This is a genomic window from Synechococcus sp. BIOS-E4-1 (assembly GCF_014279995.1).
In the GTDB taxonomy this organism is placed as follows: Bacteria; Cyanobacteriota; Cyanobacteriia; order PCC-6307; family Cyanobiaceae; genus Synechococcus_C.
This window is the reverse complement of sequence record NZ_CP047935.1, coordinates 2,027,407-2,084,456: the sequence shown is the minus strand read 5'-3', so window position 1 is coordinate 2,084,456 and position 57,050 is coordinate 2,027,407. Positions and strand designations below refer to the sequence as shown.

Sequence of the window (57,050 nt, the reverse complement as noted above, 5' to 3'; positions counted from 1 at the left end):
CAAGGAACGGATGGTGGCGGCGAATCTGCGCCTGGTGGTGAGTGTGGCCAAGAAGTACACCAAGCGGAATATGGAACTGCTGGATCTGATCCAGGAGGGAACGATCGGCCTGGTGCGAGGTGTGGAGAAGTTCGACCCGACCCGTGGCTACAAGTTCAGCACCTATGCGTACTGGTGGATCCGTCAGGGGATCACGCGTGCGATTGCGGAGAAGAGCCGGACGATCCGTTTGCCGATCCACATCACGGAGATGCTGAACAAGCTGAAGAAAGGTCAGCGTGAATTGAGTCAGGAGCTTGGCCGGACGCCATCGGTGACGGAACTGGCTGGATTTGTGGAGCTGCCTGAGGAGGAGGTGAAGGATTTGATGTGCCGTGCGCGTCAGCCTGTGAGCCTGGAGATGAAGGTGGGCGATGGCGATGACACCGAACTGCTGGACTTGTTGGCGGGTGATGGCGAACTGCCGAGTGAGCAGGTGGAAGGCGAGTGCCTGAAGGGAGATCTGGGCGATCTGCTGGGCCAGCTGCCGGAACTGCAGGAGCGTGTGTTGCGGATGCGCTACGGGATGGACGGCGAGGATCCGATGAGCCTCACGGCCATTGCTAAATCGCTGAAAATGAGCCGTGATCGCACCCGCAAGCTCGAACGCGAAGGCCTGGAAATGCTGCGTCGGGGTGATGTGCAGTTAGAGGCCTACGTTTTGGCTTGACAGCAGCAAACTGAACGACAGCAATCAGAAGAATTCGTCGAAGTTGTCGAAATCAACCGCCTTGAAGTTTCCAGCCTCCACCTGCGTCATCAATCGCTCAAGCTGAGCCCAGAGTGCGCCACCTGTGAGGATTGAGAGCACAAAGGCACTCAGATAGGCCGCACCTGAAGCAAAGCCGAAAACCTGAAGTGATCCTCCTATAAACAAGGTGACGCCAATCAGTATTCCCGTGTAACTCATCACGGTTTCAGCGTTGCCGAGAGGAAGCAATGGCAACCTGTCTTTCTTCCAGCCATCAAGACGATTCTGAACAAGCCTTGAGAAGGTGAGTCCGCAGGCCAAGCTGATTGCTAAGCCAAGCCCAGCCATGGCATATGGCGGCTGCTGAAGGTTGGCGTAGTCCAGCAGGATGTCATCCATGCTGAGGCCGCCGAATGCTTCAGTCAGCAGGTCGATCTGAGCCTGATCGAGCTCGATTGGAGCAGTGTCGGGCGCGATCGACATAAGTCAGTGAGTGAGTCTTTGAATGGCCATTATCGCTGTGCCACTGCAGGGGTGATGGGCCCGTTCGGCCTGAATCAGGCCGCCAGTGGATTCAGGCGTTGCATCACACCCTCCGCAATCTGTCGAGGTCCAAAGGTCTTTCTCATCAATGCGGTGAGCTCTTTCAGATCTGAGATGTTCAGGCGGTCATCCTTGACCAGGGTCAGCAAGAGGCGCTGACGCAGGTTTCCCCCATCTCGACTCAGCAACAGGCGAAGGCCGGCCCCTGCCACCGGCAGCAGCTCCCCACTACTCTGACCACCCGAGTAGTTGCCAACGACGTCGAGAAGACCTTCAAGTCGCTCAACGCGCAGACTTCCCTGCTCATCAAAGATCACGTCCATCAGTTTCTCTCGCATTTCTCTGGTGTCGCCAGCGAGCAGTCGCTTGGCCACATAGGGGTAGGCCACCGCGATAATGCGGAAATCGGGGTCAAGTCTTAGAGCAAGGCCTTCCTGGCTAACCACTGCACGAATGATCAGGGCGAAGCGTGCAGGGACTCGGAAGGGGTAGTCGTACATCAATTCCGAGAATCGGTCGGTGATTGCCTTGAAGTTGAAGGAACCAACAGAATCGCCAAGACTGCCTCCCAGCGCATCTTCCAGGGCGGGAATGATCGGCGCCAGATCAGCATCGGGTGAAAGAAATCCGAGCTCCTGAAAATCCCTGGCAACCGCTTCGAAATCACGATTGATCAGGTGGACAACAGCTCCAGTGAGCGTCAGTCGATCCTGATCACTAATGGAATCCATCATGCCGAAATCCACGTAGGCCACGTGACCGAGATCGCCACTGCGTCCTGGAAGAGCGAAGAGGTTGCCGGGGTGGGGGTCGGCATGGAAATAACCGAATTCCAGAAGTTGCTGGAGACCGCTGATCACGCCTGTGCGGATCAGAGCCGCAGGATCAAGGCGCTGTGACTTGAGTTCCTGAGGATCGCGAAGCTTGGTGCCCTGGATCCAGCTGGTGGTGAGAACGCGACGGCTTGAAAGCTCTTCGTCAACGTCAGGAATGGTGACCGCGTCATTGTCAGCGAACAACCTTGAGAAGTGCCGGGCGTTGTCCGCTTCGCAGCAGTAATCGATTTCTTCAAACAGGCTTCGCCCGAACTCATCAATGATTTCTCCGAGTCCAAAGCCCAGATTCAGTGGCAGAAAAGGGGCAGCCAGAATTCCCAGACTGCGAATCAAAACCATGTCCCGCCGCAGGATGAAGGTCAGATTCGGTCTCTGAACTTTGACCGCGACCCATCGCTGTGAACCGACGCGGGCCTTGTAGACCTGTCCAAGACTTGCGGCCGCAGTCGGAGTATCCGGGAATTCATCAAAAAGCTGATCTGCCGGAGCACCCAGTTCCGTTTCGATCGTGTTCAGCGCGATTGCATGGTCGAAGGAAGGCAGATCGTCTTGAAGTCGTGTCAGTTCATCCAGCCAGTCACGACGGATCAGATCCGGCCGAGTCGAAAGGGCTTGCCCAACCTTGATGAAGCAGGGACCGAGGTTGGTCAGGGTGCGCAACAGTGTGCGAGCCAGATTGCGCTGAACACGTGGATCTTTGCTACTGCCCCTCAGCAGCAAGCTCAAGACCAGTCCAAGCAGAGCCCAGGAGATCTGGATCAAGCGCGGTATGCCGATCCATGGGCGCATCAAGAGCCATCGGACATCTCGGCCCGGGTTGTAGCGAAGCGAATCCACGCCCAGCAGCGCTAGGGATTTTTGATCTTAGAGAGTTCTCAAGGCTTCACGATGCCTCCGTGTTGCGGAGAGCTGACCGATCAGAACCGCCAGCAGCGGCAGGGATTGCCATGCTGGATCAGGGAAGTCCATCTGAAATGACAGGGCCGGTTATGCCGCTCTCTGTCGTCTGTTGCTTGCGCTCATGCCGTCGCTTCTAGAGCTTCTGCGACCTGATCGACGGCTGGCTTTGCATCTGCCGGTGCATGGACGTGGTGCAGCCCTGCCACCGCGTCTGCAGCGGTTGCTGCGTCAGTCACCGGGTAGCTGGGACCTGCCCGAGTTGCCGGAGATCGGTGGTCCGCTCGAAGCGCAGGGCGCTGTGGCGAGCAGTCAGGCGCGGCTGGCTGAAGTGATGGGTGTTGATCACTGCTGGTTTGGCGTGAACGGTGCCACGGGGCTGCTCCAGGCCGGCCTGCTGGCGATGGCGCAACCCGGAGAGGCTGTGCTGCTGCCTCGCAATGCCCATCGCTCTCTGATCGCTGCCTGTGAGCTGGGCGGCGTGATGCCGGTGTTTCTTCCAGTGCCGTTTTTCTCCGATCGCGGCCACGCCGGTGCAATGACCGTTGAAGGTCTGCGGCAGAGCCTGGACCCCTGGCCTGATCCAGGTCGTCGTATTTCCGGTGCTGTTCTTGTTCATCCCACCTATCACGGCTATTGCGCTGAGATCCGCGAGCTGATCGAGCTGCTCCATGCCAAGGGGTTGCCGGTGATGGTGGATGAAGCCCATGGCACGCATCTGGCTTTTGCCTCAGGTGAGGGTTGTTCTGTGTCCGCTCTTGCCGCAGGAGCCGATCTGGTTGTGCATTCCCTGCATAAATCAGCGCCTGGACTGGCACAGACAGCGGTGCTGTGGCACCGATCCGAACGGGTGGAGCACGAACGGCTGCAACGTTCTCTGACCAGACTGCAGACCACGAGCCCCAGTGCTCTGCTGCTGGCCTCATGTGAGACAACCCTTGATTGGTTGCAGTCCAGCAGTTGGACTTCGTGGTTTGAGGCTCGACGGGACGAAGCCATCAACCTGATCGATGGTCTTCGCGAGCGGGGAGTGATGCTCCACCCCGGTGATGACCCGCTGCGACTGATTCTTGCAACGGCAGAGATCGGTGTCAGCGGTCTGGATGCGGATGACTTTTGTATGCGTCGGGGTGTGATCGCTGAGTTGCCTGAGCCGCTTTGTCTCACCGTCTGTCTGGGCTTCGCCAAGCATCGGGGATTGGCGAAGCGCCTGGCGATGATCTGGCAGGCCTTAGCCCGTGAAGGTGATGGAATGCCGCTGCCTGTCATTCCGGAGCCGCCATTTCAAGGCCCCTCGATTCCCGAACTCACTCCTGATCAAGCACAACGTCATCCCCATTGCAGGCGTCGATTGGCTGAGTGTGCTGATCAGATTGCAGCTGAGTTGATCTGCCCTTATCCACCGGGTGTTCCTCTGCTCGTACCGGGAGAGAGAATCTCTGCAGATCGCTGCCATTGGCTCCAGTCTCAGCATCAGCGATGGCCCGATCAAGTGCCCGGTATGGTGAAGGTTCTGGCCTGAAGGGCCCTGGGATCTGACAGGTGATTTCAGACGCCACAACCGGGAAGGCCCAAAGCACGCGGCGAGCTGCCGATCACAAACGCCTGGTCAGCGGGTTGCTGGTGGGGCTGTTCGGGTTAGTGGTAGTGGGTCTGGGAGGTTGGTGGTTCACGATTGCCCTGGGTGTGATTGTGCATCTGGGTTTGCTGGAGTTCTTCCGCATGGCCCAGTTCAAAGGCATGCGTCCAGCCACCAAAACCACACTCGTGGCTTGCCAGCTCCTGCTGATCAGTACCCAGTGGTCTGTTCACGGAGGCATCGCCTCCTCTCTCGCCGATGCGGTTTTGCCTCTTTCCGGTGCTGCAATCTGCGGCTGGTTGCTGTTGCAGCCGATCACCGGTTCGATTGCGGACATTGCCGCCTCGATCTTCGGTCTCTTTTATCTGGGGTTTCTACCCAGTCATTGGCTGCGCCTTCGCAACCTCCAGGCTGTGGACATCGCGCCCCTGGTCGACCACATTCCATGGGACTGGGTCAGCTCCGGCCTGCTGATCACCCTGATGGCCTGCCTGTTGGTGGTGGCGAGTGACATCGGCTCTTACGTCATCGGTCGCCGCTTCGGTCGGCACCCTCTTTCTCCGATCTCCCCTGCCAAAACCATTGAAGGTGCTTACGGCGGACTGGCTTCGGCGCTGCTGCTTGGTGCACTTGGAGGTGCACTGCTGGAGTGGCCCTATGGACCTTTTACCGGTGGTTGTCTTGGTGCGCTTGTAGCTCTCTTCGCTCTGGTGGGTGATCTCACTGAATCGATGATGAAGCGAGATGCAGGCGTCAAGGATTCCGGTGATGCCCTGCCTGGCCATGGCGGAATCCTGGATCGGATCGACAGCTATCTGTTCACACCAGCCGTGGTCTTTTATGTCGTGACCCTGGTGATGCCAGTGATGGCTAGGGGTTGACCCTTGAGGGGTGCCCCTGCAGGGATGAACCGTTTGGTTATGAACCGTTCAGGGATTAACCGTTTAGGGATGAACCGTGGCATTGCCCTTGATCACCAGCTGGCCGCCCTGCAAACGGGCATCATCGATCGTGATGGACTCATCCATCGGCAGAAAAAATTGTCCTTCAGCATCGCAATGGTTGAGCCTGATGGTTCCCCGATCCGCACTGAGTGAAAAGCTGCGCTGCACAGGGTCTTTGCCGGTGATCACATCCGCTGTCAGCACCAGGCGATCGTTGTCGATCGCCAGCGACCTCAGTGGCGTAAGGCCCATCAGCTGTTCAGCCAGTAGATCCGCCAACCATCGCCAGCGATCGGTCGCCAGAGCCTTGTTCAGATCAGTGCCGCCCAGCACCACCTCTCCTTCGATGCTGAAGGGATCTTTGAGCTGCACCGGCTGGTTGGGTTGACCAGGACGAAAGACGGTCTTCAGTGCTCCGGATTGCAACTCGACGCGCATCAGCGGCAGCTGATCGAAACTCACCCTGCGAGCCTCGAGCGAGACACCTTTCAAACGTCCTCTCAGCAGCTCGATGGCGGACCCTTGAAGGGCCAGGTTCAACTCGTCAACCGAGTCGCACTGGCTGCGGATCCAGCGTTGAAGACCACTGGCCAGGATCTGCAGAACGGGGCCGGAGCTGGTCTGGGGCATGGAAGCTGAGCACCACGATGGCGGATCAGGGCCCCATCATCCGATGAGGTCTGATGGACGACTGTTGGAAAGGGTGGATTGGAACCAGTTGAGACAGCGTTCGGCAACCCGATCGGGCTGATCGATGTGGGGAAGATGTCCGCAATCCTCGAACTGTTCAATCCTGTCGTTGAGAATCAGAGCTGCTGCTTTTTTCTGTGGAGCTCTGAGGATCCTGTCATTGTCTCCCCAGATCACGTGCAGAGGCTGATTGGGAAGCGGTGTGCCGCAACCTGCAAAACCTCCACTACGGGCAAAAGCTGCGAGGGCTTCGGCCCATCCCGGGCACTGCAGATGCAGTGAGGCAATCTGCTCTTCCGCGGCACCGACGTTGGCGTCGGGATCGGCAAAGGCCTGTCGACAAAGGCCTCGACGCACTCCCGGGCGACTGAGGAACCAGGCGCCAAAGCGATCCAACACAGGGGGGACAGGCATCGGTCTCCCAGTGAGTCCTGCCGGAGCGAGCAGCATCAATGCCTCGATCCGATGGGGCTGACGTCGTGCCATTTCGACGGCTACGGACCCTCCCATGGACGCTCCGATCAAGCCGCACTGGGATCCTTTCGGGAGGTGTTCAAGCACCGCATCCAGATGACTCAGTACCTTTTCGGGCCCATAGATCGCATCAACGGGTCTCGGTGAGAAGCCAAAGCCGAACAGATCGGGAATAAACAGTTGGAAGTGTTGGCTCAACAACGGGGCCAGACGGCGATATTCCAGGAAACTGCTGTCGAAGCCATGAAGCAGCAAAAGAGGAGGCCCTTGCCCGACAACAGCAACAGGAAACGAGGCGTCAATGCTGAGTTCGGGCAGATCCCACCACTCGAGATGCTCAGCCAGAGTGCGGGCTTTTGGATCCAGCAGTTCGCCTTTGATGGAATTCAACAGTGCTTTCAAGGCACCACTGGGCTCGTTTCAGCAGCTCCCACAAGAGCTTCCATCAAGGCAACTGGAGTGACTTCGAAGGGGAGATGATGCAGATCAGATCCCTCTCTGCAGGCGAACTGGCAGACCTGCTGCAGTTGATTGAGGCTGGCATGACCTAGCCCCAGGTCATCCAGGCAGACCGGCAGACCCAGTTCGCGTAAGAGATGCAACAGCTGGACATGGGCCTGCGCAGCCAAACGGTTGCCGCCGAGGCGCTCTTCCAGTCGCAGCTGCACAAGGATGCCAAACCCCACTTTCTCGCCATGCAGAACGGAATGACACGCTTCCAGTTGAGTCAGGCCGTTATGAACTGCGTGAGCGGCGACCGTTCGACAGCGAGCTCCACCGAGACCACCAATAACTCCCGCAGTGAGTCCACAGGCGTCGACAACCCGCCTCCAGGCTTCCCCTCCAGGTTCCTGGAGGGCCTCGATGCTGTCGATCAGCAGCTGGTCTCGCAGCACTCTGGCCATTTGCACGGCCTGCTGAATGACCCCGTCATGGCTGGACCCGCTACTGACGGAGGCTTCGTACCACTTGGCAAGCGCGTCGGCGATCCCGCTGGCCAGGGTGCGTGAAGGCGCCTTCAGCAGTAAGTCATGATCAAAAACCAACAGATCTGGGCAGCGCTTGAGGCCTTGATCACATTCAAAGGCACCATCAGGGCTGTACAGATTCGAGAGGGCGGTCCAGCCGGCGCAGGTTGCGGCACTCAGTGGAACCGTGACACAGGGGACATCAAGCCTGTCCGCCAGAAGCTTGCCACTGTCGAGGACCTTGCCGCCCCCTGCCGCAATCACTCCATCGCAGGACTGCCTGATGAAATCGTTTTGAATCCGCTGAAGATCCAGCTCACAGCAATCATGTTCGAGATTCTGCTGAAATACCCGTAGACCGCTTTGGTTGAGTTCACGACAGAGACGGGATCGAATCGACTGCGTGGACTCACTTCTGCCGAGCAGCAGAGGGTTGCTGAAGAGCTTTGAAATTGGCTTCTGAGCCTCATCCCAGGCTCCAGACCCACGTATGACCTGGGCAGGAGCGATGGAATGAACTGAGATTGGGGTTTTGCTGGAGGCTGATTGGATCATCCAGGTCAGAGACCGGCACCAGCGAGAGCAGGTGTTTCGCTGGGTACAGCGGTGAGATGCTTCACCACCACCTTGCCATCTTCCACGTCCACTTCAGCGGAATCACCATCTTTGATGCGACCGGAAAGGACTTCTTCAGCAAGGCTGTCTTCAAGCAGACGCATCACCGCTCGACGCAAGGGACGGGCTCCGTAGGCGGGGTTGTATCCCTCCTCGACAAGACGTTCCTTGAAAGCATCGGAAACAGACAGAGTGATTCCTTTTTCACCGATGCGATTGAAGACCTCGCGCAACATGATTTCTGCGATCTCCTTGACTTCCTCGCGATTCAGTTGCCTGAACACAATGATTTCATCAAGACGATTGAGGAATTCAGGACGGAAGTACTGTTTGAGCTCTTCATTGACGAGCGATTTGATGCGGTTGTACTGATTCTCCTCGGCGTTTTCATCACCAGAGAATTCGAAACCAAGTCCACCACCACCTTTCTCAATCACTTTCGAACCAATGTTCGAAGTCATGATGATCAGAGTGTTTTTGAAATCAACAGTGCGACCTTTGGAATCGGTGAGACGTCCGTCTTCAAGTAGTTGCAGGAGGAGATTGAACACATCGGGATGCGCTTTTTCAATCTCGTCGAATAGAACAACGGTGTAAGGGCGTCTTCGTACAGCCTCAGTAAGCTGGCCACCCTCATTGAAGCCCACATAACCAGGAGGTGAACCGATCAGTTTACTGACCGTATGTCTCTCCATGAATTCCGACATGTCTAGACGGATCATGGCGTCTTCACTTCCGAAGAAGTACGCAGCCAGGGCTTTTGTCAGTTCTGTTTTGCCTACACCTGTTGGTCCGGAGAAGATGAAGCTGGCAATCGGACGATTCGGATTCTTGAGACCAACGCGTGCTCGGCGAATCGCTTTGGAAACTGCTTTCACAGCTTCGTCCTGTCCGATCAGACGCTTGTGAAGCGTCTCTTCCATATTCAGCAACTTGACGGACTCACTTTCGGTGAGCTTCTGCACGGGAACACCGGTCCAGGACGCCACGATCTGGGCAATGTCCTCTTCGCTGACCACCGGGGTGGTTGATTCGGCAACAGCACCCTGGAAGGACGTCTGATCGGAGCCAAACGCTGATGACTCAGCCGAGGATTCGGAGGTTTCGCTGGATTCGGCAGATTCGCTGGACGTATCCTGGCGGCTGTTCTGAAGCAGTGTGCGAATTTTTTCACGCAGTTCTACTTCCTTGTCTCGCAGTTCACCGGCACGGGCAAAGTCCTGCTCCCGGACGGCATCTTCTTTCTCTTTCTGAACTGTGCGCAGCTCTTTGTCGACTTCCTTGGCTTCAGGGGGGAGCTTTGAATTCAGCAGCCGCACGCGGCTGCCGGCCTCATCGATCAGATCGATTGCCTTGTCAGGCAGAAAGCGATCGGAGATGTAGCGATCGCCGAGGGTGGCCGCGGCTTCCAGGGCTTCATCGGTGATGCGCAGGCGGTGATGCTGTTCGTAGCGCTCACGCAGTCCACGCAGAATTTCGATGGTGTCCTCGATGGAAGGTTCACCGACGTTGACCGGCTGGAAGCGTCGTTCCAGAGCCGCATCTCTCTCAATGTGCTTCCGGTACTCATCCAGTGTGGTGGCGCCGATGCATTGCAGCTCGCCTCTGGCAAGGGCTGGTTTGAGGATATTGGCAGCATCAATGGCACCCTCTGCGGCACCCGCGCCAATCAATGTGTGCACCTCGTCGATCACAAGAATCACATTGCCGGCGCCCTTGATTTCCTCCATAATTTTTTTGAGGCGCTCCTCGAATTCACCTCGGTATTTGGTCCCGGCAACCAGAAGACCGATATCGAGAGTGAGAACACGCTTGTCTTCGAGGATGTCGGGAATATCACCCTGTTGGATGCGCTGAGCCAGACCTTCAGCAATGGCCGTTTTGCCAACACCCGGCTCACCGATCAGCACAGGATTGTTCTTGGTGCGGCGGCCAAGGATCTGAATGACACGATCAATTTCGTTGTGACGTCCCACCACCGGATCAAGCTTGGCCTCACTGGCCAACTGTGTGAGATTGCTGCCGAATTCATCGAGCGTGGGTGTTTTGGTGGATCCTTTGGAACCAGAGCCACCACCGCCTCCAGCTCCAACTTCAGCGGTTTCGCCGAGCATCCGGATCACCTGAGTGCGGACCTTGGCCAGATCCACCCCGAGATTTTCAAGAACGCGCGCTGCAACACCCTCTCCTTCACGGATCAGGCCAAGAAGCAAATGCTCCGTGCCGATGTAGTTGTGACCCAGTTGACGGGCCTCCTCAAGAGAAAGCTCGAGAACACGCTTGGCACGCGGTGTGAATGGAATTTCTACGGCGACGAAACCAGATCCGCGGCCAATGATTTTTTCAACCTCAACGCGGGCATCCTTGAGGTTCACACCCATGGACTTCAGCACTTTTGCTGCAACACCAGTTCCTTCACCGATCAGCCCGAGCAGGATTTGCTCAGTTCCCACGAAATTGTGACCGAGTCGTCTTGCCTCTTCTTGGGCAAGCATGATCACCTTGATGGCCTTCTCGGTAAACCTCTCGAACATTGTTCAGGCCGACAGCTGTTCGACCCAACCTATCAGGGCTGAACGGGTGGTTGTGGATCAATGATCCAAAGGCACATCCCAGTGTTGTTGCGGGTTGGATGCCTCAGATAGTATTAATCAATGCCGAAATGTGTTCCTTTATTCAGTTTGATCAGTGCGGAAATCCCTACCACTTCCGATTGATCTCGACTGAAGCAGGGCATCGTCGCCGTTTGCGTAGTAACCGGTTCTGCGACCTGTGATGCAGAAACCGCTGTGGGCGTAGAAGGCCCGGCCCGCGGCATTCGTTGCTGCCACTTCAAGGGTGGCTGACACTGCTCCTAGAGATGAAGCCCGATCGATGATCGACTGCAGCACCCTCGCTCCGAAACCGCGGCGTTGATGCATCGGATCCACCGCCACAGCCATGATCTGAAGTTCATCAAGAACCAGCCATCCAGAGGCCAGGGCGATCAGGCTTCGATCCTCGGTGTCGATGCCCATCACCAGCCGGTTGTTCTCTGAAAGCTCGCTCTCCCACTGCTGTTTCGTCCAGAGCCCCTTCAAGGCAAGGCGATCAAGCCGCAGGCAGGCACTGAGGTCGTCGGGACCCAGTCGTCGTGCGTTGACGGCCACTTCACCAACCAAAACCGCACTGCCTGGGCGACGCGCCTCCTTACATTGCCTGTCCGACCGACCCGACGCTCCATGCCACAGCCCTACGAATCAGGGTGTGACCTGAACAGTCCGAATCGCAATCTTGCGCCGATCACAGCAGAACTTGACGATCAGGGCCGTCTCGCGGTCGGGGGCTGTGCTTTGAGCGAGCTGGCCAAGCGCTATGGCACGCCTCTTTATGTTCTGGACGAAGCCAGCATTCGTCAGGCCTGCCAGGCTTACCGCAACGCACTGAAGCGTCACTACCCAGGGCCATCACTGGCGATCTATGCCTCGAAGGCCAACAGCTCATTAGCTCTGACGGCCCTGGTGGCGTCGGAGGGTTTGGGGCTTGATGCCGTCTCGGCGGGTGAATTAATGACCGCCCTGGATGGCGGCATGCCTGCCGAGAGGGTGGTGCTTCACGGCAATAACAAATCGGTCGAAGAGCTGGCGTTGGCTTACGGCCATGACGTGATGGTGGTGGCGGACAACCAGCACGACCTGGATTGTCTTGAAAAGATTGTTCCTGAAGGCGGGCAGCCTGTACGGCTGATGCTTCGCTTCACGCCCGGTATTGAGTGTCATACCCACGAGTACATCCGCACGGGGCATCTCGACAGCAAGTTTGGCTTTGACCCTGATCAGCTCGAGCCTGTGCTCCGCAGGCTCCAGGGCTGTTCCTGGGCGAGGGTTGAAGGCCTTCATGCCCATATCGGCTCACAGATTTTTGAGCTTGAGCCCCATCGCGACCTGGCCGCTGTCATGGCCGATGCGCTGGGTCTGGCCCTTGAACTCGGCCATCCCGTCCGGGATCTGAATGTTGGAGGAGGACTGGGAATCCGCTACGTGGAAAGCGACGATCCACCGACAATCGATGCCTGGGTGAAAGTCGTGGCTGAAGCCGTCGTGGCGGCCTGCAGAGAGCGAGGTCTTGAGTTGCCGCGTTTGCTCTGCGAGCCAGGCCGGTCGCTGGTGGCGCCCTCAGGTGTGACGGTCTATACCGTCGGTTCCCGCAAGGTGGTGCCGGGGATCCGAACCTATCTGTCTGTTGATGGAGGCATGAGTGACAACCCCAGGCCGATCACGTATCAATCTCTCTACACCACATGTTTGGCGGACCGTCCACTGGCAGGTGCTGAAGAAACAGTGACTCTGGCGGGTAAGCACTGTGAGTCGGGAGATGTGCTGCTCAAGGATCTTGCTTTCCCTGCCTGCAGCAGTGGCGAGATTCTGGCGGTCTTCGCCACCGGTGCTTACAACGCTTCGATGAGTTCCAATTACAACCGCATTCCAAGACCAGCCGCTGTACTTGTGCATGCAGGAGATGCTGAGCTGGTTCAGCGTCGAGAGCAGCCTGAAGATCTGCTGCGTTACGACCTGATGCCTGAGCGGTTGCGCTCTGTAAACTAGGGACACCAAAGGGCGAAGGCGAAGGTGTTGGAGGTGTTGCAACTGCGCCTTCTTCTAGATGTCCTCTGCGCTTCTCTCCTCGGCTTTTTGCTCTTCACCAGAGTCAATGAGCAAAGAACGCTTTGGCTGTTGCGGGGCTACCTCTTCCTCGTCGCGCTGGCCTGGTTCGTCAAGCGCTTTTTCAATCTGCCGCTGACCTCAACGCTCATTGATGCGTTGGTCCTTGCCTGCTCGTTGTCGCTGGCCATTCTCTGGCAGGGAGAGTTGCGTCGGTTGATGGAACTTCTCGGCACGGGCCGTCTTGCTGTGTTGCTGGGAAATCCCCAGAGCAAAATGAGGGCGACTGCCAGCACCGTTGCCCAGCTCACCGACGCGGCGGGTCGCCTGTCTAAGAGTCGTCGTGGGGCCTTGATTGTTGTCGATCTCGGCAGTGATCTGAGACCGGAGGATTTTCTCAATCCTGGCGTCACCATTGATGCCCAGCTCAGCAGTGAACTGCTGCTGAATCTGTTCGCTTCCGATACGCCTCTTCACGACGGTGCCGTTGTGATCAAGGGCAGCCGCATCATCTCTGCGGGGGTGATCCTGCCGTTGTCACGGCAGGGCATCAGTCGCTACGGCACGCGGCATCTGGCGGCTCTGGGTATCACTGAGCGGTTTGACCGCTGCATCTGCGTGGTGATTTCCGAAGAGACCGGTACCTTGTCTCTGGCAAACCAGGGACGTCTGGAACGCCCGATCACGAGCTCACGCTTGCAGGATTTGCTCACCGAGTTGATTGCTGCGTCTGTGTCGACCGCGCCGGTGAAATCACCATCTCCGCGTAGCGTGAGTTCAGGCACACAGGATTCACTGCCTTGAGCCAAAGACTGGCTGTCAGTACTGATCAAGCGGCACCCCGGTGCTGTCCTGAGGGACTGGATCCACGCAGGATGCCTGGTCATATCGCGGTGATCATGGACGGCAACGGGCGCTGGGCAAAAGCTCGAGGTCTGCCACGGGTCATGGGACACAGGGCCGGTGTTGAAGCGCTCAAATCCACCCTCAGGTCATGTAGCGACTGGGGTGTTGAAGCACTCACCGCCTATGCCTTCTCCACCGAGAACTGGTCCCGGCCAGGTGACGAGGTGAATTTTCTGATGACTCTGTTTGAAAGCGTTCTACAGCGGGAGCTGCAAGCGCTTGAGCAGGAACAGGTGCGGATCCGCTTCCTCGGAGATTTGGACGCACTGCCGGCCAAGCTGCAGTCACTGATCGCTGAAGCCACGCATCGGACCTCTGGAAACAGCGGCATTCACTTCAATGTCTGCACGAATTACGGCGGTCGTCGTGAGTTGGTGCGTGCCAGCCAGCGGCTGGCGGAACGCGTGGCTCGTGGAGAGTTGCAGCCATCGCAGATCGATGAAGATGCACTGGCAGCTGAATTGTTCACGGCAGGGGAGCGTGATCCGGATCTGTTGATCAGGACCAGCGGCGAGCGGCGGATCAGTAATTTCCTGCTCTGGCAGCTGGCTTACGCCGAGATCCATGTCACCGATCTTTTCTGGCCGGATTTCGACGCTGAGGCTCTCGAGCTCGCTCTGCAGGATTACCAGGGCCGTCAGAGACGTTTTGGTGGACTTCAGTCCATCGAGCCCCACGCTCTGGGATCCTGAGAGCAGCGGCAATGGTGGCTGGTTCAATGACGGACACGGTGGACCTACGCCACGACTGGAGTCTTGAGGAGATCCAAGACCTTCTTGACCTTCCGCTGATGGATCTGCTCTGGCGCGCCCAAAGCGTGCATCGGGCTGCCAATCCTGGTTACCGGGTTCAGCTGGCGTCCTTGCTCAGCGTCAAGACCGGTGGCTGCGAGGAGGACTGCGCCTACTGCTCTCAGTCGATGTACCACAGCAGTGATGTCGCTGGTCAGGCTGATTTAGAGGTGAAGGCTGTCCTGGAGCGGGCTCGTGCGGCTGCGGATGCTGGTGCGGATCGCTTCTGCATGGGCTGGGCCTGGAGAGAAATCCGTGAAGGACCGGCCTTTGAGTCGATGCTGAGGATGGTTCGAGGCGTTCGTGAGCTGGGCCTTGAAGCCTGCGTGACTGCAGGAATGCTGACGGACACGCAGGCGGAGCGTCTGGCCGAAGCCGGACTCACGGCGTACAACCACAACCTCGACACCAGTCCGGAGCACTACGACCGGATCATCACCACCCGAACCTATGAGGAGAGGCTGGAGACACTGCAGCGCGTGCGTCGTGCCGGAGTCACGCTCTGTTGCGGTGGAATCATCGGCATGGGTGAAACGCTTCGGGACCGTGCCTCGATGCTGCGGGTCCTCGCCTGCATCGACCCGCACCCTGAGAGCGTCCCGATCAATGGTCTGGTGGCTGTTGAGGGAACACCGCTCGAGGGTCTGCCCACCGTTGATCCGCTTGAGCTGGTGCGGATGGTGGCCGTCGCCAGAATTCTGATGCCGTTTAGCCGCGTGCGTCTGAGCGCCGGCCGGGAAGAACTCAATCGGGAAGCTCAGATCCTCTGCCTTCAGGCCGGTGCCGATTCAATTTTTTACGGCGATACCTTGCTCACAACCGGTAACCCAGCTGTGGATGCCGACCGGGCCCTGCTTGAAGCTGCAGGTGTTCAGGCCAGCTGGCATGAACAGTCACTCGAGAAGCAGCCTGAGCAGGAGATAGCAGCGGCATGACGGCTGCGCAAGCCGAAATACCATCGTTTCTTGTGGCCGCGTGGAACGCTCCAGTCAGCCTCCGAGCCAAGCGCTAGTCGCTGCAATTCAGCAGCTAGCCGCTGCGATCAACGGCCGAAATGTATGGGCCCTCTGTCATGAAGAAGGGGGGCTCTCTGTCCCCCCTGAAGGCCGCTGAGACCTATTCCCGGTGGTCTCTGACCTTGGATTATTTCTAACCACGCTGTAGCCATATAGACATCCGCTGAAGTACCTGTCTTTGGCAGCAAGGATGTGGCAACCAAGGCTCTACGTCAGCTCCCCAAGCGGGTTCGGCCGCAACCTATCCACTGCGTTGAAGCTCTTTCCAGAGAGCAACGGCGTCCGCGTATCGCATCTCCCAGCGTTTCTTGAGCAAAGCCGGACCATCTGGCATTGGCAACCTTGGTCAATGAGCAACATTCGTTTTTGCCTCGGTTTTTTTGCTGGACCCCTGTGAAACGGTGCAAGCCAATAACCCCTCGGTTCCGAGAGCCAACCATCCATGTCCATCCTTGATGGTAAAAGTCGATGACATGCCATTAAGAAAATTCTGTAACTTTGTTGGTTGTGTCTTGCGCACTTCTGGATAGAAACTTGTGCCTCTAGTTTGTGATGAATTTCCTTGTAGGTCGACTATTTTTATTTGTAAGAACATGCCTTAGGTCGCTTTGGCCCGCATGTCGCTTTGAGTTTGATTAAGTTGAATGTGACCTCTTTGAGTTTTTAAGCAGTTTTCTGTTGGCGCCTATATTGAGGCGAATGAGTGGTAGCGGCATTGCATAACGAAAAAAAACAGGGATTGGCCTATCGCTATGCCCTTCTCTTTCTGATCGCCTTGATCTGGGGGTCGCAATTTCTTTTTAACCACTTTGCCTTGCAGGTCTTTACGGCTGAATCTGTGGCATGGCTGAGGGCGGCAATTGGATTTCTAACGCTCAGTTTTTTCATGGCTTTAGCACCAGGATCACGAGATTCAAAGACCAATGGATTCTCTGGTTCACGCTATTGGCTGCAGATCATTCTTGTTGGTTTTTTTGAGGCGACATTGCCTTTCTTTTTAGTTGCATGGGGACAGCAGCATGTTAATAGTGCTGTCGCTGCAATCCTGATGTCACTTGTGGCAATATTCACGCTTGTATTGGTTGTAATGTTTGTGAGAGATGAGTCTGTTACCAAAGGCAAATTCATTGGAATCATGCTCGGCTTCATTGGCGTCGTTGTTCTTCTCTGGCCGCAGTTCAGCCAATCCACTGGTACAGGAAGCGCACTTGGGAGCCTGGCCATCCTTGCTGCTGCTATGAGCTTTGCCGTTAGCCTTGTGCTGATTCGTCGATTGCCTCAGGCCGGCTCTCCTGTTCTTACCGCTAGAAATATCCTTTTCTGTGGAACTGTTGAGTTGGGCGCAGTTTTATTGCTAATGAGGCAGCCTTTAGTGCATCACCCCTTACAGACCAGTGCAGTGATTGCTTTATTGGCTCAAGGAGTTCTAGCTGGTGGTGTCGTCTACGTTTTGTACGTACGTCTTGTTAACGTGGCAGGTGCTACTTTTGCTGGGTTTGCTAACTATCTCGTCCCTGTTGTGGGTGTTTTCTTGGGAGTCTTTTTCTTGAAAGACCATTTGCCGCTCAGTGCCTATTTTTCAATTCTGATTATTGCTTTAGCCATATTTGCAGCCGAATGGAGGCCAGTTCGTCTTGATTCTGTTGATTAAATGCAGGGTTAAGACGAATCCCCTACTTTTTATGATCAGGTGAAATAGCTTGGGAAAGCAGATCTGAGTATCAGAATGTCTTGTTATGGCTAAGGCTTTTGTCGATTAAATCGACATTGTTTCCAGTTGGTGCGCTCGTTGGTTCGTGATCGGATTCTCAGCCGAAGATACGCGTCACATTTTCGGCAGCCCTAAAGCGGTGATGCCGTAACTGCCTGAAATCCAATGGCTGGCGGTCCTCTGCTGACAGCAGTGCGCTGGCTTTGTTGGATATGTAGACCATCCGTTTTTCGCAGGCCAGTTGCTCTTTCTGCGTTGGTGCTTGTCGAATGGTTTCCGGGCCTCGTTCAACATCTCGGCAGGGTTGTCGGTAAAGCTCTTTGGCATTGCCAGCAGTCGATCCTTCCAGGACGGGCAGAGGTTGGCTTCACAGCTGCTTCCTTTCTTGTCATCCGCGCAGCGGATATCGGTTCCGATCTCGACCGGCACCCGGTTCCACAGCCCTTGTCGAGATGCCGGCTGCGTTGAGCTGTGACCTTGACCGAAAGCTTGAGGCTTCGATCTCCTGCAGTGCTTGGCATTTGTCTGTAGCGAGCGGCCCACTTGCTACAGGCAGATCCGAGCCTTCCTGGGCTTCTTTGAATTGATCGATTGCCCTCTTGGTGGCCGAAGGGAATTGAGGTCAGAAGCGTCAGCCCCCGCGTCAATCCTGATCCAAGGCTTTTTGCGAGGTTGGTATTTGCCGTCGTGCTCGATGGTTAGCCAAAGGGTGTCCCCGCGAAGCCTGAGACTGGGCCTATGAACCGTCAGCTCTGGCAGCTTCCGAAACTGACCGCCAAGGGTCCTCACTCGCCGTGGACTTGCCCGCAAGCTACGCCTGCACTGCACAGACTTGTTGCGCTGTTAGGGCCATCTGAACAATTTCGAGACTCATTTCGTTTGTCATGACCAGTACGCCTCCCCGTCAAAAAACGGTTTCTGAGGATTCGGTCGTGTCACGTGTCTCAGGGGATTACCTTGTCGCCGCCTTTTACGCCTTCACCTCGCTTGCGCCTGATGAACTGGGGTCCTTGCTGACAGATCTGCCTCAACTGGCGTTGCGCGAACAGGTTGTGGGTTCTGTGTTGCTGGCACCGGAAGGAGTGAATGGCACGATCAGCGGCCCCGACCGGGGAGTGACCATGATCCTGGAGTACCTGCGCAGCAAGATCACACTTGGGGATGCCCATTTCGAGCGCCTTCAGGTGAAGCGGAGCCGCTGTAGCCGCCAGGTGTTCCGTCGTTTCAAGGCCCGTCGCAAGCGCGAGATCGTCAGTCTGGGGCAGCCTTGTGCAGATCCCCGGCGCAATGTGGGCACCTACGTCGACCCGCATCACTGGAACGAGCTTGTGGATGACCCCGACACGCTGGTCATCGACACCCGTAATCGCTACGAGGTGGCTGTTGGCAGCTTCGTCGGTTCCCTGGACCCGGAAACGGAGACGTTCCGGGATTTCCCTGACTGGGTGGAACAGCATCTCCGCCCGCTGGTTGAGCGTATGTCACCGGCTCGCATCGCCATGTTCTGTACCGGTGGAATCCGTTGTGAGAAGGCCAGCAGCTTTCTGCAACAGCGTGGATTCCCCGAGGTTCATCATCTCAAGGGCGGCATTCTCAACTATCTGGATCAGGTGCCTGAAGAGCAAAGCCGCTGGGAGGGTGAGTGTTTCGTTTTCGATCAACGCGTGGCCCTCAACCATCAGCTCGAGCCTGGCGAGCACAGCCTGTGTCATGCCTGTGGTCTGCCGCTGACGCCGAAGCAGCGGCAATTGGAGAGTTACATCCCCGGAGTGCAGTGTCTGCAATGCAGGGACCGTTTCACCGATGGCGACCGGGCACGCTTCGCGATGCGGCAGAGCCAGCTCAAGCATGGCCACCTCAACCAATCATCCGGCTGGCCATCCAGCCCTGATAAGCACGGATGAGCGAAAGACCTGTTCTTTACAGCTTCCGTCGCTGTCCATATGCGATGCGCGCCCGTTGGGCCCTGCTGCAAGCAGGCCAGATCGTGCATTGGAGGGAAATTGCACTCAAGGACAAACCGGCGCCGATGCTCGAGGCTTCTCCGAAAGGAACGGTGCCGGTTCTGGTTCTCGCTGACGGCACGGTGATCGATGAAAGTCTTGCCGTGATGTCCTGGGCGCTCAACCAGGCGGACCCGAGCGATCTCTGCCGGCAGGGCTCAAGCAAGGCGCAGGACTGCATCCGGCAGCTGATTGAGGTCAACGACACAACCTTCAAGCACCATCTCGATCGCTTCAAATACAGCGATCGCTATCCGGGGCAGTCCAGACAGGAGCATCAGCAGCGGGGGTTGGGCGTGTTGCGGAGTTGGTCTGAGCGGATTGGTGACTGTGGTGGCTGGCTTGTGGATGGCCGCTGTTCGCTTGCTGACGGTGCGCTCTGGCCGTTTGTGCGTCAGTGGCGTATCGCTGATCCTGAAGGATTTGATGCTGATGAAGCTTTGGAGCCGCTGCGCCGATGGTTGATGCGCTTTCTGCAGCATCCGGATTTTGAGCGCCTGATGCAGAGGGCTGATCCCTGGCACCCCGGAGGGCTTCAGCCCCTGTTCCCCGCAGATGCCGTTGACGTTCCAGCTGACCAGCCCTTGTTCCATCTGGCGCTGGCTGAAGACTGGAATGCTGCAAGCCGCTCAGGCCAGTACGGCATCTCAACCCGTGGTCTGCATCTCGATCAGGTGGGATTTATTCATCTGTCCTGGCGAGAACAGGTGGCGGGCACCTATGAGCGCTTCTATGCGGATGCGGACTCTGTGCTCCTGCTCACCATTGATGCGGCACAGCTGACCTCTCCTCTGCGCGCCGATGCAATTCCAAGCGGGGAGTTGTTCCCGCACCTCTATGGACCCTTGCCGATCAAAGCTGTGATTGATGCCAGTCCCTTGACAGGTGCGGAGAGCTGATGCTGGATCAACTGGAGAGGGAAGCCCGTCAGCGAGATCTGCTGCTGAGGCTTCAGGTCGGCCGCCCACTGGGCCTATGGAGTCTGCGGCTTGTGGTGGCCCGTTCGCAGTCGGAACGACTGCAGCTTCTCGGTGAGATGAAGGCCTGGGCCTACAGCGGGCCCCATGGATTGCAGCTCGACACCATGCGCGTGCTGCCGGCTGCCCCTGCGGGATGCGGTGATCTCATCTGGGCGGCAACGATGGCCTGGGCGATGGAGGTCACTCCTTGCCGGAAGGCCAGGCTGCTGGCCATTCGTGATGACGACAAACAGCATCAATGCCTTGTGCGGTACTTCAGGTGTCGAGGGTTTGAACCCGTGCGCGAGGTGCAGGCAGCACTCTGGGATCTTCCCTTGCGGATGGTCTGGGGCGGCGCTGGTGCACTGATGCTTGGAGACTGCGCGCAGGTTCGCGATCGGGCCGTGGAGCGGTGGCGTCAGTCCGCGGCGTGATAGCTGCTGCGCACCAGAGGGCCACTTCTCACCACTGAGAACCCAAGGTCGCGGGCCACCGATCCCAGCTCTTCGAATTCATCAGGATGCCAGTAGCGGGCGACCGGAATGTGGGCCAGTGACGGGCGTAGGTACTGCCCGATGGTGAGCCGCTGGCAGTCAACGGCTCGCAGGTCGCGCATCGTTTCGATTACTTCATCCCGACTTTCTCCAAGGCCCAGCATCAGGCCGCTTTTGGTGGGAATCTCCGGTGCCAGTGTCCGCGCTGCGGCGAGCAGTCCGAGGGATCGCTCGTAGGTGGCTCCCCTGCGAACCTCGCGTTGTAGGCGTTGCACGGTTTCGAGGTTGTGGTTGAAGCACACCGGCGCTGCATTCAGCACCGTCGCCAGCCGATCACGTTGAGCACTGATGGCTTTCCTGGGGTTGGAGTGCCCTCCCCAGAAATCCGAGGTCAACACTTCGATGGCGATCAGTGGATTCCTTGCCCTGATCGCGTCCATTGCAGAGGTGAATAAGCAGGCCCCATGGTCATCGAGGTCATCGCGCGCCACGGCTGTGAGCACGACGTATCGCAGCCCCATGGCTTCAACGGCATCGGCAACCCTCTCGGCTTCGAGCGGGTTGACGGCCTGCGCGCGACCTTTCTCCACCTGGCAGAACGCGCAGCTGCGCGTGCAGATCGATCCCCCAAGCAGGAACGTGGCGGTGCCGGCGGCATAACACTCACCCCTGTTGGGGCAGCGCCCTTCCTCGCAGATGGTGTGAAGGGCGTTGGACTTCACCAGCCCCTGCACTCTTTCGATGGCAGAGGCCTCTCCCAGGGGGCGACGCAGCCACTCGGGCAACCGCTCCTGCGGCTGGATGGCTGAAAAGCGGCTGGTCTTGCGCACGCCTTTAAACGTGTCTGCTTTCAGAGTGGCTCCATTTCCACGAAGAGAGAACCTGATTGCCGATTCCATACCGGTGATCGATCGCCTCGCTGCAGTCAGCAGTGCAGATCAGTCCACTTCGCGTCGACCCTCCAGTGCACGGCTGAGAGTCACATCGTCGGCGTACTCAAGTTCACTGCCTACCGGGAGTCCGTAGGCAATGCGGCTGACCCGGGTGAACGGCTTGAGCAACCTGGCCACGTAGAGGCTTGTGGTGTCTCCTTCCACGCTGGGTGTGAGAGCCAGAATCACTTCCTCCACGTCATCGGCGGCCACTCGCTTCACCAGGCTGCTGATCTGGAGCAGATCGGGCCCAATTCCATCCATGGGAGAGATCAGCCCTCCCAGAACGTGATAACGCCCGCTGAATTCCCGGGTTCGTTCGAGCGCAAGTAGATCGCGTGAATCAGCAACCACACAGATCTGGCCGTTGGAACGCTCTTCGTTACGGCAGATCTCACACACGGAATCGGCACTGAGGTGAAAGCAGGTCTGGCATTGCCCGACCTGGGTGCGTGCGGCCAGCAGGGCATCCGCGAAACTGCGGATCTGCTCTTCCGGTTGCCTGAGCAGATGCAGAGCCAGTCGCTGCGCGGTGCGGGGTCCAATCCCCGGCAGTCGCTCGAACTGGTCGATCAGACGAGCAAGGGGTCGGGTGAATCCGCTCAGAACACTGAGGCAAGTGGCGAAAATCTAAACAGGGGAAGCTGCGGGCAGAATGGCGCGCATTCGGTCAACTTCAATTCAAGTTCCTCAATGGGCTCATTGCTGCGTCAACCGCTCCGGTCACTGCTCGTTTTGCTTTGTGTGCTGATGCTCAGCGCCTGCGGCGGAGCCAGCGCCGGCCTCAACTCCTTCAAGAGTCCCGATGGCCGCTACGCCTTCCTCTACCCCACCGGCTGGACTCGGGTTGCGGTGACCGGTGGGCCAGCTGTGGTGTTTCACGACCTGATCCACAGTGATGAAACGGTGAGCCTGGTGGTCTCCGATGTTGATCCCGATGATGATCTTGAGAGTCTCGGGAGCGCCGTGGCTGTTGGCGAGCGACTGCGGCGTGAGGTGATCGCTCCTGATGGAACTGGGCGGAATGCCGAGCTGATCGCAGCGACTGAGCGTGATTCCGATGGTCATGTCTTCTACGACCTGGAATATGCCGTGCACCTGGAGGACCGCGATCGCCATGAGCTGGCCACAGTGGTGGTCGATCGCGGTCGGCTCTATACCTTGGCAACCAGCACCAATGAAGATCGCTGGTCGAAGGTTCAGGGACTGTTCAGTTCAGTGATCAGTTCGTTCACGCTGTTGATCTGAGTCTTCGGACGTCGCTCTGAACTGTCCTCTCGGCAGCGGCAGTGACAGTTCATCGCCAGCAAGATGGCATGCATGACCACGTCTTCCCGCGTTGAGCGTCTTCGGGGCCGATGGAACGGCCTCACCGACCATCAGCAGGTCGGCGCCTCACTGGCCGGGGTGGGTGCTCTGTTTGGCGCATGGCTTCTGTTCTGGCCGGTGCCCACTGAAGTTGAAGGCCGCGGTGTTCTGATCTATCCCGATAACGCTGGGATTCTCAATGCCAGGGCAGCTGGCCAGGTCCTGAGCATCAACACCGAGGTCGGCGAGGGTGTGGGCAAGGGTCAGGTGCTGATGACTCTGTATTTGCCTGTGCTGGAACGGAAGCTCGATCAGCAGAAGGGGAATCTGCGTCAATTAGTGCGTCAGAACGCGGAACTGGATGAGCGGGATGCTCTGCGTATCCGCACAGCCAAGCTGGCTCTTGATACAGCTCTGGCCAAGCTGGACGACGATGAAAAGCGTCTGTCCCGGCTTCAGGCGACTTACAACAGCAAGCTCGACAACCTCAACTGGTTGGCGAGACGGGAGGTGGTGGCTCCATTGGCCCAGGAGGTAGTGTCTGCGGAACAGGGCCTCACCACGACAAGTGTCCAGCTGGATGACATCAAGATTCAGCGCAAAGACCAGATCACCGATTTTCAGCAGATCAAGCTCAACATCGAGTCTGAAAAGCTGGATCGACGCTTTCAGATCGATGATCTCAAGCGGGAGATCAAGGTCATGGAGGCCAGAATCGCCTTTGACGGGAATGTCACTGCGGTGCGCAGTGGCACGGTGCTTGACCTGCAGGTCATTCAGGGGCAGACGGTCAAGCTTGGTGATCGTCTGGGTACCATTGGCCGTAACACCAGACCTCCGAAGGGCGAAAGCAAAACCGGAGGTGATCTGATCGCTGTTTCGTATTTCTCGCCTGCTGATGCCCGTCGACTTCCGATTGGCTTGCCGGTGGAGGTTGTGCCCCTCTGGAATCAGCGCGGTCGTTTTGGGGGGATTGTTGGCAAGGTGCGCAGTGTGCTCACCCTTCCCGCCACGCAGGAAGACATCTCCACCACCATCGGCAACAACCAGTTGGCCGAAGCGCTTGTCGAAAACGGTCCGGTGATGCGTGCTGAAATCGAGCTCGACCGTCACCCCCGCACTGACGACGGCTACCGATGGACGCTTTCGCAGGGCAGTGGAGTCTTCCCGATCCGCGAGGGTCTCACCGTGGATACGTTCGCCTATGTGGAGTGGCGCTCCCCGGTCACTTACATCATTCCCGGGTTGCGTTCGCTCACCGGTGGGTTCCGCACATTCCGTATCGATCGCATCTGGGATCTGCCGTTCCTGCGGCAGCCCGGGACCCCTTAATGATGTTCTGACTTGGCCATGTCACTCCGCCCCCTTCTGCGTCAGGAACTTCCCTGGCTGGTTTCAGAACTGGTTCTGCTGATCGTTCTGCTCAATGCCAATCCACCTGAACTGTGGTTCTGGCTTGTTGTGTTCATCGTTATTTTCGGCTATCGAATCGAGCGGTGGTGGTCGTCCAGACCCGCTGATAAGTAGTACGGCAGCGCTGTTTCTCAGAGTGCTCCATGCCGAATAAGAACTGCGCCCGTTTCGATGAGTTGAGTTCAGCAAAGAGGCGAGATCAGCTGACGGTTGGGGTTGGGTTCTGTTCGTTTCAGATCACCATGGCTGAGGGGCACCATCCCCGATGACATTCGCAGCCGCGTCCATCGGCGCAGGCTTCAGAGCAGAAGGCTTTGCCGTTGCTCATCACAGCTTTCGCCGTCGGAACGATGCACTGACAGCCTTGGTATTCACACCTGATCAGATCAGCATCCATGGGTGACTCCGGGATCGATGATCTTGGTTTATTCCTGTAGAAAGTTTCTCGATAGGGCAAGAGCCGCCCATGAAGGTTCGGTTTCAGGACCAAGGCCGAATGTTTCCCGGAGTACGGGTGACGCTCTAGCTGGCCATAGCTATTGCTTCAGTATTGGTCAACCATCCTTCCAGAAGGGCATTCCAGAGCCTTCCCAGGGCAGCTCAATGCTTTGAACGGATCCCAAATCCCTTTGATTCGCCTTCAGGGCTTGGCACGATTGAGCGCAGTTGAGCAGACATAACGGGATTTAATGAATCATCAAATCTGCTACCAATGGGAAGACAAGCCAGTATTCGCTCAGCGCCGGTTTTCAATTCTGATTACCAGATGTTCGGCTGGTCAGGGTTGATTCAGTTCATGCATTGAGAACCCCTCCAGGGTTAGTTCCGTAGGAACCGTTGTATCAGGATCTGTTGGCATGGGCAGTAGTTCGCGCAGCAGCTGGGCGTAGGTCACATTCACGTCCACAGTTGCGATCAGGCGGTTGACCAGTGAATCAACCAGCTGTGTCTGAGTCACCGAGAGATCCACTTCATTGGTGAGTCCTGTCTTGTAGCGGAGTGTGCTGTCCCGGAAGGCTTCCTTGCTTGCTCCCACTGCGCGCCGCGCAGAAACCAGCTTGGCAAGACTTGCTTCATGATTCAGGAAAGCCCGTTCGAGGCGAAGCCGGATGGTGTTGCGGGTGGCGGCGTACGACTGGCTTGCTGCCTGCTCCTGCAGTGAAAGAGCTTTCACGGCATTCGCCGTTGCACCAGCATTGAAGATCATCCAGTTGAACGCGAGTCCAACCGACCAGTCGTATCCCGCCACCTGCTCCAGGGGGAAAAACGTGCCACCGCAGCATGCCTCCATCACAGAGAAGTTGAAGGTGCGCTCCACCGATGCCATGCCTCCCACGGAGGCGAACAGGCTCAGCTTGGGCAGCAGCTGAGCTGCAGTTTCGTCCTGCTGCAATGCCAGGGCCCGACGTGTGGCGAGGATCGCATCGAGCTCGGGGTTGCTGTCGTAGGCGGCTAACAAGGACTGTTCAAGACTCAGCGGCCAGGCCGGGGCCAGCCCGATTGAATCGCCTGCACTGGGAATCACATCGGCGGGCAGATTCAACAGGGTCCATAACGCTCTTCTTGCAACAGCTCGATCAGCCAGCGCCTGGATCAGTTCCTCCTGATCGGTGGCGAGGGTTGCATTGCGGCGCAAAAGATCCACTCGCGGCACAAGCCCTGCCTGTTTGAGATTGAGCGTGTCTTCCAGCACGATCAGGTCGGTTCGCACCACCGCATCACGGATGCGCACCAACTGCTCATTCAGCTGAAGCTGGTAGTAAGCCTCACTGATCTCGAGTTGCAGAGCTCGGAGCTGGTTGGCGTACTGCTGTTTGAACTGCTGAAGCTTGGCATCGGCGGAGCGGACCCTTGGTGTGCGGGCGAAGTCGATCAGCGCGTAGTTGAGTTGCAGGCCCGCCTGAGAGTCAACGCCGTTGGAGTCGGCATACAACCCACCTCCTGCCGGTATGTAGAAGGGGCCGTCCGTTCCGCTGATCTTTTTGTCGTCGTTTTCGAGGACCGCGAAATTGGTGTTCTGGCCCTTTTTGGCGAACAGAGGACCAAATCCGAAGTTGTTGTTGCCATAAGGCGAAAATGTGGTGCTGCCGCTCTGGAAACCCTCTAGATCGGCAAACACACTGATGGTGGGCCAGTAAGCCCCTGAGAGCGAGGCGACCGTGGCGCCCTGAGCAGCAATCTGTTCCCGTTGAATCTGAAGCTCGGGATTGTTGCGGAAGGCAATCGCGATCGCCTGTTGCAGGCTCACGGATTTCACCGTGGAGCTTTGATCAGCCAGTCCAGGAAGGCTGAGGGGTGGATCTGGAAGGCTGTCGTCCTGGCTGAGCGCATCTTCGGCCGGTCGGTTGGCGTCCATGAGGTTGGACGGGAGTTTCGGCGCCTTCAGGTTGTCCGAATCATCAAGATCTGGAGCAGGGCCCAACAGCGTGTCCAGGCTGTCGAGTTGTTGGTTCAGTTGGCTCCAGCTGCGTTCGAGCTGATAGGTATTGTCGCCGTAATTGAGGCGGGCTGGAGCTCCTGCATCCGGAGTGGCTTTAGAGGCCGCCGGCAACAGCAGGCCAACAATCGGGATCAGAAATGAACCCCTGATGAACGACCTGATCAAGGGATGAGCCTGTTGTCCTTGAGGGCCTTGATCCTGACGCCGTACAACAACTTCAGCGAGTTGAAGTGACAGGCTTCGATCTGGCCATTCCCGGCAGGCAGTCGTGCATGACGGAAGCTCCATGCTCGATCAGGGATGAGCGCAGAACGATCTGTCGCATCCGCTCTGGGGAGATGTCTGCCTCCTTGCCCTTGCGTCCAGCATGCAATTCGAGGCTCATCGTCAGCTGTTCGGCCACCGCTTCTAGATCTCTGTTCATCACCATCAGGGCTTGCAGATCGAGGCACTGCTTCTCGGCTAGATCGGGCTGGCGCAGGTTTCCGGACAGGGCTGTAAGGAGGTTGATCTGATGCTTGAGAACTTCCGCCTCTTCGAGATGAAGCGCCTTGATGCTCTGTGGTGACTGTATTGGTGCCGGCAGTCCTCGCAAGCCATCCAGCACTGAAATCAGCTGCGAGATCAGCAAGTCAAGTGCGGTCCAGAGCTGGTGCAGCGGGTGGTTCTCTGGATTCAGGCCCAGTTCCACCTGGGCCTGGTCGCGTTGCTGTCTCAGGGCATTGAGCTGTTGCAAGATCTCGGTTCGTCTGTCTCTGCGATTGGTCATTGAAATTCGGGTGGGAGTTTCCTCCTCCAGCCGTTGTTTCTCCAGCTCAAATTCTTGGATCAGTTCGTCGATGAATCGGGCGAACTGCCTGTGAAGCGACGGAATCGTGCCGCTGGGCCAGACGTAGCGGGTCGCCCACAGCGATAGCGCGATGCCGAAGGCTGTCCAGAACAGGCGCGACATGCCCCAGATTGATTCCTCTGCGCTGTGGACCAGCCAGCCCATGATCACGATGTTGCCGGCGACTTTGTAACCCACCTGCAATCCCAGAGCACCTCCGAGCAGACGAACGCTGGCGAGGGCCAGACCGAGCCCAAGGGGTAGAGGAAGTTCAAGACCGCGAGAGAAGAGCAACACGATCACCACACCCATCACCGACCCGAGGATGCGTTGAATACTCAGCTTCATCGAGTTGCCGTAGCTTCCCGACAGAACCGCGGCTGTGCAAAGAGGCACGTAGTAGCCGAAAGGAACAGAGTTCAGCAATCCGAAGCCTGCACCCAGACCCGTCACCAGGGCGAGTCGAAGGTCGGATCGCAGGATCCAGCGATTGGTTTGTTTTGCGGAGCCGCTCATGATGCTCGCTCGGCATTGAGCAGTTGCTGGCAGGTCAGCACACGTCGGAAGCGGGTCACCTGTTCTTCAAGAGCGATCCGTTGGGGTAACGACAACCCTTCATCGCAGCCGTTCAGATCCAGTCGACGTCGGGGTGCTGGGCGTTCAGCTAGGTATCTGCCAAGTGCAGGGAGATATTCGCTCCCCTTGTCCCGGTGAAGCCGTTCAATCAGCCGTTCCACGAGTAGCCAACGCACCTGTTGGCAGCGCCACAAACTGAGGCACTGGCGCCAGTGGTCGCGATCCAGTCGCTGTACATGACGAGGCCCCAGACTCAGCTCCACATTGATCAGACGCTGCAGCTCCAGAAGCTTGTTCGTGATAACTGCAGGCTGGATTTCAGGTGGAGGAGAACCCATGCCCTGCAGCGCAAGACTGTGGGCCTCGATCCTTGTTTGCAGAAGGTCGGTGAGCTGTTCGTGCAGGTTCTGCATCCGAGCCAGACGGTTCTTCGGCCAGAGCAGACGACCCATCACCAGGGCCACAATGATTCCCACCAGCGTGTCGATGCTGCGGTTGAACACGTAGTCCCAGCTCAGCGTGGAATAGCTGTGAATGCCCAGAAACATCACGCTGACTGTCACGGCTGTGGACATCCCACTCGCCCAACCAAACCGCCGCAGCAGCGGAATCGTGATCAACAGGCTCACCAGGATGCCGATCCAGCCGGTCATGATCGAATGGACCAGAAAGGTGACCAATCCACCGCTCACAGTTCCGAGGATGCGTCCGCGCGCAGCTCTCAGGCTGTTCTCGTCCTGGTCGTCAACGACAATATTAACGGCCAGAAGCGGATACCAGAGATAAGCGATCCGTTGAAAGTGTTGAGCGATGGCACACGTGATCAGGATGCTTAACCCGAGCCTGAGGCTCTGTCGCAGCAGATTCCTGTCCACAGATGCAACCGCCGGCGTCGCCATTTTGGACGCCTTAGGCGATGAAGTCTCGTCGTTGGCTCAGTAGAGGAAGCGGTAGCGCCAGCTGCTGGATTCGCTGGCATCACCACCGCGCTGTTGTGCAGGCCATGCCGTATCGAGATAACTGATGCCGTTTCGGTAGAAGGGACGTGCATCAAGACGCTCGGTTTCCAGTTCTGTCAGACCCATCGCTGTGATTAATCCGCCCAGCTCCATGGCACCGAGATCGGTCTCAAGATTGTTGCCGGCTTCTTTGATCAGAGCGGGCAGTTTCACCAGATGTTCAGGCCGGGTGAGTCGGCTGAATAGGCTTTTCAGCACGAGCTGCTGCCGCGCCAGACGACCCAGGTCACCTTCCTCATCGTGTCTCCAGCGCAGGAAACCCTCAAGATCTCGACCTTTGAGCAGCTGAGGTCCCGGTTGCAGATCGATCAGCAGGCCCTGACTGTTGTCGCGGTAATAAAGGCGTTTGGGGACATCGACTTCAACGCCGCCCACCAGATCACTGAGTGTGCGGATCCCATTGAGGTTCACAAGGATGTGGTGGTCGATCGGTCGACCCATCAGCCTTGATAACTCAGCCTTCACCGCTTCATGCCCCCCGTAGGCATAAAGAGCATTGGCTTTGACAGGCCCGAAGCTATGGGAATCAATGAAGCTGTCTCTTGGAATCTGAGTGATGGAGGTGCGGCCTCCTTCCACCTTCAACGTGAAGATCGCGTCGGTATTGCCGCCACCATCATCAACCCCGAGCACAAGAATTTCGCGGTTATCGAAGACGGACCAGGCTGAAAAAGGGTTGCTGACAGGAAGCAGCAGGGGAGCTTCGGATTCAGGTATGAGCGAGCGGCTGAGGGGAATCGCCAGCAAAAAACCCCCTGTCAACCCAACGATGGCTGACAGGATCAGGGTTTTTGGCCGAACTTTCCTCGCTTCATCCATTGACGCACTTTAAGCCCAAAATCTCAATTTCTTAATGATTCCTTGCTTGGTTGGCTTGGTTCAGGTCAGGGGTTCGCTGATCACCATCGAAGCGCAATTCAGCACAGACACCAGATTGCTGGTTCGATCACTCGCTGGGATGGGCAAGCCTGCGACCTGACGGCGCTGAGAGCGCAGGATCACCAGATCGTGATCGCGGCTGCTGAGTTCGATCTTGGCTTCAACCCCTGGCCCGGACGCGAGCTGAATGCGAATGACGGCGCCCATGCTGTTGCGAGGTTGCCACCGACGCAGCTCATGTTTGATCCGGATTCGTTCCGATCGATTGAGCCGAGGATCACAGATGTGCAGCAGTGTGATCAGGCCCTGCTCGCTGGATTGGCTCGCGAGAATCCGCTGGGCGAGTTCAAACTGTTCGCGAGCGCTGGCGGAGAGATCTTTGATTGGAACAAGAATTCTTTGAAGCGTTTCGATCGGACGGTCAGCCAGGTTGACCACCACAACCGGGCAGTGTGCGGTGCGGCAGACACCGTCCACGAGGTCACCGAAGAACCAGCGCCTCACCTTGTCCGGTCGTCCCGCTCCAATCATCAAAAGATCAGCACCCTGCTCCAGTGCGCTGCGACTCATTCCGCCTGCGATGTCTTCATCCAGCCTCAGCAGGCAGCGGGTTTTGACCTGCAGCTGCCTGCCGATAGCCGCAGCCTGGGACAGTCGTTCTCTGGCAGATGCCACTGCACGATTCAAGCCCCCTCGCGCTTCTTCAAGGCTGGGACACACAAGAGCAAGGGGCAGCAACTGACCCTGCAGTTCGGCACCACCGCTCAGCAGCCGAGAGGCAATGCTCAGCAGCCCCTGTTCCGTGGAAGGATTTGCGATCGGAACGACGATGGTCAGTGGTCGGCTGACCACATCGAATGGGGTGTCATCGTCTGATGAGGTGTCGTCGCCAAGCTCTGTGTTGCTCGGCCTTGTCCATTTCGGTTCCACCAGTTGCCTGACGGATCGTGCGGTGAGGATTGGTCCAAGGGTTGCGGTCACCACCATCATCGCCAGAACCGCATTCAGCACCGACTGGTCGAGCAATCCGGCCTCGTAGCCAATGAATGCTGTGGCCAGTGTGGCCGCAACCTGTGGCATGGCCAACGACCACATCATCACAATCTGATTGCCGTTGTACCGGAAGGCCCGGCCGGCAATCAGGCTTACTATCCCTTTGCAGCTGATCACACCGATCACCATCAAGAGAGGCAGCTGAAAGTGGGTGATGGAGTTTTTAAGGCTGCTCAGATCCAGCAGGAGGCCGAGGTGAATGAAAAAGATGGGGATGAACAGAGCCGCACCAACCAGAATCACCTGCTGTTTTGACTTTCCCTCCGGCAGCACGGAGTTCACCGCCAGTCCAGCCAGAAAGGCCCCAACGATTTTTTCGACGCCGGCAAGTTCCGCACCAAGCGAAGCGATGAACAGGATGAGCAAAATGGTGAGGAAGATCCGACTTTCGTCGTTGACGCTTCCGCGGAAGATCCTGCGTCCGACCTTGCGAATGATGGCGACGACTGCCACGGCAAAAATTGCGACGCTGGCGATCAGTCCGGCCAGATTGGTCAGTGAAAAGGAGTGCCTGCCAAGACCGATGGCGATCGCGAGTACGACCAGAGAGGCGATATCGGTGAGAATGGTGCTGCCCACGCTGACCACGACAGCCTCGTCTCGCTGCGCTCCATAACTACGCACGATTGGGTAGCCCAAAGGGGTATGCGTTGCAATCAGGCTCCCAATCAGCAGGCAGGGAACCAATGGGTAGCCGAGCAGGAGTCCGATGGCTCCCCCTGTTGCCATGCCACCGACAAAATGGAGAACTCCAATCTTCAGAGATCGACTGCGTACTCTATTGAATTCATCGAGATCAATCTCCAATCCCACAATGAACAGGAGGTAGATCGCGCCGATGTCAGAGACGAGTTGAAGGGTCTCACCGTCTGGCTGCAGAAGTTTGAGAGCGCTGGGGCCCATCAGGACGCCAGCGAGCAGCAGTCCGACGAGATCGGGAAGGCCTGTTCGCCTGAACAGTGGCGGAACCAGCATGGCCAGCGCCACGAGCAAGGCCATGCTTCCCAATGGCTGATGTGCCAGATGGGACAGCGAAGTGAACCCCGGTGACGCCGCAGCGAGCTGGTGGAGCATCAAAGGATCAGTGCTTCATCGCGGCGAAGTCCGGCCTGAACGCGCCAGAGATCGGCGTAAACACCGGCTTGATGCAGCAGTTGTTCATGGCTTCCGTCTTCCACGATGCAACCGTGATCCATGACAACGATGCGATCAGCATGTCGAACTGTGCTGAGTCGATGGGCAATCACCAGTGTGGTGCGGTTCGCGGTGATGCGCATCAGTGAACGCTGGATCGCAGCTTCGGTGTCGTTGTCGACTGCAGCCGTTGCTTCATCAAGGATCAACACAGGAGCGTTCTTCAGGATCGCTCTCGCCAATGCGATGCGTTGGCGCTGCCCTCCTGAGAGACGTTGTCCTCTTTCTCCCACGATGGTGTCGAACTGTTCCGGCAGTGCCTGGATGAACTCAAGCGCTTCGGCCTTTCGAGCGGCGGCACGCACCTCTTCCGGCGATGCGTTCGGTGCTCCATAGGCGATGTTCTCAGCCACGCTGCCGTGAAAGAGATAGACGTCCTGACTGACAAGCGCGATGGAGCGCCGAAGATCATCGAGTCGCAGTTGCTCAATCGGGATTTCATCCAGGAAAATTTTCCCTGAATTGAGGGGATACAGCCTCAGCAGGAGTTTCACCAGCGAGCTTTTGCCTGAACCGGTGGCTCCGACAATTCCTAGTGTTTTTCCTGCGGGAATGGTCAGGTTGAATTTGTTCAGCAGAGCTGGTCGATTTCGATAGGCAAAATCGACCAGCTCGTAGCGGATGTCTCCATGCACCTGGTCTGCGGCGAGGCAGCGGCTTCCACCCGCGATCTGGATCGGTGTGTCGATCAGATCCAGCACCCGATTGGTTGAGGCCATGGAGCGTTGGTAGTCATCCAGTGTGCGGCCAAGCGTGGTGAGTGGCCAGAGCAACCTCTGGGTGATGAAGACAAGAAAGCTGTAGGTTCCAACTGCGATCACGCCATTCCTTGCCTGCACCCCACCGACCAGCAGGATTGCCAAGAACGCAAACAGAATGGCGAAACGGATCAGCGGAATGAAAGCAGCCGAGATCCTGATGGCATGGCGGTTGCACTCCCTGTAGGCATCACTTTCCCGGCGTAGCTGCTCAAGCTCCCAATCTTCTTGAGCAAAGCTTTTGATGGTGAGCATGCCTCCAATGTTGTTGGTGAGCCTTGAGGCCATGTCTCCTGCTCGCCGGCGTACATCGCCGTAGCGTGGGGCAAGACGGCTCTGGAAATTCAGCGAGCCCCAGAGAATGATTGGGATCGGCAGGAAGGCGAAGAGCGCCACACCTGGTGCCAGCGCCGTCATCAAACCACCTACCAGCAGCACTGTTGTGATGAGATGCAGGATCTCATTGGCGCCATGGTTCAGAAATCTCTCAAGCTGATTGATGTCATCGTTGAGCACCGTGAGCAGCCGTCCGCTGCTGTCGTGTTCGAAGAAGTCCATCTCCAGTTTCTGGAGATGGTCATAGGTCTCAAGGCGCAGGCTGTGTTGAGCGCTCTGGGCCAGGTTTCGCCAGAGCAGGCCATACAGATACTCAAAAAAGGATTCAGCCGTCCAGACCAGGAAAGACAGTATCGCCAGCACGATCAGCTGACTCAACACCGTTGTGGCTCCAAGTTGAGCAAGCCAGGACGTGTCCTGCTGAACAACCACATCCACGGCGAGAGCGATCAGTACCGGTGGTGCCAGATCGAAGATTTTGTTGATCACTGAGCAGCTGGCAGCACACCAAACCCTCCGGCGGTAGGGGCGCAGATGCTGGAACAAACGAATCAGAGGCGCCTGCTCAATGGCATGGGGCTTGGAATGAGGCATCCGCTCGGGCTGATCACAGCTTCATTCAAGCGTTGAGCCACCTGTCAAGCCCTGACTGGTTTTTATTACGACGAAAGGAGTGTCTCTACAACGGTTTCTAGATCGTTTCTACGACGATCCCAGCTCGGCTCTAAGCGGCACTAGACGCGCCTTTGACGATCCTGTGGGTCTTGGCCGCGACTTCCCTGGCGCATTCCCATCCCCTTTGAAGAGATCTATAAGAGATCGCTGAACGTGTTGCGCCCACGCCCTTCTAGGCAGTAGTGCAGGTGTACTGTTGCCAGGTTGGGTGGGCTGCGCATGGAGGAATGGGATTTCGTTGACGAGCGCGAGCTGCAGGGCTGGAAGGGCTCGCGTATTTGCCTCACCTGTCAGCACTTCACCTATGGCGTGGATGGCCACTGCAGAACGATGGTGGCCTGCAATCTCAGGCGGCAGCAGCTCCAGCAAGGCGATCATCTGATCAGGCGCTGTCGCCATTGGTCGCCAACCTGGCAGGACCAGGTTGGATGGTGCCCACAGCACGGCTGACGCTGTAGCTGGCCATGGCTATGTCTTCTGTACTGACCAATCACCGATGTCTTTAGAACAGCTCAAAGCCTTCCTCGCCAAAATCAAGGACGATTCCAGTCTTCAGGAAAAACTAAAAGCAACTAAGTTGCCTGAAGATGTCGTGCATATTGCTCAAGGATATGGTTACGAAATCACCGCTAATGAGATAAGCAAGCTCAGAGAGGACGAACTAGAAAGCTTGGCTGGTGGTAATTTGCAAACAACTGTATCAATGGCGGGGTATGTCTGTCCTTCTGATGATACCAACTGCCCCAATATTTGCCCCTAATGATTCAATCAACAGTAGTTAATTGACAAATCAGCCTAGCCACCGTTCATTGATTGCAGCTATTGACTGCTTTATGATCACCTGACGGTGCGACTTCAGAATTTTACTGTGCCTGGCAGATAGGATCGATGCCCATGTCCTTGGAACAACTCAAAGCCTTCCTGGAAAAAGTTAGAGGGGACAGCTGTCTCCAGGATAAATTGAAGATGGCGAATTCGCCTGATGAGGTTGTTGATATCGCAAAAGAGCAGGGATGCGAATTTACCACTGACAGTCTTAATGAACTCAGTGAAAAAGAATTAGAAGTTATTCTTGGTGGTTGGAGATGTTCAGTGGGTCCTCAGACGAATAAGCAAAATTGGACGCAAGCTCTGTGTTGTCAAAAAGGCCAGATCTGAATGAACAGCCAAGTTGAAAACCTGCTAAAAATTCCGCTGAACAGCGCTGCTACCCATGTCAGAAGAAGAACTCAAGCCCTTCCTGGAGAAGGTGAAAGAAAATAGCGGTCTTCTGGAAAAACTTAAGGCCGATTCTGATGCAGTCGTTGTAATGGCTAAAGACAGGGGTGCAATTTCTGTTGACGACTCAAAACGGGATGAGCTGCGCGGCAATGAATGGAAGACGTTGTCCGGTGGTTGGAGCAACGCAGATAGAATCAAAATTTTTGATTATTTCAGCAACCCACCTGTAACTATCGATTCCCAGCTTATGCATTTTAAGGCCCCTGCATTGAAAGGTTTTTTATTTCTATGCCCCACCCCTCAAAAAAAGCCCATAAACCAGCCACCAAATATCTGCAGCTCTGAGCGCAGTTGGGCTGAAATGGACAGCTTTTAATGAGTAATCAAACTTGCTGTCTACCACCAACTGCTGTCAAAACTCGTTCGGCACTCGTTCGGCGGCAGTTATCAACTCAGGCTCCCAGGCTTAGGCGCCCTGAATGTGGCTGAGCTCGTCCTCTGCTTGGACCTGTGTGTGGTGCTGTTTGCGTTGATATTGGTTGGGTGGATGCTGCTCAGGGCATGTTTGCGAGCTTGCAGGCGTGCTTCGGCCACAATGCGAAATCCTGCTTCTCGCCCCTTCAGCAGATCGCGCCAGCTGATATCAAAATTTTCGCAATAGCAAGCCCTTGTTGAGGCTGGTTTGGTCGAGACTCCTGCAGCGATTGGCTACAACAGCAGCACGAATCAGCAGCTCAGCATCTTCGGCATGCACGCCTCGGTGGAAACCCGCGGCTTTCTAAGACACTGTCACAGCGTTTGGCCGATCTGAGCAAGTGTTGTCTCAGTGATGCCAGTGCAAGTCACTGTGTTGATGTACTCAATGCTTTTTTGTTTTGCGCGAACGCTTGGTTTATGTCACAGCCGAGGTAGACCGTAAAGAGAACGAAGAGGTTGTATGACCCGTTCACGCGCACTGAACCGCTTTCATCGGTTCTGGCACATCGTCATCGGCAGGTCCTGCGTTGCAGAGTCCCTAGCCTTCAGCCTGAAAGGGGGCACACGGAACCACTGAACGTGAGTGATCGTTTGAAGCGACGTGCTCTTATGCGTGATCAGCGACTGGATGGATTGGAGCAGGAGCCGGCTGTCTGAGCCGGCTCCAAGGCATGAATCACCAGCGATTTCCGCCACCGCCGCCGTATCCGCCGCCATCGCGGCTGCCGCCGCCGCCGCCGCCATAACCACCGCGACCGCCGCCACCGCCACCGCCACCGCGCTCACGAGGTGTGGCCTTGTTGACACGGATCATTCGACCCATCCATTCAACGTTTTGAAGGTCGTCGATTGCTTTCTGCTCGTCCTCGTCGGTGTTCATTTCAACGAAGCCAAAGCCGCGCTTGCGACCGGTTTCTCTGTCGAGTGGAAGGCTGGCGCTCTTCACTTCGCCGTACTGGCTGAACAGGTCAAGCAGGTCTTCCTGCTCAGCCTGGAAGGAGAGATTGCCGATGTAAATGGTCATTTCCTGTTGGGACCGATGGACATTTGATCAGTGAAGCCGTGGTCCGAATTGGAAGTCCTTGATGCTGTAGCCGAGAAGCTGAAGCCGGGGGGAGCGAGCCGATCAGAGCCGAACGATGAAGCTGATGCCATGACACGCTACAGCCTGGACAGGAAAGAGATGCGAAACCGATGTCTGATTTCCGACGGGGCTTGTTGATGAGTGGATGGCTGGGTGTCGGATCACCTTCCCCTGCTCAGCGATGGACACCTCAGTTTCTGCGTGAAGCCGTGATCAATTGCTGATGTAATTCAGATTTTGAAGCGTTCTGCAGCCTCCTGTTTGCAGGTTTCCTGGGCCGCTTCAATCGTGCTCAGCAGAGATTGCCACTGAATTGAATTGCCCTGGTTCATTTCCCTGAGAAAGCACTCACAGGTAAAATCTCCCATCCCCTCAGGAGGGATTTTCCCGGCCTGATTCATGGCTGTCTTAAAACCTGCAAGACAAAGCTGGGTGATCTTGTTTTCAGCTTCCATGGAGCTTGCCGGCAAGGAGGCCGGAATCAGCGTGGCGAGAGCCATGCTGATCAAGCAATTGCGGCCGACCATCAGGTTCAGGAGGCTTGAGAGATCTGAAGCTCTCGGTTCATGACTTTCAGTTTGCGAAGAGCGTTGTACACATCCTCAGGCATGCCTTTGGGCAGATCCACAAGGCTGTGCGCATCAAAGATCTGAATCCTTCCGATCATTCGCCCTTGAAGGCCTGATTCATTGGCAATCGCACCGACGAGGTTCCCCGGTTTGACGCGGTCGCGATAACCCACCTCAACCCTGTAGCGCATCATGTTGTCCTCGGGTGGGCGTGATTCCCGATCCACGCGGCGACGATCACGACCGCGCGAATCACGCCGATCATCACGCCGATCGGCGCGGGCAGGTGTCTTGAGCCAGCTTTCATCACCTTGAACCAGCAGAGGTTGATCACCCACTGCAAGCTTCAGTGCTGCAACTGCCAGCTGCTCCATGCTCAGCTCGTTCTCCTGGCCCACCCTTTGAATCAGCTCCTGCAGCAGCGCTGTTTCCTCGTTGGTTTCGGCTGAAGCCGCCTGAGTCAGACGACTGCAAAGCCGATTCAGCCTGCTTTCGTTGATTTGGGCATTGCTGGGAATGTCCATCGGTTCAATGGCCTGACCCACCGCCCGTTCGAGGTTGCCGACAAAGCGACGTTCCCGAGGCGTGATGAACAGGATGGCTTCCCCTGTGCGACCGGCACGACCTGTGCGCCCGATGCGGTGCACGTAAGCCTCGCTGTCGAATGGCATGTCGTAGTTGATCACCAGCCCAATCCGGTCCACATCGAGACCACGGGCGGCCACGTCTGTGGCCACAAGGATGTTCACCGTGCCCTTGCGCAGGCGATCAACAGTGCGTTCGCGCTGGTTCTGCGGAACATCGCCATTGAGAACCGCAACATCGTGCCCTGATGCCTCCAGGGACTCAGCCACGGTGAGGGTGATGGCCTTAGTGCGGGCGAAAATGATCACGCCTTCCCCGGTCACAGCCTCCAGGACCCGGTTCAGGGCTTCGAGTTTGTGAGCGTTCTGAAGCGTGATGGATCTGTGGCGGATTCGTCTGGCCTCACGGTCTTTGGTCTTGATGGTGATCTCCGCCGGTTCGCTCAGATAGCGCTTTGAGAGACGGCGGATTTCGTTCGGCATCGTTGCCGAGAACAGCACCACCTGACGTTGATCAGGCAGTTGTTCGAGGATCCACTCCACATCATCGATGAAGCCCATCCGCAGCATCTCGTCGGCTTCATCCAGCACCAGACTGCGCAGCCCTGAGGTGTTGAGCGTTCCCTGGCGCATGTGGTCCATCACCCTGCCAGGGGTACCGACCACCACATCCACACCACGCTTGAGGGCATGAATCTGTGATCTGAAATCGGATCCTCCGTAGATCGCCAGCACATTGAGATGGGGATGTCCGGCGGCATAGGCCTTGAAGGAGTCGGCCACCTGCATGGCCAGTTCGCGGGTGGGTGCAAGCACCAGCACCCTGGGCTGATTGCTGCGCCCCTCAAGGCGTTCCAGCAGGGGAAGCGCGAAGGCAGCCGTCTTACCTGTGCCTGTCTGAGCCTGGCCGACTAGATCGCGTCCCAGCATGAGTTCCGGGATCGCCGCTTTCTGAATCGGGGATGGTTCCTTGTAGCCCTTTTCTTCCAGAGTCTTCAGCAAGGCCTCGCTGAATCCGAATCCGGCAAAGCCGGAAGGATTCGGCTCCTCAGGGATTTGGTTTGCAGCTGATTCGCCTTCTCCGCTCGGTTCAATCACGGTGGAGAAGAGATTCTGCTCCTCAGCGGCGACTTTCTGTTGAGGAAGTTCGGAAACAGTGAGGTCCACTGCGCAGGGCTCTACAGCCTGCGATTGTGTCTGGGTCATGTCGATGAAGGCGGTCTGCCTGATTGATCCTTCAAATCAGGCCTGCAACGTCCCATCGGCATGTTGTGCCGCGCTGTATTGCTTGCCTTCTTTTCAAAGGTGAGAAATTAATTTATCACCCTGCCGAAGTCATCCTCCAGTCGTTCGATGTCGGACTCCAGCAGAATTGCTCCCTGTTGGACTTCGATAATCAGAAGATCTCCGGGGCCTCCGAAGGCTCGGTGAATGGCCTTGACGGGAATTTCAAAAGTGTTTCCGACCGAAGCGTCTATCCAGGCGCCATCGCAATAGACAGACCCTGTGCCAGCGGCAATCACCCAATGCTCGCTGCGATGTTGGTGGCGCTGCAGGCTGAGCCGTGCGTTCTCTTTGACAAGCAGCCGCTTCACTTTGTAGCCGGGCCCTTCGGCCAGCTCCTCGTACCAACCCCAGGGACGCTCCACTCTCGTTGTCACACCGACCCCTGACGATCGATCGCCCCAAGCATGCCGCTGCTCTTCAAAGATGCCAGTCGCATCACAGTCAGTTGATGTCGCGCTCTGGTGATAGCGGTGTAGAGAAGAGCTGTGTTGCTTGCGTCATCGCAAGGTGGCCAGAGCAACAGAACCTGATCAGCCTCGCTGCCCTGAGCTTTGTGGACGGTGAGAGCAAGCGCAGGCTCGATTCGCCGGATTCTGGCGGGGTGCAGCAGTCGATAAACCCCTTTGCCGGAGTCATCACTGCATCGGAACAGCAGTCTGCGTGTCTCGCCACTGCCAATGCACAGACCGAGGTCTCCATTGGCAAGACCCAGTTCCATTTGATTGTCGCTGCAGAGAACCGGCAGCCCCTCGGGCCAGTCACCGGCATCAGTGCCCGACACCAGATGCCGGTGAAGACTGTCCACGCCCCATAACCCACGACGTCGCGGACAAAGCACGATCAAGGCATCGAGATGCTCCAGCAGGGCATTGGCCTGTTCGGGATCTGGAGAGCCATCAGCTCTGACGTCCAGGCTGTTGGCCGCCAGTCTCAGCTTTTCCAGCTGCTGATTCACGGCATCCGTCACCGCATCTGGAAACCCAGAAGACTCCGTCAGCAGTTGATGCACGTTGGCCTCGTCATCGAGATCAGCGAGATCAGCCCAGAAGGCCACCGGCCCCTTCTGGCACAGCAGGGAACTCAGCCGAGCCAGGTCTCCTCGATTTCTGTACACCTGATGAAGACGCACAGCAGCAGCGCCGAATCGCCGTTGGAGGTCCGCTTTCTGGAGGTGCTGCCAGACAGCTCCCACTCCGATCGGCGGCAACTGGTTGGCATCACCAACAAGCAACAGCTGTGCATTGTCTGGCAGAGCATCCATTAGTGCCTGCGCCAGGGTCAGGTCGACCATTGACGCTTCGTCGACCACCAGCAGATCCAGCGCCAGAGGATTGCGGCGATGGCGGCTGAAGCCTCCTGGTCTGGCCTGCAGCAGCCGATGCAGTGTGGTGCAGGGCAATTCCGAGGTGCGTTGATCGCAGCGGATCGCGTCCTGCAGTCGTCGTGCCGCTTTGCCTGTCGGAGCAGCCAGATGAATGCGCAGGTCGCCACGATCGGCCATGGCTTGAATCAACATGGCGCGAACGGTGTTGGTTTTGCCGGTACCAGGCCCTCCACTCAGTAACACCACCCTGTGATTGCTGACGGCGTTCACCGCCGCCAGCTGCTCCGGATTCAACTGCTGGTCTGAAGCCATGGCTTCGATGTCACTCTCACTGCGACGTCCGTTTGGGTTACCGAAGGGTGGAAGTGCGCTGCGTTTGATCAGCGTCTGCTCCAGTGTCTCCATGCCCTGATGCCAACGTCGCCAGAGCAGGTGATCCCCGTCCATTACCATCAGCACAGGGTCTCTGTGCAGCCAGCCACTGGCTTCAAGCACCTGTCGGTGCGTCTCTGGCCAGCCATCGGTCTCAAGCTCAGAGGGTTGCTTGCCGTCGGCTCCCAGATCGATGCTCATTTCTCCCTGGCTGAGGGCCTGGGTCATCGCCTGCACTAGGTCGTTGAGTGCGGTGAGCTCGTTGTCACCGAACTCTGCCGGAGGGGGACAGCGACGCAGCAGCATCGACATCATTCCTCTGCTCAGAGCCGTTGAGGAACCTGTTCGATCACGTGGATCCATCAGGCCTCACCTCTCAGAACAGAATCGAGAGCGCGGAGGCGTTGAAGAGGTGCGGCTTCAAGAATCACGCCGCTGCCACCAGATCTGGAAACACCACGAAGGAACACGTAGGCGTACCCGCCAAGATGTCGCTCAGGTTGATAGCCGTCCAGCCGCCACTGCAGAAATCGGTGCAGGGCTACGAGGTAGAGATGGGCCTGGAGAGGATAGTGATGCTGGTACATCTGCTCCTCCATGGCGCACTGTGAATAGTGTCGTGGTCCGCAGTGCAGCGGACGCCCATTTACATCTCTTTCACCGATCCAGTTGCTTTTCCAGTCCGCAACCCACCAGCGTGCCGTGGCGGGGTCGTTGCCATCTGTGAACACCAGATCGATGGAGCCGGTAAGAAAGCCTCGGCTCAGAAACTCCAGATCTTCGAGGGAATCGGCATAGCGTTCACCGAACCGTCGGTTGGGTTCGATGCGAAAGGCACGCGCCAGTTGCTTGGGCTGGACTGCTCTGCCCTGGTGAGCCACAGGCAAATCAAAACTGAGTTCATGCAGGCGTCGTCCACTGTGCAGTGACCTCAGCTGCAGATCGCCGAGTGGTCCTCCAAAGGGGGCTTGCACCAGTGTCTCCAGACCCTCGAAAACTGCATCAACCAGGTCGGTCTCCAGGCCGGAGCGCGTCAGTTCTCGTTCCACCAGAGCGCGATTGTTCTCCTGTTCGATCTCTTGATCGAAGGGAATCTGCTCCAGGATGCGGTGCAGGCAATCACCGGCTGCTGCACCCCTCGGGAATGATCCCAAGGGGCTGTCATCCGGATCTATCGGCTCACCCTGATCATCGAACAAGAGGCGTTCGGAGTCTGCGCCGGTCCTGGCATCCATGTCGCGCCCTTCCTCAAGGTTGCGGGGGTCCGGGCTGGTGGCTTTCGCACTGCCATGACTTGAGATCCAGGCCGAATAGCTGCTGCGCCCCCAGCTGCGATCAAAGCTGTGACCTGGCACTGCACCACATTGCAGGTTCCGTTCAACAACTCGGGGGTGCCAGCGCTCGAGAACAGGATTGATTTCGGTTCGGTGCAGGCTGATCAACGGTCCCGGTGGATCAGCGAGTTTCTCCAGCCATGGTGCGAGTGGATTGCCTTCCTGGCGTGCTGCCCTGGCCTGAAACAGAACAAGATGGCGTTCGGCCCGCGTGATCGCGACATAGGCGAGGCGTTCTGCTTCCGCTCGACTTTCAAGTAGATCGCAATGACTGGCCGCGTGCCCCAGTCCCCATTGAGCATTGAGCGCTACGCGCCAGCTGCCGGAGTTATCCCCCGGGGGCACACGCCACAGTGGACCTTTCCCTGGGGAGGGCGCTTCCCATAAATAGGGGCAGATCACCACCGGATACTGCAGACCCTTGCTGCGATGAACAGTCACAACGGCAATCGCACATTCGGCCAGATCACTGAAGGGCTGTCGCTGTTCCTGGATTGTGTCTGGAGGGTGAAAGCGTTGGCGTCGCAACCAGTCGGCACCACTGGAAGCATCCAACCCCAGGCGGTGCATTGTGTCCTGCACGAGTCGTGCACATTGCTGAAGGTCGCCGAGTAAGCGGCCGCGGCTGGACAGATCTGCCACGGTCTGCCCATCCATCAGGCGTGCCAGGCAACCCATCAGTCCCAGTTTCGGCAGCTCGACGGCAAGCTGCTGGAGCTGTGAAGCCAGCTGATCCAGCTGACCGTTGTCATCGGCGGCTGCTAGATCCTCGCTTCTCCACTGCAGGAGTGAGGACACCGCCAACTGCCGTAAGCCACCGGTATGGGCAGGACGGGCGAGCGCGTCAAGAAATGTCTGCAGATCGGAGGCTCCTTGGCTGGTGAAGACATCGCCCTGACTGACAAGGCGGCTCGGTAGACCGGCAGCCGCCAGTTCGGCTCGAATGTCTTCGGCCTGACGATGCCTGCTCACCAGGATGCAGAGTTCGGAGGGATCCAGGTCCGGATCGTGTCCCAGGGTGAGCAGGATCAGGTTTGTTGCAATGCGGGGGATCCGCTCCTCCAGTGAAGTTCTGCTGCTTCCCCCGTCGTCGTCATCAGGATTGATGTCGACAATCTGGAGTGATGAGCTCCCCTTCGGTAGTGGTAGTGGTTGTGCGCAAGACCTTGGGATGACTTCGGGTACCGATAGTTCGGAGAGCCGAAGTCCAGGAGCCATCAGCTGGTTCATGGCCTTCATCAGTAGCGGTGTTGTGCGGCGGTTGTCGAGCAGTTCATCGATGCAATCCGCATCACGCCGTGCCGCTTTATAGGTGTTCAGATCTCCACCTCGGAAGCGGTAGATCGCCTGTTTGGGGTCACCGACCATCAGCAGCAGGTGGTTCGGCGTTGTGAAGGCGGTTTTGAGCAGTCTCCACTGAAGCGGGTCGGTGTCCTGAAATTCATCGATCAGCACGACGCGGTAACGCGCTCGCAGAGGCGTGATCCAGGCTTCTGCTGTTTCTGACTGTGCGGGGTCGAGTGCGTCCAGCAGCCCTGAGAATCCAACCACTCCGCATTGTTGGCGTCGGGCATGGAGCTGCTTCAGTCCCTTGATCAGCAGATGGCGCCAGGTCTGTTCGGCTGGTCCGTCCCAGAGGTCGGCAACAGCGGCCTGCAGTGCGGGACAGGCAAGGTTGGGATCGGCTTCACCGCAGGAACGCGCTGTTTTCTGAAAGGTGCCTGGATGGAAATAAGCACCGAGAAGCACCTGGTTACGGACTTCGATGTAGTGGATTGGATGTCCACTGGTCTTGCTGATGTGGTCCGTCCAAGTGTCGAGCTCTCGGCTTCGGTCTTTTCTGGGGCGGGCACTGAAAGGCTTGGTGTCGCTACAACCGACGCTTCTCCATTCAGCGGCGCAGCCTCGAAGGGCTTGTTCCAGGGCCGCACCATCGGTGTGCCATAGATCGAGGAAGAGCTCCCAGCGGCTCTGCAACCAGCTCTGAAACACCTCACAAAGAGATTGCTCCGCTGCAATCGCTTCCGCGTCTTCTGCGATGCGCACCGCACAGTCACCATCAAGCTTCTGGAGTGCGGAGGTGAGCGCTTCGGGCGAAAGACCTGCTCGCATCAGTCCAGCCACATGTCCAGGTTCAAGCTTGAGGACCTCTTCTCGCCAGAGGTCATGAGCCACCTGGATGGCCAGGGTCTGTGGATCATCGTCAAGGTTGAGATCGATGGCCTGACCGTTCTGCAGCGCCTGCCGACGAAGACTGCGGCGGCAGAATCCATGGATTGTTGTGATGTCGGCCCGCTCCAGGGCTTCGAGGGCCTCGAGCAGTCGACTGGCCAATAGCCTGCGCTGCTTGGAATCCTGCCCGTGTTGTTCAAGCCAGTTCTGCAGGACTGCATCCGTTTCAGGCAACAGGGTGCTGTTCCGTTCCTTTTTCAGCAGGCCCTGCAGCGCCGAGTCAAGACGACATCCAATCCTGTCGCGCAACTCATCGGCGGCGGCTTCCGTGAAGGTCACCACAAGCAGTTGATCGAGGCTCAACGCTTTCTCCGTCACCAGTCGCAGTACGAGGTGGGCCAGGGCGAAGGTCTTCCCCGTTCCAGCGCTCGCCTCCAGGAGTCGAACGCCGGGCGTCAAGGGGTAGGTATTGGCTTCGAATCGTCTCGTTCCACCAGCGGTTGCCATCTTCATCAGCACCGTGCCTCGAGTAAGGGCTCATACAACGCCTGGAAGGCTGCTCCGAAACCTTCATGACCCAACAGCAACTCGGCGTCACAGTGGCTGCCGAAGCAGACTTTCTGTTCGGACTGATCCCGTTCAGCCCAGGCGCTGAAGCTTCCCTGCCAGCGATTGATGAAGGCCCTGTCCGCTGCTTCCGCCCCTTTGGACCACGCCAGTGCCCTGGCCAGGCCGCTGTCGGGTGGGACAGGCCAGCACACTTTTGATCCATGCTGAGCCAGCCTTTGCAGAACCCTGATCTCGTGTTCAGCCTCCAGTGGTTTCAGCGCTCTCCAGCGCATGGCGATATGGAATTGATCGGCTTTTGTACTGCCGTCTTGTCGGCACACCACTGCGGTGTTGCAGTCTGCATCTTCCAGCTGGGCAAGCAGGTGCTTCAGCCAGCTCTGCAGCAGAGTACGTGACCTCAGCCTTGATGTGCTGATCTGAACGGCTGTCTCGCCCGCCATCACAAGGGCTGAACGCTGAGAGGTCGGTTGCTGCTGTAGGCGCAGAGGCCCGAGGCTCAGAGCAGTCTTTTGGAGGTTCTGCCAGCGTCGCTCCAGCCGATCGTCAGCCAGTTCAGCAGCAGCGCCAGGAGGCATCAGGCCTTGCCCGTAACTGCGTGCAATCCAGTCTCCCGTCGCCTCAACATCCCAGCGGGCGTTGGGATCGTTGGCCAGCAGATCGAGCTGTTCAGAGAGACGCTGGCTGAGCAACTGATGACAGTCGAGTTCCGGTAACGACAGGGGTGAAAGATCGTTGACGGGATCGCACCATTCAGCAGCATCGATGCCCTGGCGTTTCAGCCATTCCTTCTGAGGGGCTTGCAGCCAGCGTTCCAGTGTTTCGATCGCCTCCGAGGTGATTGGCAAGCCTGCATCGCTTGTTGGATGCTGCCAATCAAGGGGCAGGGCCAGGCCCAAATCACGATGCTGTTGATCATTCCCGGTCTGTGCATCGAGATTGCGTCGAGCGTTCAAAAGTCTGCGGTCGCAACTGATCGCATCGGTTTGTGGCGTAGCCATGAAATTGGCGACATCCAGAGGATTGGCTGGAGGGTGAATCAGCAGCAGATCCATCTGCTGTGGGTCGAGCTGCTCTGCAAGCAGACTCAGCCACTGTTGTACTGGTGGGCATGGCGGCAGGTTCTCGCCTTGTCGTTCATCACGGCTACTCCAGCTGATCAGCAGATGCTGTCGAGCTGAGAGCAGTGCCTCAAGCAACACATAACGATCCTGGTCGGTGCTGCTGGGGTCGCCGAGTCGGCGTTGCAGTTCGAGCAGGTGAAAGCCTGCACGTTCCTGATGCCTTGGGAAGGCGGACGCATCAAGACCCATCAACACGATCACGCGATGTGGGATGGCTCGCATGGGCTCCAGCGCGCTGATCGTGAGAGCACCGCTGCGGTGGCCGAAGCGGCCGCTTTCCGTTGAAAGTGCTTCCTCCAGCACCCTGATCACAACAGCAATATCCAGCTCCAGCGAGCAGTCATTGGCCTGCAGCTGCCAGTACTCCAGGCATTGATGAATGGCCTGCAACTCCCAATCCCATTGACCACCGTCATTGAAAATCTGCTGAAGCAGCTTGCGCAGTCGATCCACCCATTCAGTGCAGGGAGCGCTGCGACGCAATTGGGCGATCCATCCGGCCAGTTGATCCAGCAGTGGCCACCACAACTGCAGTTGCTGCAGGCTCAGATCCGTCAGCGCAGGTGCGCAGGAATCAATGGCCAGTCCAGGTTCTTCCGGTAAGGCCAGACCCAGCAGCCAGCGATCCAGGCACCAGCGCAAGCTATTGGTTTCATCTCCGTTGCGTTCACCTGCATCCAGACCCCAGCGGAAGCCACTGCGCTGAAGTGCATCAGTGATCGCCATCGCGTCCTGCGATGAAAGCTGTTGCAGGTCTTGCAGTGCTGGGTTACCAAGCAGCGCTTCCAGTCCGCTTGCGGTCAGCCGATCAGCGCTCAGGCGCAACAGGCTCATGAAGGCCTGCTGAAGCCCAGGACAGTTTTGCTGACTGCGATCGGTCAATCGCCAGGGAAGGTCCACACCGGTGGCATCCCTGTCCGAAAAGACAGAAGCCAGCAGCGGTGCATAGCGCTCTACATCGGGGGTCATCACCAATACGTCTCTGGGCTGCAGGCTTGGATCGGCAGCCATCCAGCTGAGAATGCGATCACGTACAAGCTGCACTTCTCTCCAGGGACCTGCACAGCCCATGAACAACAGGGAATGATCGCCTTGCTTGATTGACAGGGATGCCTGGTCCGATTCGCCCTTTGCGAGTTGCCGTTGCAGCTGCTCCAGCAGGGACGCCTGGGAGTCCTCTTGCTGTTTCATCACAGTGGGATCAGCAAACAGGTCCCCCTGTTCCCAGCTGCCCAGCAGACACTCGCCGCTTCCTTCCAGAAGCAACTGAAATTCGGCGCCCATCCTGCCCAGGATCCCCTCCAGGCGCGGAGCTTCGATCAGCCAGGAGCCATCGGGGGAGTTGGTCCAGTCCTCGCCAAGCTGACTCCGTCGTCGCTGCGACCGTTGCCAAAGGTCTGGACAGGGTGTGAGCAGAAACAAGTCCACGCTGATGCGTCCTGCCAGGGCCTGCAACAAATTGATCTGGACTGGGGCCAGATTGCTGACACCGAAGAGCCGTAGGCGTGCGGGTAGCGGCAGCGCGGGGTCTTGACCGTTGCGGAGTCGTTCAACCACCTGTTGCACCTGCAAACCGAAGGGCCTGCATGGCAAGCGCTCTGCCAGAGCGCGGGCCAGAAACGGCTGCCACTGCAGGCCTTCGGGGAGTTGATCACCCGCACCTTCATTCAGCCAATCGGCGAGCTCCTCCGGTCTGTAGAGCGCATAGTCGTCGATTGCATCGGCCAGGCTGCGGGCCAGCTGCCACTGGTCACGATTGAGTCGTCCCTGTTGACCACCATGGAGCTCCCACCACTCTCGAAGGTTTGTCGCACAGCTCTGGTCAAGCAGGTTCGGAAGAACCTCCAGGACCTGCCAGACCAGACGTTCCGCTCTCCATGGATCCTCAATGGCAGGAGCATCGCTGAGCACGGTCTGCACGAGCTGTCGCAGGCGACTGCCAGGGAACGGAAAGCGCACCAGTGCACTGATCCCGTTGACTCTCGCCAGCTGTTCTCCGAGCCAACGACTGGTTGGCCAGGTGTTGACGACCACTTCGATCTGTTCAAACGGGCCGGGAGGCTCAAGCCTGAGTTCCTGGGCTAGAAGCTCAGCGAGCAATTCAGCTCTGTTGCTGCGGTAAACCCTCAGCAAGGTACTTCTGCCGTCAGCTCATGGCTGGCTGCGGGCATGGCCTTGTCACTGGCCTGTCCGATCACCTGCACCACCGCATCAGTTTCGGGGCAGAACGCAGTGAGCAATCCGCCATAGACCGCGCCGGTGTCGATCATGATGATCTGGCCGCGTCGCTCCACAGCTGGTCGGGGCGTATGGCCCACCACCACAGTTCCATAGCGACCGTCGTAGCCCTCCCAGAAGGGCTCGCGCACATTCAGATCTGGTTGTCCATGCTCATCGAAGCCGGCATGGGTGGCCACCCATCCATCACCTGAATAAACAAAAGGCAGTGTGCTCAGGCGCTGTTTCCACTCTCTTGTGAGTGCATCACCCAGTTGCCGGTACGTCTCGATGGCCAGCAGATCATTTCTCTCCTCGGTGGAAACGGCCTGGAGGCCTTCGACCAATCTCTGTTCATGGTTTCCTCGCAACCAGGTGGCCCGACCACTGTCCACCAACCCCCATACCAGATTGATGCAAGCGGCAATTCCAGGCCCGCGATTGATCACATCACCGCAGAACACCAGATGATCGTCGGTCGGTAACACGGAAATCAGGCGAAGAAGGGCCTCGTGACATCCATGAACGTCACCGATAACCCAGTGATGGCCCCATGGGGACGCCATTTCAAGCGCTTCGATCACTCGATTCTGACTGTGTACACCAGTGCTGTCAGCGAATGTGATTACGGTGGAGCGTCAAAAGCTCTGGATATGGACCCCCGTTCCCTTTCTCCATTTCGTCGTGTGGCTTTGTTGGTGAGGGCACTCGACGGTGCCAAGAAAACAAATCAAGCGCTGGCCCGCTGCAGCGATGGAGAGGCGATGCTGGATGTGCTGCTTGGTGCCTCACAGAAGCTGAAGCTTGGCTTGACGCGTGAAGAGCTGCGCAACACGCCTCCAATCCGCGATTGGGTGTGGTGGAAGAACAAGGAGGCACTGATAACTATTGGGAAGTGATGCTGAGCAAGTTCTGGGGACTGGGTTATGTGCGGTGAGCGACGGAGTGTCTTCTGGGTTACGGGCGAATCACCACTAATGAGACGGGGTTCAAGGACGGAGTCACAAATGCTCTATGAGGTGAGATACATGACGATGAGAGCATTACTTTCTTCCAACTGCATATGAATAAGGAACAAGACACCATTTCACCTTTTTTGAAGTGGAACAAGCACAAGGTGACGGAGGTTACGAGCAACAGAGGACGAAAACCATCCGTTGAGTATGTGATGTCCAGAGATAAAGGACAGGGGTTGTTTGTTGATAAGAACGCCCGTGTTTTCGTGCCGTTGCGTGCTTGAAACCAGAAATCCTTCAGACGAAGGAAGACGAGGATGAGATATAGGTGCTATGAAATGTGTAGTCCTACCATTTCATCAAGGCAATGTCTAAGAAAGAAAAGAAATTACAACAACCCAAAGAAGGGTTGACTGCTGAACAACTTAAGGGAGTTGATGGTGCAGAAGGCATCTTCCAAACCAATGCCGCTGCCCCCACTTGGGAGCAGGAACAACTCAATGCCGAACTTGAAGCGGGTGCCGCTAACGACGCTATAATGGGGTTTTAAACAATAATTAGTGGTGCTGGTTTATATGGTGCCAGCGACACCGAATATTTATTTCCTTTCTTCGGTGGACATAGAAAGAGGAGGGATTTAATCTTGCCCTCCTCTTTCTTTATGCGATTAATTTTGATCACGCCAGGTGGTCGATGAAATATTCTTCGGTGTTTATTTCTCTGCTGACACCTTTCAACCCTTCGTCACTTAGCTCGTGCTTGATTTCCGGTCAGTAGTTATAGCAATAGTTTGTAGACTCTCACTATCAATAGTAATGGAATGAAGAGCCCCGCAGTTGGTGTGGTATCAAGAAGGATCTGACTTTGAATGTAATTTTATACCGCTGTCACTTGTTCAATATCAGTGATTCCAACTAGCAGCATGATTTGGTCGCCTGAGTCGTCCGTAAACATCAAGCCAGATCCAATCTGGCTCCAGCTTCCACTCATTGTGAGGTCAATAACATCCTCTCCAACGGTGTAGTCCTTAATCACAGCATATCCTTCACCGGTTACTCCACGGAATGTATCTGAGCCGTTGTCGCCCCAAGTTTCTCCTTGACTGACTGCCATCAAGTCGTTGTCTTTGCCACCCCTGTAAACCACGCCGTCAACATGACCTGTGATTCTGTCTTCACCACGGTTGCCATTCACTGAAGTTCCCTCTTCTGCGTTCACAACGTAAATTGTGTCCCTATCTCCTCCACCAAGGTATTTACCGGAACCAGCTTTCAAAACAATGGTATCGTTTCCCATATTACCATTAACAGAAGTGCCTTCTTCTGCATTAAAAACCTCAAAGGTATCATTGTCTCTTCCTCCCAAGTACTCACCAGAGCCACCTCTTAAAATAATTGTATCTTCTCCCATGTTGCCGTTCGCGAAGTTACCTTTACCACCAATCACTTCAAGAAAGTCATTACCTCCCATCATCCGAAGTTTAAAATTTGATTGGTTTATTAGTACATCGTCTGCAGCGGTGAGCTGAGTAACGCCACCGATTATTTGTATATTATCATCGGCTAGGGCGTGATTAGCCTCAGGAGTTTGCACGGCTGGTAAGGAACTTGCTGACAGGGGTCTGTTCGTAGGAATTAAATAGTCAGAGCCATCGAAATTGTTCGGCACAGTGCCTGGGAAATGAACAGATCCATTCACTGGAAGTGATCCATAATAGTCGGTAGTTATTTTGCTTCCTTCGTTAGGCAAGTTGTCCCAAGTTGATTGGAGTGCATAAGGAATCGATGTACTGAATGGCTTCGCATCAGTTGGAAACTTACCTTCTTTACCTAATGCATAAACATCTCCAATAAATCCCTTAAGGAGTCCATTATCGTGTAAGGTAGAAATAAAGTTCCAATTTCCTTGCTTGGGAGGAGTTGTGACTTGCAGCTTGAATATTGGTGACAATAGTGTTTGTATTTTGTTAACATCATAGTCGCCTAAACTCTTCACATAATAGGAATCAAAGACTGGAATCCTATCTATAGAAGGATATAGCTGTTTAACTGACCAAAGTACCGCCGCAACCCCGGCATAAACCTCATTCGGTTTGGCATTCGCAGTCTTAGCATCTGCAATCTGAAAATTCTGCGCATAAAACCATTTTGATGAGTCTCCTCGATTTTTTAGGACCGAGCTCTTTCCTTGAGCTTGTATAAACGCCGCATCAAGTATCGCAGTTGGGTCCACTTCTTGACCGATTTTTTCCCACAGTCCTGCGCCCTGTGCATTCAGAGCAGCGGACAAGCCAAATAGTCGTCCATTATTGTTAATTTGGTCTTGAAATGCTGTGCTCGCCTCATTCCCGATGATTGTAGATCCTTGTGGAGTGTTTGCCCATTCGTCTAGGCCTTCCAAATAATATCCAATGCCCTGTGCCATAATGCATTAATAGTTGATTTAGTTATAGCAAACGATTTCACAGTGAAACCTTAAGATCACTCCAGATCTGAAAGTTACTCAACCTCTTCCATCAAGATCCTGAGGGGGAACAGAAGGTTGGCATTTCAAGCAAAGTGACGAATGAGCTGATTGTCCTTGAGAAGTTCTGACTCCTCAATGTTTGGTGTTTACTCTTCAAACATTACCCCACATCCAATGTAATGGTCTTTAACATGATTCAAGATGGCTACTGCAATGATTACATATTCCTGGCATGATGCGGTAAGCACCCAGAGATACTTAATGTGGTTTAATTACTCCACAAGTTGAAGCAGAATTTAATCCACTGTTTGCATAAGAGTAGCGGTTCTGGCCATGCTCCAAGAGAGGCGAATATCTCCATCAGCAGTTTCCTTGTCATCAACATTCAGTGCCTGCTGTTTCGTATCAGCCATAAAGTTGGTGGCCTTCTTCGTATCAACTGCTCCTGTTGAATCTCATTCTAAGGCTAAGCGAAAGTTCTCCCGCCAATTTGCAGCAGGAATTCTCTTATTTTGCTGAAGTTTTATCTCCATTATCCGGTTTTTAATTATTCCGAATATTGTGGTTTTGTTTTGTCCTGAGATAGGTCTTTGACACGGGTAACCCTCTGGATAAGGTGGGTTGAGGCGAAGATTCGCAGCCACTTAATTTGTTGTGTTGTGCTACGGGTTTGGTTATGGGCCGACCCTCAAATTCCAGTAGGAAACAGTGTACTGATGTAGTGAAAAAATAAAGAAGCGCTGATCACTATTTGGAAGTGATAACGGGATGGCAGTTAGAGCACCCTTGTAATGAGTGCCACAGAAGATTGATTTACAGATAGCAGGATTTGTGGTTAAAAGCGTTCGCAAAATTGAATCTAATTGCACTTCATCTAACCTGAATTTATCAAGGATTGAGTGCCAGTGATGCTGTTATTCGATCCCAAATTTTACTGTTATTTCAAATGCTTTTTACAAAAGTCTCGTTAAGATTAGGAATCACTTGGTTTCTTGTCCACTCGACATAATAAAACTATTCGGTTGTGACCTGCGCATCAACTTCTGACATCAATATATAGAGCTTAATACTCTTCCCGTAAATACTAAGAAGAACCCATTAACTAAAGTGGAAGACTTTGAATCTGTAAATCGCCAGCACAGGGATTAATGTTCAACCGATCCCAAGCCAAATTCAATATCTCAATGGGGGCTGATTTTTTGAAGGTTTGGCCACCATAGGGGCTACTATTGAACACCCGTTTGGTTGGTAGCTATATCCTTGGCAAACAAAAGTCGACAGTCAGCACCCCTTTCATGCCGCCCTCGATTAATGGCATCATGGCTGGGGATAAGTCAAGGTGAGCCTTTGATGTGTCGTATAAAATTCGATAATTCTTGTCCTCAAAAATTATAAATAAGGCATGATTGTAGCCTCTGGCCAGTAACGTTACATCAGGCAAAATGCTGAAAGCATCAACAATTTCCTTTGGCAAGTTAAACGTTTCTAAAGGTCCGGCGTGTGCCAACTCAATCCCTGGAATTTTGTTTTTCAATGCTTTGACCTGCTTATCCACATCAGATAGCGCCTTTGAGCTCACTTCTTTTTTGACTTTCCAAAGGCCAATGTGAACGATTTTCGGTGAAGTCATCATCAAATGATCGGTTCAGTTAAGCGTAGTTCGTGATGGCGTTTTGTCATGCTCTGCTCTCAAATAAAAGCAGGCCGAAATCGCTGAGACTATTGCAAGGGGCTTGTGTATAAGACCTTTCAGATTCGATTCAAAATTTGCTTAGCGATGTGAAGATCACCTCGGCCTTGAATTACGCAGCATGCCTGTCCGCCTCTCCGCAGTCGAGAATAGATATTCAATAACCATGCCTTGTCTTTGATCTGGTAGAAAGTCTTGTCTAACGATCACCATTATTTCAGGCTTCAGACCCAGAGAGATGTGTCTCTTTTCAACAGCTGCTGCGGCTTCTGTGAAATGGTCAACATTGATTTCTGACTGATCTGGCTGAACTGCTCAGGATGGAGTTGTATTTGTGTTTCGTTACTTCCCCTTTTTCGTGGCAGGCTCTTTCCTGAGCCAAGTGCTCGGTTCTATTGGTGTTGGGATCTGTCTTCTTGACCAACTGAAGTCGGCTTCCTGTGTGCTACGGGCAAAATTTTGAGTCCCAGTGATTAACTGAGATGGGCCCTAGTGGAAGAACAATATGACTGATGTTATTTATGTCACAATAGGAAAGTCAAGCTGGGAGAGCGACTGTACGCTCTTCATAAGCGCCAGAAAGAGTTAGTGAGGCATCTATGACCATAGTTCTCTCAGAAAAGTTGTTCTGGGATGAAGCCCTTGATCCTGCAGATAAGTTCCATTGCATTAGGTATCTATGTTGATCGCGATCATCAGGCTTAGGTTGTGAGTGATTTTGACTTTTAATTATCCCCCAAAATAGCCGCTCTTTGTTGCTGCCTATTGACTTCAAGACTGAAGATATCCGGGCGATTGTAGTGACCACCTACATCAAGGCTTCGCCGAGAGCTGCGTACCTCAGAAAGATCAATTTCAGCATAGAGGATACCTACTTCCGATGCTAATGGGCCAGCGATGTTGGTTCCACCAGGTGCAATGATCGAGCTTTTGCCGGAATTGATTTGCTCATCATCAGTAAAGATTTGCTTGCAACCTGGAAAATCTGCTGGAATATCAGAACCACGCATGCAGGTGCAGCAACTGATCACATAGCAACGTCCTTCCCGCGCAATATGTTGCATACTTCCTTGCCAGCCATCACTACTATCCCATGTCGGCGCAACAAAAATTTCAACACCTTGTGACTACAGAGCCATGCGAGCAAGCGGCATGTAGTTTTTCCAGCAAATCAGTGAACCAACACGTCCCACCTGCGTTTCATTGACACGTAGCCCTTGCCCGTCTCCAAACCCCCAAACCATTCTTTCAGGGTTGGTAGGCATCAACTTGCGGTGAACATTTGCATAAGCACCATCACCATCGATATGCACATAGCTGTTAAAGAGTGTTGTACGACTCTGCGAATTGTCGATCTCATTGATGCCGATCAGGATGTTTACTTGATGACGCTTTGCAATGGATCTCAGTGGCTTTAGGTGAGGCCCATCGAGATTCACTTCATTGCATTCTCAAGCATCAGTGCACCAATCTCAGACGACAGGTCCGTGTCTAAGCCAGGTCTTAACTGCCATATGTAGGTTGGATACCCGGCGATAAAAGCCACAGGCAAGACAATCAATTTTGCGCCAGCTTTTGTAGCGGCATCGATAAGTCCTACCGCTCCATTGTTGCCAGTCGCTTGCCAAGTACAGGCGCATGTTGAATCACCGCAACTTTTGAGAGCATTGGCTGATTGTTATTCAATACTTGTAAGTTGATGGTTGTTCCTGCATTCATCATGCAACATTGCTTGACCTCCGACGTGAGTTTTCTTCCCCTATTCTGAGATGCAAGTGTGTCTTGTTGTAGCCTTCAACTCGTTTTGAATGCGATTGATGTGAAGTCCAATGGCTGTGGTTTGATAGAAGTAAATAGTTCAGGCAGCCCCTTTCTTCTTCTTGCAGTGTTTACGAACTCAAGGTCCCGTTTACCTTTCGTAAGACCAAATCGTCATTCCTTCTTCCATAGGAACAGCCTTAAGGGAACCACCAACCACCTTTCGCGCAAACCATCAACTCATTATTCGCATACATCTCAGTCCAACCATTTATCTGTTCCTCAACTTCACAAGTTCGTGAAGGATTCCATAGGCGAAATAAATTGTACTCCTTTTCATTCCAGGCATTGCTTGCTAGAGGTTTTCAGTAAGAGATTTTGGCATTGTGTTTGTTTACCGCTTCTTTAACTGTTGAGGTCATTGCTCTCTTGGCCTTAGTATTTCTCCAGCTGCTTTTGTACACCTACTTCCTTGGTTTGAAATCTCCTGGCATTAATCGATAGATATAGGTAAAAAAAACTATTTTGTAGGCAGTTGAATCACTTCTAACAGGGATGCAAGTTGAATCTTCAAGGTAGATGGTTTGTCACGGTGCGAAAGTCCTATACACTCCATCAATTACATGTAACGCTTCTCTTTTATTGGTCCTGCAAATGTTATCAGTACTTCCCTGATTGTTGCACTATCTGCTGATGTCGCAAGGAGCTGCCCCTGGGTACTCCCTATTACAATCTTTGATGTGCTGGATAGATTAGGAGAACGGCCATTGACTCAATATCGAGAAGACTGAGGTCGTCATATTGAGTTTGGCAGCTATGTAAGACTCGACAGAGAAAAAGCAGAAGCTTTTGAGTCGTTACTATTGATCCAATGAAGCCAGCGTTTGCAAATATTTAGTTCTCAATCTTCGCCAAACTGATATGCAATAAGACTAATATTGGAATGACTAATTAAATTAATTTTAGCAATTATTGCGTCTCAGTTTTTGCAGACCCATGCCTGGAATGTTGTATTGTATTCGACTCCTGCTGAGCATCCGGGGTGAATATAGGCTTTGTCAAACCTTGTATTTTTGTCTACATATTTGCCATCGTTGCAATACCAACCAATACCCATTGATCCGCCATCTTTGGAAAACCCAGCTCCCGTCGTGCAATTTGTGTGAATAAATGCATTGTCAGCACAGCGCCAGGCTGCTTGACCTCCCTCGGACATTTTTGGAATATATTGTGGCGACCTTCCTGACTCTGTTGTACAACCTTTCAAGATTTCACAGTTATCAAGTTTGGTTGATGACGTAACTAGTTTTCCGTCGGTGCAATACCAGCCGATTCCCATTGATGAGTTAGGATCATTGCTATAGCCAACTGTTTTTTCACAATCTGTGTGTATCCAGCATGGATCGTACTCATCGTTGGCAATACTTGGGTTTGTTGTTGCTTCCAGCACGCCCATTGAAAAAATGGTACTTAGGGCCAGTGGTACGCACAGTTGGAACTTATTGAAAACACTTTTCTTTGTCATTCGTTTGCTGTGTCTTCGTGGACAAAACGGACTGTTCCTTGAAGCTAGCAACAGATTGATAGATCAACGTGGTTTTAATACTTTTTGTGGATCTGTATTCGTCGCTGCTACGAGT

The 57,050-nt window shown here is 55.6% G+C and carries 50 protein-coding genes and 1 pseudogene (1 of these 51 running past the window's edge); 21 read left to right on the top strand and 30 right to left on the bottom strand.

Annotated elements, in window-relative coordinates:
- A protein-coding gene (locus SynBIOSE41_RS11300) for an RpoD/SigA family RNA polymerase sigma factor (protein WP_186537977.1) crosses the window boundary here: on the top strand, positions 1–709 show its 3' portion. 257 nt of this gene lie to the left of the window's left edge; the window shows 709 of its 966 coding nt (coding positions 258–966); the start codon falls outside the window, past its left edge; it ends in the stop codon at positions 707–709.
- Between the two features lie 24 nt (positions 710–733).
- On the opposite strand, the gene SynBIOSE41_RS11295 is transcribed toward SynBIOSE41_RS11300, so the two are convergent.
- Positions 734–1,213 (bottom strand): hypothetical protein, encoded by a 480-nt coding sequence (locus tag SynBIOSE41_RS11295; protein WP_066912312.1) that lies wholly within the window; start codon positions 1,211–1,213, stop codon positions 734–736.
- 74 nt (positions 1,214–1,287) lie between these two features.
- Entirely contained in the window at positions 1,288–2,898 is a 1,611-nt protein-coding gene (locus SynBIOSE41_RS11290) for an AarF/ABC1/UbiB kinase family protein (RefSeq protein ID WP_186541122.1), read from the bottom strand.
- Between the two features lie 232 nt (positions 2,899–3,130).
- Here SynBIOSE41_RS11290 and SynBIOSE41_RS11285 point away from each other — a divergent pair, with 232 nt between their 5' ends.
- Together SynBIOSE41_RS11285 and SynBIOSE41_RS11280 are read left to right on the top strand one after the other, a co-directional pair.
- Positions 3,131–4,528 carry an aminotransferase class I/II-fold pyridoxal phosphate-dependent enzyme gene (locus tag SynBIOSE41_RS11285; protein WP_186537976.1) on the top strand — a complete coding sequence of 466 codons (1,398 nt, stop codon included), beginning with the start codon at positions 3,131–3,133 and terminating at the stop codon, positions 4,526–4,528.
- Positions 4,529–4,548: 20 nt separating this feature from the next.
- Positions 4,549–5,466, top strand: coding sequence for a phosphatidate cytidylyltransferase (locus SynBIOSE41_RS11280; RefSeq protein ID WP_255475730.1), 918 nt, complete (start codon positions 4,549–4,551; stop codon positions 5,464–5,466).
- A gap of 63 nt (positions 5,467–5,529) precedes the next feature.
- On the opposite strand, the gene SynBIOSE41_RS11275 is transcribed toward SynBIOSE41_RS11280, so the two are convergent.
- The 5 genes from SynBIOSE41_RS11275 to SynBIOSE41_RS11255 form a co-directional block, all read right to left on the bottom strand.
- Positions 5,530–6,159 (bottom strand): DUF2993 domain-containing protein, encoded by a 630-nt coding sequence (locus SynBIOSE41_RS11275; RefSeq protein WP_186537975.1) that lies wholly within the window; start codon positions 6,157–6,159, stop codon positions 5,530–5,532.
- 36 nt (positions 6,160–6,195) lie between these two features.
- Positions 6,196–7,095: an alpha/beta fold hydrolase gene (locus tag SynBIOSE41_RS11270; RefSeq protein WP_186537974.1), complete on the bottom strand. Its 900-nt coding sequence runs from the start codon at positions 7,093–7,095 to the stop codon at positions 6,196–6,198.
- On the bottom strand, positions 7,092–8,216 hold the full coding sequence (locus tag SynBIOSE41_RS11265) for an iron-containing alcohol dehydrogenase family protein (RefSeq protein ID WP_186537973.1): 1,125 nt from the start codon (positions 8,214–8,216) through the stop codon (positions 7,092–7,094). Before SynBIOSE41_RS11265 ends, SynBIOSE41_RS11270 begins: the two co-directional genes overlap by 4 nt.
- A gap of 5 nt (positions 8,217–8,221) precedes the next feature.
- Positions 8,222–10,810: an ATP-dependent Clp protease ATP-binding subunit gene (locus SynBIOSE41_RS11260; RefSeq protein ID WP_186537972.1), complete on the bottom strand. Its 2,589-nt coding sequence runs from the start codon at positions 10,808–10,810 to the stop codon at positions 8,222–8,224.
- 138 nt (positions 10,811–10,948) lie between these two features.
- Positions 10,949–11,425: a GNAT family N-acetyltransferase gene (locus SynBIOSE41_RS11255; RefSeq protein WP_255475729.1), complete on the bottom strand. Its 477-nt coding sequence runs from the start codon at positions 11,423–11,425 to the stop codon at positions 10,949–10,951.
- Positions 11,426–11,497: 72 nt separating this feature from the next.
- Between SynBIOSE41_RS11255 and lysA the strand changes: the two genes are divergently transcribed.
- Genes lysA through bioB form a run of 4 tightly spaced genes read left to right on the top strand, consistent with a single transcriptional unit; the run spans position 11,498 to position 15,548 of the window.
- Entirely contained in the window at positions 11,498–12,859 is a 1,362-nt protein-coding gene (lysA, locus tag SynBIOSE41_RS11250; protein WP_186537970.1) for a diaminopimelate decarboxylase, read from the top strand.
- Positions 12,860–12,886: 27 nt separating this feature from the next.
- Positions 12,887–13,720, top strand: a complete 834-nt coding sequence (cdaA, locus tag SynBIOSE41_RS11245) for a diadenylate cyclase CdaA (RefSeq protein ID WP_170953500.1) — start codon at positions 12,887–12,889, stop codon at positions 13,718–13,720.
- Complete coding sequence (locus tag SynBIOSE41_RS11240) at positions 13,717–14,514, top strand: isoprenyl transferase (protein ID WP_186537969.1); 798 nt, start codon at positions 13,717–13,719, stop codon at positions 14,512–14,514. Before cdaA ends, SynBIOSE41_RS11240 begins: the two co-directional genes overlap by 4 nt.
- Before the next feature lie 26 nt (positions 14,515–14,540).
- Complete coding sequence (bioB, locus tag SynBIOSE41_RS11235) at positions 14,541–15,548, top strand: biotin synthase BioB (protein WP_186537968.1); 1,008 nt, start codon at positions 14,541–14,543, stop codon at positions 15,546–15,548.
- 322 nt (positions 15,549–15,870) lie between these two features.
- Here the strand turns inward: bioB and SynBIOSE41_RS18405 are convergent, their stop codons facing one another.
- A complete protein-coding gene (locus SynBIOSE41_RS18405) occupies positions 15,871–15,963 on the bottom strand; it encodes a DUF1651 domain-containing protein (protein ID WP_186537967.1) in 93 nt (30 codons plus the stop codon).
- A gap of 369 nt (positions 15,964–16,332) precedes the next feature.
- Here SynBIOSE41_RS18405 and SynBIOSE41_RS11225 point away from each other — a divergent pair, with 369 nt between their 5' ends.
- Complete coding sequence (locus SynBIOSE41_RS11225; protein ID WP_255475728.1) at positions 16,333–17,280, top strand: DMT family transporter; 948 nt, start codon at positions 16,333–16,335, stop codon at positions 17,278–17,280.
- A gap of 174 nt (positions 17,281–17,454) precedes the next feature.
- Here the strand turns inward: SynBIOSE41_RS11225 and SynBIOSE41_RS11220 are convergent, their stop codons facing one another.
- Positions 17,455–17,769, bottom strand: a complete 315-nt coding sequence (locus SynBIOSE41_RS11220; protein WP_186537966.1) for a hypothetical protein — start codon at positions 17,767–17,769, stop codon at positions 17,455–17,457.
- A 503-nt stretch (positions 17,770–18,272) separates the two neighbouring features.
- Here SynBIOSE41_RS11220 and SynBIOSE41_RS11215 point away from each other — a divergent pair.
- From SynBIOSE41_RS11215 to SynBIOSE41_RS11205, 3 genes are read left to right on the top strand one after another with little or no spacing between them, the layout of a single operon-like run.
- A complete protein-coding gene (locus tag SynBIOSE41_RS11215) occupies positions 18,273–19,244 on the top strand; it encodes a rhodanese-related sulfurtransferase (protein WP_255475727.1) in 972 nt (323 codons plus the stop codon).
- Entirely contained in the window at positions 19,241–20,242 is a 1,002-nt protein-coding gene (locus SynBIOSE41_RS11210; RefSeq protein ID WP_186537964.1) for a DUF952 domain-containing protein, read from the top strand. Before SynBIOSE41_RS11215 ends, SynBIOSE41_RS11210 begins: the two co-directional genes overlap by 4 nt.
- Complete coding sequence (locus tag SynBIOSE41_RS11205) at positions 20,242–20,736, top strand: hypothetical protein (RefSeq protein WP_186537963.1); 495 nt, start codon at positions 20,242–20,244, stop codon at positions 20,734–20,736. The genes SynBIOSE41_RS11210 and SynBIOSE41_RS11205 overlap by 1 nt, the downstream gene beginning before the upstream one ends.
- On the opposite strand, the gene lipA is transcribed toward SynBIOSE41_RS11205, so the two are convergent.
- Both lipA and recR read right to left on the bottom strand, forming a co-directional pair.
- Positions 20,721–21,695: a lipoyl synthase gene (gene lipA / locus SynBIOSE41_RS11200; protein WP_186537962.1), complete on the bottom strand. Its 975-nt coding sequence runs from the start codon at positions 21,693–21,695 to the stop codon at positions 20,721–20,723. The two genes, SynBIOSE41_RS11205 and lipA, sit on opposite strands and share 16 nt — an antisense overlap.
- Before the next feature lie 39 nt (positions 21,696–21,734).
- Positions 21,735–22,304, bottom strand: a complete 570-nt coding sequence (gene recR, locus SynBIOSE41_RS11195; RefSeq protein ID WP_304623152.1) for a recombination mediator RecR — start codon at positions 22,302–22,304, stop codon at positions 21,735–21,737.
- 117 nt (positions 22,305–22,421) lie between these two features.
- Here recR and psbP point away from each other — a divergent pair, with 117 nt between their 5' ends.
- The 3 genes from psbP (at position 22,422) to SynBIOSE41_RS11180 (ending at position 24,563) form a co-directional block, all read left to right on the top strand.
- Positions 22,422–22,976, top strand: coding sequence for a photosystem II reaction center PsbP (psbP, locus tag SynBIOSE41_RS11190; protein WP_066912315.1), 555 nt, complete (start codon positions 22,422–22,424; stop codon positions 22,974–22,976).
- A gap of 72 nt (positions 22,977–23,048) precedes the next feature.
- A complete protein-coding gene (locus SynBIOSE41_RS11185; protein ID WP_186537961.1) occupies positions 23,049–24,368 on the top strand; it encodes an NHLP bacteriocin system secretion protein in 1,320 nt (439 codons plus the stop codon).
- A gap of 18 nt (positions 24,369–24,386) precedes the next feature.
- Positions 24,387–24,563, top strand: a complete 177-nt coding sequence (locus SynBIOSE41_RS11180) for a hypothetical protein (protein ID WP_186537960.1) — start codon at positions 24,387–24,389, stop codon at positions 24,561–24,563.
- Positions 24,564–24,681: 118 nt separating this feature from the next.
- Here SynBIOSE41_RS11180 and SynBIOSE41_RS11175 read toward each other — a convergent pair whose 3' ends face one another.
- The 7 genes from SynBIOSE41_RS11175 to SynBIOSE41_RS11145 form a co-directional block, all read right to left on the bottom strand.
- Positions 24,682–24,846 (bottom strand): hypothetical protein, encoded by a 165-nt coding sequence (locus SynBIOSE41_RS11175; RefSeq protein ID WP_074159402.1) that lies wholly within the window; start codon positions 24,844–24,846, stop codon positions 24,682–24,684.
- Positions 24,847–25,227: 381 nt separating this feature from the next.
- Entirely contained in the window at positions 25,228–27,177 is a 1,950-nt protein-coding gene (locus SynBIOSE41_RS11170; RefSeq protein ID WP_186537959.1) for a TolC family protein, read from the bottom strand.
- The gene (locus SynBIOSE41_RS11165; protein WP_186537958.1) at positions 27,107–28,234 is read right to left on the bottom strand and encodes an FUSC family protein; all 1,128 of its coding nucleotides are present in this window, start codon (positions 28,232–28,234) and stop codon (positions 27,107–27,109) included. Before SynBIOSE41_RS11165 ends, SynBIOSE41_RS11170 begins: the two co-directional genes overlap by 71 nt.
- On the bottom strand, positions 28,231–29,169 hold the full coding sequence (locus SynBIOSE41_RS11160; protein ID WP_255475726.1) for an FUSC family protein: 939 nt from the start codon (positions 29,167–29,169) through the stop codon (positions 28,231–28,233). The genes SynBIOSE41_RS11165 and SynBIOSE41_RS11160 overlap by 4 nt, the downstream gene beginning before the upstream one ends.
- Positions 29,170–29,229: 60 nt before the next feature.
- Entirely contained in the window at positions 29,230–30,132 is a 903-nt protein-coding gene (locus SynBIOSE41_RS11155) for an LCP family protein (RefSeq protein ID WP_186537956.1), read from the bottom strand.
- Between the two features lie 60 nt (positions 30,133–30,192).
- The gene (locus SynBIOSE41_RS11150; protein WP_186537955.1) at positions 30,193–32,319 is read right to left on the bottom strand and encodes a cation:proton antiporter; all 2,127 of its coding nucleotides are present in this window, start codon (positions 32,317–32,319) and stop codon (positions 30,193–30,195) included.
- The gene (locus SynBIOSE41_RS11145) at positions 32,319–34,127 is read right to left on the bottom strand and encodes an ABC transporter ATP-binding protein (RefSeq protein WP_186537954.1); all 1,809 of its coding nucleotides are present in this window, start codon (positions 34,125–34,127) and stop codon (positions 32,319–32,321) included. The genes SynBIOSE41_RS11150 and SynBIOSE41_RS11145 overlap by 1 nt, the downstream gene beginning before the upstream one ends.
- A gap of 300 nt (positions 34,128–34,427) precedes the next feature.
- On the opposite strand from SynBIOSE41_RS11145, the gene SynBIOSE41_RS11140 reads away from it, so the two are divergent.
- The 5 genes from SynBIOSE41_RS11140 (at position 34,428) to SynBIOSE41_RS18130 (ending at position 36,240) form a co-directional block, all read left to right on the top strand.
- Complete coding sequence (locus tag SynBIOSE41_RS11140; RefSeq protein WP_186541115.1) at positions 34,428–34,658, top strand: hypothetical protein; 231 nt, start codon at positions 34,428–34,430, stop codon at positions 34,656–34,658.
- Between the two features lie 46 nt (positions 34,659–34,704).
- Positions 34,705–34,968, top strand: coding sequence for a Nif11-like leader peptide family natural product precursor (locus tag SynBIOSE41_RS11135; RefSeq protein WP_186537953.1), 264 nt, complete (start codon positions 34,705–34,707; stop codon positions 34,966–34,968).
- 134 nt (positions 34,969–35,102) lie between these two features.
- Complete coding sequence (locus SynBIOSE41_RS11130) at positions 35,103–35,366, top strand: Nif11-like leader peptide family natural product precursor (RefSeq protein WP_186537952.1); 264 nt, start codon at positions 35,103–35,105, stop codon at positions 35,364–35,366.
- Between the two features lie 55 nt (positions 35,367–35,421).
- Positions 35,422–35,805 carry a Nif11-like leader peptide family RiPP precursor gene (locus SynBIOSE41_RS11125; RefSeq protein WP_186537951.1) on the top strand — a complete coding sequence of 128 codons (384 nt, stop codon included), beginning with the start codon at positions 35,422–35,424 and terminating at the stop codon, positions 35,803–35,805.
- Between the two features lie 306 nt (positions 35,806–36,111).
- The gene (locus SynBIOSE41_RS18130) at positions 36,112–36,240 is read left to right on the top strand and encodes a hypothetical protein (RefSeq protein WP_255475725.1); all 129 of its coding nucleotides are present in this window, start codon (positions 36,112–36,114) and stop codon (positions 36,238–36,240) included.
- A gap of 342 nt (positions 36,241–36,582) precedes the next feature.
- Here SynBIOSE41_RS18130 and SynBIOSE41_RS11120 read toward each other — a convergent pair whose 3' ends face one another.
- The 8 genes from SynBIOSE41_RS11120 to SynBIOSE41_RS11085 all read right to left on the bottom strand — a co-directional run bounded on the left by SynBIOSE41_RS11120 (position 36,583) and on the right by SynBIOSE41_RS11085 (position 49,106).
- Entirely contained in the window at positions 36,583–36,930 is a 348-nt protein-coding gene (locus SynBIOSE41_RS11120) for an RNA-binding protein (protein WP_186537950.1), read from the bottom strand.
- Between the two features lie 290 nt (positions 36,931–37,220).
- On the bottom strand, positions 37,221–37,517 hold the full coding sequence (locus tag SynBIOSE41_RS11115; protein WP_186537949.1) for a hypothetical protein: 297 nt from the start codon (positions 37,515–37,517) through the stop codon (positions 37,221–37,223).
- Between the two features lie 5 nt (positions 37,518–37,522).
- The gene (locus SynBIOSE41_RS11110; RefSeq protein WP_186537948.1) at positions 37,523–39,349 is read right to left on the bottom strand and encodes a DEAD/DEAH box helicase; all 1,827 of its coding nucleotides are present in this window, start codon (positions 39,347–39,349) and stop codon (positions 37,523–37,525) included.
- A 107-nt stretch (positions 39,350–39,456) separates the two neighbouring features.
- Positions 39,457–39,804: a phosphomannose isomerase type II C-terminal cupin domain gene (locus SynBIOSE41_RS11105; RefSeq protein WP_255475724.1), complete on the bottom strand. Its 348-nt coding sequence runs from the start codon at positions 39,802–39,804 to the stop codon at positions 39,457–39,459.
- A complete protein-coding gene (locus SynBIOSE41_RS11100; RefSeq protein WP_186537947.1) occupies positions 39,801–41,489 on the bottom strand; it encodes an ATP-dependent RecD-like DNA helicase in 1,689 nt (562 codons plus the stop codon). Before SynBIOSE41_RS11100 ends, SynBIOSE41_RS11105 begins: the two co-directional genes overlap by 4 nt.
- Complete coding sequence (locus tag SynBIOSE41_RS11095) at positions 41,489–45,139, bottom strand: UvrD-helicase domain-containing protein (protein WP_186537946.1); 3,651 nt, start codon at positions 45,137–45,139, stop codon at positions 41,489–41,491. Before SynBIOSE41_RS11095 ends, SynBIOSE41_RS11100 begins: the two co-directional genes overlap by 1 nt.
- Before the next feature lie 5 nt (positions 45,140–45,144).
- Positions 45,145–48,456 (bottom strand): exodeoxyribonuclease V subunit gamma, encoded by a 3,312-nt coding sequence (locus tag SynBIOSE41_RS11090; RefSeq protein ID WP_186537945.1) that lies wholly within the window; start codon positions 48,454–48,456, stop codon positions 45,145–45,147.
- Positions 48,450–49,106 carry a metallophosphoesterase gene (locus SynBIOSE41_RS11085; protein WP_186537944.1) on the bottom strand — a complete coding sequence of 219 codons (657 nt, stop codon included), beginning with the start codon at positions 49,104–49,106 and terminating at the stop codon, positions 48,450–48,452. Before SynBIOSE41_RS11085 ends, SynBIOSE41_RS11090 begins: the two co-directional genes overlap by 7 nt.
- Here SynBIOSE41_RS11085 and SynBIOSE41_RS11080 point away from each other — a divergent pair.
- Positions 49,062–49,439, top strand: a complete 378-nt coding sequence (locus SynBIOSE41_RS11080) for a hypothetical protein (protein WP_255475723.1) — start codon at positions 49,062–49,064, stop codon at positions 49,437–49,439. The genes SynBIOSE41_RS11085 and SynBIOSE41_RS11080 overlap by 45 nt on opposite strands.
- Before the next feature lie 424 nt (positions 49,440–49,863).
- Positions 49,864–50,046, top strand: a complete 183-nt coding sequence (locus SynBIOSE41_RS11075; RefSeq protein ID WP_186537943.1) for a hypothetical protein — start codon at positions 49,864–49,866, stop codon at positions 50,044–50,046.
- 326 nt (positions 50,047–50,372) lie between these two features.
- Here the strand turns inward: SynBIOSE41_RS11075 and SynBIOSE41_RS11070 are convergent, their stop codons facing one another.
- From SynBIOSE41_RS11070 to SynBIOSE41_RS11055, 4 genes and pseudogenes are all read right to left on the bottom strand, one after another.
- Entirely contained in the window at positions 50,373–51,920 is a 1,548-nt protein-coding gene (locus tag SynBIOSE41_RS11070; RefSeq protein WP_186537942.1) for a calcium-binding protein, read from the bottom strand.
- 1,294 nt (positions 51,921–53,214) lie between these two features.
- Complete coding sequence (locus SynBIOSE41_RS11065; protein ID WP_186537941.1) at positions 53,215–53,595, bottom strand: Dabb family protein; 381 nt, start codon at positions 53,593–53,595, stop codon at positions 53,215–53,217.
- Between the two features lie 782 nt (positions 53,596–54,377).
- Positions 54,378–55,091: pseudogene (locus SynBIOSE41_RS18125) on the bottom strand (carbon-nitrogen hydrolase family protein).
- Positions 55,092–56,389: 1,298 nt separating this feature from the next.
- The gene (locus SynBIOSE41_RS11055) at positions 56,390–56,866 is read right to left on the bottom strand and encodes a hypothetical protein (protein WP_186537940.1); all 477 of its coding nucleotides are present in this window, start codon (positions 56,864–56,866) and stop codon (positions 56,390–56,392) included.
- Positions 56,867–57,050: the final 184 nt, after the last annotated feature.

Bases quoted from the DNA above. Each gene is read 5' to 3' on its own strand.
- SynBIOSE41_RS11295 (WP_066912312.1), bottom strand. From the start codon at position 1,213: ATGTCGATCGCGCCCGACACTGCTCCAATCGAGCTCGATCAGGCTCAG.
- SynBIOSE41_RS11290 (WP_186541122.1), bottom strand. From the start codon at position 2,898: ATGCGCCCATGGATCGGCATACCGCGCTTGATCCAGATCTCCTGGGCT.
- SynBIOSE41_RS11285 (WP_186537976.1), top strand. From the start codon at position 3,131: ATGCCGTCGCTTCTAGAGCTTCTGCGACCTGATCGACGGCTGGCTTTG.
- SynBIOSE41_RS11275 (WP_186537975.1), bottom strand. From the start codon at position 6,159: ATGCCCCAGACCAGCTCCGGCCCCGTTCTGCAGATCCTGGCCAGTGGT.
- SynBIOSE41_RS11265 (WP_186537973.1), bottom strand. From the start codon at position 8,216: ATGATCCAATCAGCCTCCAGCAAAACCCCAATCTCAGTTCATTCCATC.
- SynBIOSE41_RS11260 (WP_186537972.1), bottom strand. From the start codon at position 10,810: ATGTTCGAGAGGTTTACCGAGAAGGCCATCAAGGTGATCATGCTTGCC.
- lysA (WP_186537970.1), top strand. From the start codon at position 11,498: ATGCCACAGCCCTACGAATCAGGGTGTGACCTGAACAGTCCGAATCGC.
- bioB (WP_186537968.1), top strand. From the start codon at position 14,541: ATGACGGACACGGTGGACCTACGCCACGACTGGAGTCTTGAGGAGATC.
- SynBIOSE41_RS18405 (WP_186537967.1), bottom strand. From the start codon at position 15,963: ATGCCAGATGGTCCGGCTTTGCTCAAGAAACGCTGGGAGATGCGATAC.
- SynBIOSE41_RS11210 (WP_186537964.1), top strand. From the start codon at position 19,241: ATGAGCGAAAGACCTGTTCTTTACAGCTTCCGTCGCTGTCCATATGCG.
- SynBIOSE41_RS11205 (WP_186537963.1), top strand. From the start codon at position 20,242: ATGCTGGATCAACTGGAGAGGGAAGCCCGTCAGCGAGATCTGCTGCTG.
- lipA (WP_186537962.1), bottom strand. From the start codon at position 21,695: ATGGAATCGGCAATCAGGTTCTCTCTTCGTGGAAATGGAGCCACTCTG.
- psbP (WP_066912315.1), top strand. From the start codon at position 22,422: ATGGGCTCATTGCTGCGTCAACCGCTCCGGTCACTGCTCGTTTTGCTT.
- SynBIOSE41_RS11185 (WP_186537961.1), top strand. From the start codon at position 23,049: ATGACCACGTCTTCCCGCGTTGAGCGTCTTCGGGGCCGATGGAACGGC.
- SynBIOSE41_RS11180 (WP_186537960.1), top strand. From the start codon at position 24,387: ATGTCACTCCGCCCCCTTCTGCGTCAGGAACTTCCCTGGCTGGTTTCA.
- SynBIOSE41_RS11175 (WP_074159402.1), bottom strand. From the start codon at position 24,846: ATGGATGCTGATCTGATCAGGTGTGAATACCAAGGCTGTCAGTGCATC.
- SynBIOSE41_RS11170 (WP_186537959.1), bottom strand. From the start codon at position 27,177: ATGGAGCTTCCGTCATGCACGACTGCCTGCCGGGAATGGCCAGATCGA.
- SynBIOSE41_RS11165 (WP_186537958.1), bottom strand. From the start codon at position 28,234: ATGAGCGGCTCCGCAAAACAAACCAATCGCTGGATCCTGCGATCCGAC.
- SynBIOSE41_RS11155 (WP_186537956.1), bottom strand. From the start codon at position 30,132: ATGGATGAAGCGAGGAAAGTTCGGCCAAAAACCCTGATCCTGTCAGCC.
- SynBIOSE41_RS11150 (WP_186537955.1), bottom strand. From the start codon at position 32,319: ATGCTCCACCAGCTCGCTGCGGCGTCACCGGGGTTCACTTCGCTGTCC.
- SynBIOSE41_RS11145 (WP_186537954.1), bottom strand. From the start codon at position 34,127: ATGCCTCATTCCAAGCCCCATGCCATTGAGCAGGCGCCTCTGATTCGT.
- SynBIOSE41_RS11140 (WP_186541115.1), top strand. From the start codon at position 34,428: ATGGAGGAATGGGATTTCGTTGACGAGCGCGAGCTGCAGGGCTGGAAG.
- SynBIOSE41_RS11135 (WP_186537953.1), top strand. From the start codon at position 34,705: ATGTCTTTAGAACAGCTCAAAGCCTTCCTCGCCAAAATCAAGGACGAT.
- SynBIOSE41_RS11130 (WP_186537952.1), top strand. From the start codon at position 35,103: ATGTCCTTGGAACAACTCAAAGCCTTCCTGGAAAAAGTTAGAGGGGAC.
- SynBIOSE41_RS11125 (WP_186537951.1), top strand. From the start codon at position 35,422: ATGTCAGAAGAAGAACTCAAGCCCTTCCTGGAGAAGGTGAAAGAAAAT.
- SynBIOSE41_RS11120 (WP_186537950.1), bottom strand. From the start codon at position 36,930: ATGACCATTTACATCGGCAATCTCTCCTTCCAGGCTGAGCAGGAAGAC.
- SynBIOSE41_RS11115 (WP_186537949.1), bottom strand. From the start codon at position 37,517: ATGGTCGGCCGCAATTGCTTGATCAGCATGGCTCTCGCCACGCTGATT.
- SynBIOSE41_RS11110 (WP_186537948.1), bottom strand. From the start codon at position 39,349: ATGACCCAGACACAATCGCAGGCTGTAGAGCCCTGCGCAGTGGACCTC.
- SynBIOSE41_RS11100 (WP_186537947.1), bottom strand. From the start codon at position 41,489: ATGGATCCACGTGATCGAACAGGTTCCTCAACGGCTCTGAGCAGAGGA.
- SynBIOSE41_RS11095 (WP_186537946.1), bottom strand. From the start codon at position 45,139: ATGGCAACCGCTGGTGGAACGAGACGATTCGAAGCCAATACCTACCCC.
- SynBIOSE41_RS11080 (WP_255475723.1), top strand. From the start codon at position 49,062: ATGAACGTCACCGATAACCCAGTGATGGCCCCATGGGGACGCCATTTC.
- SynBIOSE41_RS11085 (WP_186537944.1), bottom strand. From the start codon at position 49,106: ATGGCGTCCCCATGGGGCCATCACTGGGTTATCGGTGACGTTCATGGA.
- SynBIOSE41_RS11075 (WP_186537943.1), top strand. From the start codon at position 49,864: ATGTCTAAGAAAGAAAAGAAATTACAACAACCCAAAGAAGGGTTGACT.
- SynBIOSE41_RS11070 (WP_186537942.1), bottom strand. From the start codon at position 51,920: ATGGCACAGGGCATTGGATATTATTTGGAAGGCCTAGACGAATGGGCA.
- SynBIOSE41_RS11065 (WP_186537941.1), bottom strand. From the start codon at position 53,595: ATGATGACTTCACCGAAAATCGTTCACATTGGCCTTTGGAAAGTCAAA.
- SynBIOSE41_RS11055 (WP_186537940.1), bottom strand. From the start codon at position 56,866: ATGGGCGTGCTGGAAGCAACAACAAACCCAAGTATTGCCAACGATGAG.